The organism is Zoogloea oryzae, from assembly GCF_030161255.1.
GTDB lineage: Bacteria > Pseudomonadota > Gammaproteobacteria > Burkholderiales > Rhodocyclaceae > Zoogloea > Zoogloea oryzae.
In genome coordinates this window covers 1-54,764 of record NZ_BSPX01000021.1, presented here as the reverse complement: position 1 = coordinate 54,764, position 54,764 = coordinate 1, and the positions used below count along the sequence as shown (strand labels likewise).

Genomic DNA, 54,764 nt, shown 5'->3' with positions numbered 1-54,764 from the left:
CCGCCGCATCGGGCTGCATCACCGGGCTGCAGGATTTCGACGCCGCCGCCGGCCAGGCGCTCGCCCGCCATCTGCAGGGCCAGCTCGACGCGGCCACCGGCAGCAAGTCGGCGGCAAACCGCTTCGCGCTGCTGCTGATCGACGGGCTGTCGGTCCGCGAGGAGGCGGTCACCCGCGCCATCCAGAGCGCCCTGGGCGTGACGCCGCTGGTGGGCGGCTCGGCGGCCGACGGCTCGGATCTGGGCAGGACGCTGGTCTATGCCGACGGACAGTTCCACAACGACGCCGCGGTGCTCACCCTGGTGGCCACGTCGCTGCCCTTCCGGCTGTTCGACACCCATCACTTCGAACCCACCGACGAGCGCCTGGTGGTCACCTCGGCCGATCCGGCCCGGCGCGTCGTGCGCGAGATCAACGGGCTCCCGGCGGCCCAGGAATTTGCCCGCATCCTCGGCGTTGCGCAGGCCTCGCTCACCCCCGAACATTTCGCCGGCTCGCCGGTGATGGTCATCATCGGCGGCGCCAGCTACATCCGCTCCATCCGGAAGGCCAACCCCGACGGCAGCCTGACCTTCTTCTGCGCCATCGAGAACGGCCTGATCCTGCGGGTCGGGCGCAGCCTCGACCTCAACGCCAACCTGCAGGGCGCCCTGGCGCGGGTGCGCGGCGAGATCGGCCCGCCGCAGCTCGTGCTCGGCTGCGACTGCGTGCTGCGCCGGGTGGAGATCCTGCAAAGCGCCGACCGGGACGCGATCACCGCGGCGCTGCAGGGCAGCAACATCATCGGCTTCAACACCTACGGCGAGCAGTTCCGCGGCGTGCATCTCAACCAGACCCTGGCGGCGATCGCCATCGGCGCCGCGGGCCCGGAGGTGAAACATGACTGACCGCGACCAGACCGCCGAAATCGCCGCCCTGAAGGCCGAGAACGTCCGCCTCCAGAAGATCATCGACGCGCTGATGGAGAACGCCGAGCGCAGCAGCGGCCTCCAGCATTCCGATTTCAGCCTGTTCCAGACCGCGATCCTGCTCGAAGACCAGGTCAACCTGCGCACCGCCGAGCTGCAGGCCGCCCTGCGCGACAACGAGCGCATGACCCACGCCCTGCGGGCCTCGGAAGAGCGCTTCCGCAGCCTCGCCAACCAGTCGATGATCGGCATCGTCACCGTCGAGGACGGCCGCATCACCTACACCAACGAGCGCTTCGATGCGGTGTTCGGCTACGCCGCCGGCGAGCTGGCCGGCCGCTCGCCCGCGGCGCTCGTCATCGCCGAGGACCGGGCCCAGGTGGCCGAAGCCATGGCGCGCCAGTTGAACAGCGACAGCGCCGGCGTTGGCCAGCTCGCCCGTGGCCTGCGCAAGGACGGCAGCGTGATCTACATCGAGGTGCTCGGCAGCGTGATGACCACCGGCTCGCACCGCTCGCTGATCGGCCTCGTCCAGGACGTGAGCGACCGGGTCCGCGACAGCCGGCAGATCAAGCAGCTGATGCGCGAGCAGCAGGCCATCCTGAACAGCAACATCGTCGGCTTCGTGAAGCTCAAGGCGCGCCGCTTCGTGTGGGCCAACGAAGCCTTCCGGCGGATGCTCGGCTACACCGAGGCCGAACTCCTCGGGCGCTCGACCCGCCTCATCTACCCCGACCAGAAGGCCTACGAAAACCTCGCCCAGGAAGCCTACGGCACCATGCGGGCCGGCCAGACCTTCCGCACAGAGGTGCAGCTGATGCGCAAGGACGGCAGCGTCGGCTGGTACCGGCTGGACGGCGAGCTGCTCTACCCGGGCAGCGACGAATCCATCTGGGCCTTCTTCGACGTGACCGAGCGCAAGGCCATGCTCGACGAGCTGGAAGGCCACCGCCATCACCTGGAGGCGCTGGTGTTCAACCGCACCACCGAGCTGGCCGCCGCCCGGGACGCCGCCGAGGCCGCCAGCCGCGCCAAGAGCATGTTCCTGGCCAACATGAGCCACGAACTGCGCACGCCCCTCAACGGCATCATGGGCATGACCAACCTGGCCCTGCGCCGCACCACCGACCCGACCCTCGCCAACCAGCTCGGCAAGAACCTCCAGTCGGCCCGGCATCTGCTGGGGATCATCGATGACGTGCTGGACATCGCCCGCATCGAAGCCGACACCCTCACCCTCGAAGAAGCGCCGTTCTCGCTGCGTGGCGTGCTCGGCGAAACCCTCGGCGGCTTCGAGGCCGAAGCCCGCCGCAAGGGGCTGGCGCTGGAACACCAGCTGCCGCGGGGCCTGCCCGACGCGCTGCTGGGCGACGCCCGGCGCCTCGGCCAGATCCTGCGCAACCTGGTGGATAACGCGATCAAGTTCTCCGAGCGCGGCACCGTCAGCGTGAAGGCCGGGCTCGCCGATGAAGACGGCTTCAGCCTGCTGCTGCGCATCGAGGTGAGCGACCAGGGCATCGGCGTGGAACCCGAGCAGCAGGCCCGCCTGTTCCAGCCCTTCGTGCAGGCCGACGGCTCGATCACCCGCAAGTTCGGCGGCACCGGACTCGGGCTCATCATGGTCAAGCGCCTCGCCCGGCTGATGGGCGGCGACGCCGGCATGCACAGCGAGCCCGGCAACGGCAGCACCTTCTGGCTGACCGCCAGGCTCAAGCGCACCGACCGCACCGACGAGCCGCTCGCCCCGGCCGCCATCCCCGACGACGACGATGGCGACCCGCTGGCCCTGCTTCAGCAGCACTTCGGTGGTCTGCACGTGCTGGTGGTCGATCAGGATTCGGTCAACCGGGATTTCGCGTGCTTCGCCCTCGAGGATGCAGGCATGAGCCACGACCTGGCCAGCAACGCCGACGAGGCCCTGACGCTGGCCCGCGCCCGGCCCTGCGGGCTGGTGCTGCTGGCGCTGGATCTCGGCACCGAGGACGGCGTGGGCATCGCCCAGGCCCTGCGTCGCCTGCCGGGCATGGCCGAGGTACCGATCCTGGCCATGAGCAGCGGCCCGGCCGCCAACGAGCAGCTCCGCTGCCACGATGCCGGCCTCGCCGGCCCGGTGGCCAAGCCGGTCACCCCCGACACCCTCGGCCGGCACATCCTGCACTGCCTGCGCCGGCGCTGACCGCCCAAATGAAAAAGGGCCACCGGAAAGGTGGCCCATTGGGCAGCGCGATGCCGGGGTGATGCGCGCGGCCCTGCGAAAGCCGCGCCCCAGCTGTCGGATGGCGCCATCCTAGCCGTGAGAACGCCGCTCGTCCTCGGCCATGTGACGCTTGGCGTAGTTATACAGATAGCCGCCCATCACGAGGATGAAGCCGATCGTGAACAAACTCAGCAGGCCGATATCGGTACTGAACAATTCTTTCCAGGCCATGGTGCTCTCCCTTTCAATCGTTGAAGTGTGGATTCGCAAAAGCTGTCCGAATCACCGTCTCTGTGGGGGAGTGCACTGCCCCTGTGGTCACTGACTGCCAGGTGCCTCTCCGTATTGCGCAGCCCGATGCGCAGAAGAGGATGCCCGGGACCGGGGCTTATTTTTCGGGGGGCCGGGCAGCCCCCCGTTTGAATCAACTGCTTAACGAGGCAACAGGAAGGCCGTCTTCTCGCGGACCGACACCGTCGGATCGTCCATCGCCTTCACTTCAATATAGACCGTGTTGGAACCCGGCTTGCCCGACTCGGGCGGCACGGCCACCTCGACGGTAACCGACTTGAGCCCGGCCGCATCCACCTCGAAGGGCTTGTCGGGGCTGATCCGGACGCCGTCCAGGCCGCTCACCGACAAGGCGAAGCTGCGGGATTTCTCGGTCATGTTCATCACGTGCAGGTTGTAGACGTTGGCGATCATGCCGTCGTCCACCTCGCGGCTGAGGGTCGAGCGGTCCTTGATCACGTCCACCCGCAGCGTGGAGCGCGTGGCGAGGCCGTAGGCGAAGGCGGTGCAGATCGCCACCAGCACGCCAGCGTAGATCATGATCCGCGGGCGCATCACGTGGCCGAGGATCTCCTTGCTGCCCCAGTGGCGCTTCATGGCGTTTTCGGTGGTGTAGCGGATCAGCCCCTTCGGGTAATCCATCTTTTCCATCACCTGGTCGCAGGCATCGATACAGGCGGCGCAGCCGATGCACTCGTACTGCATGCCGTTGCGGATGTCGATGCCGGTCGGGCACACCTGAACGCAGATCCCGCAATCGACGCAGTCGCCCTTGTTCAGGGTCTTGGGGTCGGCGCCCTTCTTGCGCGCACCGCGGGGTTCGCCGCGTTCCGGGTCGTAGGTGATGACCAGCGTGTCCGGGTCGAACATCACGCCCTGAAAGCGGGCGTACGGGCACATGTACTTGCACACCTGCTCGCGCATCACGCCGGCGAACAGGTAGGTGAAGCCACCGTAGAAGAAGATCCAGAAGAGCTCCCACGGGCCGAAGCTGAAGGTCATCGCCTCATGGACGAGCTCCTTGATCGGGGTGAAGTAGCCCACCAGGGTGAAGCCCGTCCAGAGGGACAGCGCGCCCCAGGCGCCAAACTTGGCCGCCTTGATGCCCAGCTTGCGGGCGCTCATGGGTGCCTGGTCGAGTTTCATGCGCTGGCTGCGGTTGCCTTCGATCTTCTCCTCGATCCACATGAAGATCTCGGTGTACACCGTTTGCGGACAGGCGTAGCCACACCACAGCCGCCCCGCCACCGCGGTGAAGAAGAAGAGTGAATACGCGCTGATGATGAGCAGGATCGCCAGGAAGAACACGTCCTGGGGCCAGAACACCCAGCCGAAGATGTAGAACTTGCGCTCGACCACATCGAGCAGCACGGCCTGCCGACCGTTCCACGGCAGCCAGCACAGGCCGTAGAAGATCAGCTGGGTGGCCCACACGAGAATCCACCGCCAAGTTGCAAAGCGGCCGGTCACCGCTCGGGGATAGACCTTCTGCCTTACCGCATACAGGGTGTCCTCCGCCTCGCTAGCGGCCTTGGCCGACGCGTCGGACTTCTTTTGAGCTAGATTTTCTGGCTGATTCATGATGGCAATGCAAAAGTGTTTGAATGTCTGACTCGAAAACGCCCTGAACCCGCCCCGGGAATCACGCACCGGGCTTTGTTCAACTTCACGACTCCAGTCGCCATACGCAACGGCACAACATCGGGTTCGCCACGGTTCGGACGGGCTGGCATCAGGGTTTGATGCACAAGCGGCGATCCCGTTCGTGGCGGATGATCAACAACCCTGAATCAACATTCGTGCCAGGCAACGGCAGTGCCGGATTTCTTTCTGGATCAGTCACTTGCTCGTGGCAGTCACGACCAGGCTCCGCCAAGCAGGGGATTATGGCAGCCTGTTGGCAGAGATGTGGCACAGCTTGGCAGTAGCGGACCGGTGACCCGTGTCGGTGCCGGCGGCGCACAAGTCTGCCAGGCCGGACACGACGACCGCCAGCTGTCCGCTGGTTTTGTCGAAGTAGGCATTACGAAGCACCGCATTCGTCGCGTCAACCGCCTTTTCGAGCAGGGCCGTCGCACGGGCTTCGAGCCGCACTCAAACCCGTACGCCGGGGGAGAAGCCACCCACGGGCGGGGCGCTGCATCGGCACAAACAAGAATGGGCCGGACCTTTCGATCCAGCCCATTGATTTGCGGCCCGCGAGGGCGCCGGATCAACCGAAGCTGTCGCCCATCAGGGTGTTGAACCAGGTGGTCATCTGGCGGAAGTTGTCGTTGCTGATGGTTGCCGACTCGATGGCCGACGCACCGACCGTGTTGCCGCCGTTGGCAGCGACCACCATCTTGCGGCTTGCGCTGTCGTACTGGTAGACCGCCGTCAGCCACGACGCGGTGTTGCCGGTGATGGGCGAGTAGCAGGCGGAGTTGGCCACCGGCATCGGATCGGGCTGCTGGCCGCCGAGCAGGCGGACGATGGCGTCGGCGCAGATCTTGGCTTCCTGGTTGGCGACGTGCCCCGCCTTGGGCATGCCGCAGCTGGCGGCGTCACCGATGATGTGGATGCCGGCGACCGCGGTCGATTCGTAGCTCAGCACGTCCACCACGCACCAGCGTCCGTCGGCGCTGTTGTTGAGGCCGGCAGCCGCGAGCCAGCCGCCGGGCGCAGAGCCCGTGGCGCGATGGGGCGGGATCGGCGCGACGACCTGCGCGTTGATCGTCTGCGGCGCGCCGACCACATCCAGATAGCGGACCTGTCGGGTGGCGGGGTCGATGCGGATGTCCGTCGCACCCGGCACGTAGGTGATCACGCCGGCGTGGGTCGAGGTGAAGGCGTGGTTGAAGGTTTCCTTCTCGGCCTGGATCGTGGTGTTCTCGTCCAGCACGATCACGCGGGATGCGCTGCCGCGGTAGGTTTTCAGGTAGTCGGCGATCAGGCACGCCCGCTCGTAGGGCCCCGGGGGGCAGCGGTAGGGCGCCTTGGGGATCGTCATCACGAAGGTGCCGTTGCTCATGCCGGCCAGCTGGGTGGCGAGCAGGGTGGTCTGGGGGCCGGCCTGCCAGGCGTGGGGCGTGGTGGTGGCGTAATCGTTCTGGGTGAGGCCGTAGGCGTCCATGAACTCGACGCCGGGCGCGAGCACCAGGCGGTCGTAGGCGAGGCTGGAGCCGTCCGACAGCGTCACCGATTTCGTCGCGGCGTTGATGGCGCTGACCCGGGCCTGCTTGACGGTCACGCCGTACTTGGCCGACAGGCTGGTGTAGGTGTAGCCCAGGGTCGAGATGTTGCGGGAGCCGCTCAGCACCAGGTTGCTCATGATGTTGGAGGTGTAGCGCGGGTTGGGCTCGACCAGCGTGACCTGCACGCCGCTGCCGCCCCACAGGCGCAGGTACTTGGCGACGGTGGCGCCGGCCATGCCACCGCCGACCACCACCACGCGGGCCTTGAGACCGGTGTTGGCGAGGGTGAAGCTGGTGTTGGCGCTGTCCTCGAAGTGGTTGTCGCTGCTGTCTTCGTCGGCGTCGGCAAGGGCGAGGCGGCCGATGCCGCCCAGCAGGCTCGTACCCAGTGCGGCACTGGCCAGCATCACCAGGCGGCGGCGGGAAGGGATGAAATCGTTGGGCATGTCGGTCTCCTGTCCTTACTGCTTGAGGTAGGCGATGATCAGATCGAGCTGGGCGCTGGTGTAGCCCTGGGCGTGGGCGGCCATGATTCCGCCGCGGGCGGGTTTGCCGAGGAACTCCTTCACCTCGCCCGCCTCTCCGCCGCGGATCTTGTCGAAGCCGCCGACGCCCCCCGTGCCGTGGCACTGGAAGCAGTTCGAGGCGAGCAGCCGGCCCTTGGTGCTGGCGGGCTGGGTGAGGGCGGTCGTGCTGCCGCTGGTACGCGTGACGGTATTGACCGCTTCCGACTGACCCGCCTTGTTGGATTTGTCGGTGAGCTTGCGGTAGGCGGCCACCTGCTTGAGCGAATCCAGGCGGCTGGCGGCCTGGGCAAGGTTGTAGTCCTGCCCGTTCTCCATCTCGTTGCGCACCTGATCCATCGCCTGCAGCGTCGCCTTGGCGCTGGTGTGGCCGCCGGGGCTGCGCAGCGCCACATCCACCGCGCTCTCTATGGCGTCGGCCAGCTCCCGGCCGGCGGCGCTCTGCTTCGCGCTCACCCTGGCGACGAGCTCGCCGACCGTGGCGGGGGCGTTCTGGGCGGCGACGACCTGGGCCAGGGCGCGGTAGATGCGCTCCTGGGCGTCGTGGGCCGATTCGCTCCCCTGCACATCCGCCGAGGCGACGAGTTGAACGGCCCGTTGCAGCGCCACCTGGCGGGTGTAGATCACCGGCTGGCTGGCGATGGCGGCGACCGGATCGCTGGCCAGATCCGCGACGCTCAGCCCGAGCACCTGGGCGACCCTGGCCCGCGCCGCATCGGCCGTCATCCCCTGCGCGACGAGCGCATCGACGAGGCTGGTGAGCGGCGAGATCAGCTGGCCGGTCGTCGCGCTGTCGGCGCGGGTCGCGAGCTTGCCGGTGAAGGCGTAGCCGGTGTCCGTGTCGATGCCGCCGGTGGCAATGACCCGCAGGCCGCTGATCGACGCGCCGACGCCAGAGGTATCGAGCACGTAGCGGCCGGCATCGTCGGTCAGGGCGCTGGGCTCACCGGCGTCGATGCTGCCGTTGCCGTTCACGTCCAGGAAGACGGTGGCCCCCTTGAGGTAACCATCAACCGCCGTCCCGGACAGGCTTGTGGACGCCGGGTTGGCAGACGTTGTGCTGCTGCCACCGCCACCGCCTCCACCGCAGGCGGCGAGGGCAAGGGCAAGGCTGCAACTCAGGATTCGCGACCGTGTGGGCCGGCGGGCAGGGAGAGCTGGGTTCATGGTGACTCCTTTCTTCCTCGTGAAATGGACGTGACCAGCCGCCAGACACCGCGCGGGGTGTCCGGTCCAGTCATGCCCGGATGGGCTGTGGAAATGTCAGGGGGGCGCCGCTGCGCCGCGCACCGGGCGCAGCGGCGTGGGGGATGAGGCGCTAGTCCTCGAAGTGGATCTTCCGGGCGATCACCGCGCCGCTTGCCGCGTCGAAGTAGCCCTTGAGTTCGATCTTCCGGCCAGTGGCCAGATTGGCTGCGGTGCCGCCCTCGTAGACCACGCCGGCGCGACTGGCGTCGATCAGTTGGCCTCGCAACCGGAAGCGCAAGGTTGGCGGATCAAAGTCGGTGATGAGCGCGGTGATCTCGAAGGCCTCGTCGCTCGTCGCGTCCTCGTCGCTCACCTCCACCTCCTTGGCGACGAGCACCCCGCCGCTGGCGCGGCCTTCTACCTCGACGCGCCGACCGACGGCAGGCGTGCCGCTGATCGAGGCGCTGGCGGCATCCACGGTCACGCCATCCACCACGAAGCGCGTCGCCGAGAGCATCGTCCCGATGTCTCCCTCGATCTTGGCCTCGCCATCGGCAAGCGACGCCCGGGGCGCACTGCCCAGGGATTCAACCCGCCAGACTCCGCCAGACAAGCCGCTGCTGGCCGAAGCCCGCACGATGACGCCGTTGGCCAGGGTCGGCCGCGCTGCCAGCGGCACGCTCGCGTAGTCAATGGTCACGCCGGCCAGGGTGAAGCGCTGGTTCGCGCTGTCGAACAACTCGACCGGCCCGCGCAGGGTGTAGCGGGTGGCGCTGGTCTTGCGCTCGATGCGGGTCGCGGTATAGCTGCTGCTCGCCGCGTTATAGAAGCCATACACCTCGACCAGATCACCCGGGCGCAGGGCAGCGAGCCCACCCAGGCCATCGGCGAACACCGTGGTGGCCTTGACGCTGACCGTCGCACCCAGCACCACCAGCCGCGCGTTGGTCACGTCGATGCTGGTGACGGGCCCCAGCACGTCGCTGCCAAAGCGGATGCCTGTCGCAACGCCCGTCAGCGCGGTGAAGTCAGCCGTGCCGGAGATCGCGGTGACCATGCCCAGCTTGAGGTCGTCCCGGCTGCGCACGGCGCCGTCTTCATCGGTGACGGTGGCCGTCGTGTCGTCGAAGCGCACGCCGGCGACGATGATCGAACCGAAGCCCGAGATCGGGCCGACGCTGACCGTGCTCGAGATCGTACCGGTCCCGCCCGTTCCCACGCCGGCGATGTCGCCGCCACCCCCGCCGCCGCACGCGGCCAGCAGCACCGACAGGCCCGCAGCAAGCGGCAGACCGACGGCCAGACGATGCAACAGTGTTCTCATTTCTCCGACTCCTCCTGTTTCTGGGGCGGCCGCATGTCTGCGGCGTAGCTGTAGAGCCCGATCCGGACCCTTCTGTCCTGGGCGCGACCCGCTTCGGCATCTGCCTCGATCAACCCTTCGAGCAAGGGCACCGCTTCGCGCATGAGTTGTTTCCATTGGGCAAGCACGAACTGGCGCACCGCCTGCTCGGACTGGACCGAGAGCTCGTCGGCAAAAACGGCCTGCTCGAAATGCGGTGGCTCGCCTTCCGCCAGCACGTTGGCGACGGACGCGGAGAGATGGTCGCCGACGTTATCGCCAAGGAAGCCCAGCATCGGTGCCTGCTCGCCGCTGGGTACGAAAGCGTTGCGCACCAGCCGGACGGTGTCTGCCTCTGCATCGAACTCGGCAACCCCCAGGCGGCACATCTCTTCAAGAAAGCTGCGCGGGTGGACATCCCGCGTCACTGCCTGCGCCAGCGCTTCGAAGCTGAGCGCACCGGGCGTCGAGCTCACGCGCGGAAGAATGCGCGGCAAACCGGATTCGTCGCAGAACGAGGGGTCCGTCATCCAGCGGGCAAACACTTCGCTCGCCAGGGACGGACGCACCTGACGGGCGGTGGTCTCGCGCCGGGTGAGCCGCGTCACTTCACGCCGGTTCAGCCCCGTGGCCACGCTGATGCGACTCACCGCTCGCGCAGGTGAAAGGCCGGGCTGGGCACGCAATGCTTCATCCACAAACGCCTCCTTCAACATCTCTTCCAATGCGCCACACGGCAGGCCGCGCGCCAACGCGAGCTGCGCGATCGGCGCCAGCAAGGCTCGCAATGCATCAGCGAGGGCTGGATCCATCGGCAATTCACCCGCCGAGGAAGTCTGCGGTGGCGTGCTCATCGTTGAACTTTGAACAACATGACTGAATCCCATTCTAAATGTGCAGAATGCACATTTCAAGATTTAGTATCTACTAATACTCAAGATCGTTAATACGACGCATTCTCATGATAAATCGGGCCCCCGCGCGAAGGCGCACGTAGACGATGGAACGCCTCTGCGACGTGTTTGCGTGCGGGGGGTATCTGTTCGGCTCTGCGCAAACAGAGGCACGGGAAGCAGCACTCAGAAACGTGCCGAGGAGGAAGCGCCGCCGGAGGGTGGAGCCGGCGTGGGCACAAAACAAAAATGGGCTAGATCGATTGATCTAACCCATTGATTTGTTGGCGCGCCCGAGACGATTCGAACGTCCGACCCCTGCCTTCGGAGGGCAGTACTCTATCCAGCTGAGCTACGGGCGCGCGGTAAATGGCGGCAACTCGACGTTGCGCGGCGCGCAGGATAACGCGAATCCGCCCCCGAGTCCATGCTTAGCCTGACAGAAGGGGAATACCCTCGCTATAATCAACGCTTTAAATCATTGAGCCCGTTCTCGAGGAATTCAGCATGTCGGATTTTCGTCGTTCTGCCCCCGTCCATTCCTACGCGCGGATCGCGCTTTCCATCGGTGTTGCCGCCCTGGCCACCCAGCTCGTGGGCTGTGGCAAGAAAGCGGCTGTCGACGATGAACTCGCCGCCAAGCTGACCCAGCCGGTCGCTCAAGTCGAACTCCAGGCCGCGCCTGCCGCTGCCCCGGGTAGCCGCAAGGGCGAGGACATCTACGCCTCCGTGTGCGGCGCCTGTCACGAATCCGGCGCTGCCGGTGCCCCCAAGGCGGGCGACAAAGCCGCCTGGGCCCCGCGTCTGGGCATGGGCTTCGATGGCCTAGTCAAGTCTGCCGCTGCCGGCAAGGGCGCCATGCCGCCCAAGGGTGGCGCTGCCGATCTGACCGACAACGAACTCAAGCGCGCCGTGGCCTTCCTGGCCAACAAGGCGGGTGCCGGTTTCAAGGCGCCGGACTGATCTGGTCCCCGGTGCACCCGGCATCGCGCCGGATGCGCCGCCGAAATGAAAAAAGCGCAGACCGAAATCTGCGCTTTTTTGTTGGGTCCCCCGCGAATGCCGTCAGGCTTGCATCCTGAACCGGAGTTCAGGGGGGTCGCTTTCCTTCCGCCTCAGGCACACTCGACTAGGAGCGCGCACACCGGCGGTTTCTTTGGGCCGCGACCCATGTCACGTAGACATTGGTTCAAGGAGTTTAAAGCCTTAACCAACACCGCAGGGGATTAATCAAACCTTTCGAAACCGCGCCCTGAAGGGCGTTCAGAAGAGCTTTTCCTGCTCTGCCAGAACACCGTCGAGGCGACTGTTCATGCGTTCGATTCTACGCTTGAGCGTCGGGATGTCAAACCCGCCGGCACGCTGAAACTGAAGAAATTCGTGCGTGATGTTGAGGGCCGTCATGACGGCCAGCCGCTCGCCGGCCGAGTTGGTCTTGACGGCGAGATCACGCATCTTTTCGTCGAGATAGGCCACCGCGGCAAGCAGGCCGTCCTTCTCTTCGGGCTTGCAGCCGACCCGGTATTCGCGGCCGAGCAGCTTGATGTCGAGTTGTTCCATTCAGGCCTCCAGCCGGACCGGCCAACAGGCGGACCGGCAACGGGTGCGGGGTTTGAGCTCAGGCTTCGGGGATACGGGCGAGCAGCGCCTCGAGGCGGCTGCCGACGAGGCCGAGCTTGTCGTTGAGTTCGCGGTTGGCGGTCTCGAGGGCGTCGACGCGTTCCTGGAGGCTGCGGGCGTCAGCCAGGGCGGCGGCATGCTGGCTGCGCAGACGCGCCTGCTCTTCGGCATGGCGGTTGATCAGCTGTTCGAGTTTCTGTTCGAGCGAGGCGAGTTCTGCATCCATCCGGCGAATGTTAGAGAGGGGCGGGGGAGCGGTCAAGCAAGCCGGGCACGGGCTGGCGGCGAAGGGCGTCGGCGGCGCTGCCGGGGCCGAAACAGTCGGCCAGCCGGGCCAGGTCCATGCTCTGTTCGATGCTGTCGGCGAGGCGGTCGAGATCAGCCTGGCGGCGGGCGGAAAGATCGATCCGCACGGCGTCCGTCACGCCGGCCCAGGCGAGCAGCGCGGCCAGGGCGTCCGGGTGATCGAAGAGGCCGTGGAGGTAGCTGCCGATGATCTGCCCGTCGTCGGAGCGCACGCCGTCAACGCGGCCATCGGCCAGTTGCACGGACGGCGACGCCAGCCCCGGGCCGTGGGTGACGCCCATGTGGATCTCGTAGCCGGTCACCGGCGGATTGCCGGGCAAGGCAAGGGAGCCGGTGACGTTGCCGAGCTGCTTCTCGGTTTCGAGGGTGGTTTCCACGTGCAGCAGACCGAGGCCGGCGACGCTGCCGGGGGCGCCTTCGAGGCCGAGCGGATCGTGCAGCTGGCGGCCGAGCATCTGGTAGCCGCCGCAGATCGCCACCAGCTTGCCGCCGTAGCGCAGGTGGCGGCGGATCGCGGGCTCCCAGCCCTGGGCACGCAGCCAGGCCAGATCGGCCTGCACCGCCTTGGAGCCGGGCAGCACGATCAGGTCGGCCGGCGGGATGGCCTGTCCGGGCCCGACCCAGCTGAAATCCACCTGCGGGTGCAGGCGCAGGGCGTCGAGGTCGGTGTGGTTGGAGATGCGCGGATAGACCGGCGCGACAACGCGCAGCCGTGCCTCGCCCTTCTCGGCGCGGGCGTCGGCCAGCGCGTCCTCGGCATCCAGGAACAGGCCGTGCAGGTAGGGCAGCACCCCCAGCACCGGACGCCCGGTGCGCGCCTCCAGCCAGTCGAGGCCGGATTGCAGCAGGCCGATGTCGCCGCGGAAGCGGTTGATGACGAAGCCCTTGACCCGCGCCTGCTCGCTGGGCGACAGCAGCTCCAGCGTGCCCACCAGATGGGCGAAGACGCCGCCCCGGTCGATGTCGGCGACGAGGATCACCGGGCAATCCACCACCTCGGCGAAGCCCATGTTGGCGATGTCGCGGTCACGCAGGTTGATCTCGGCGGGGCTGCCGGCGCCTTCGACGAGCACGGTGTCGTACTGCGCACACAGGCGGTCGTGGCTTTCGAGCACGGCGGCCATCGCCCGGGGCTTGTAGTCGTGGTAATCCCGCGCCGACAGGTTGGCCACGGCGCGGCCGTGGATGATGACCTGGGCGCCGATGTCGGTGGAGGGCTTGAGCAGCACCGGGTTCATGTCGGTGTGGGGCTCGAGCCCGGCGGCGATCGCCTGCAGGGCCTGGGCCCGGCCGATCTCGCCGCCATCGACGGTGACCGCCGAGTTGAGCGCCATGTTCTGGGGCTTGAACGGCACCACCGACACGCCCCGGCGCGCCAGCAGGCGGGCCAGGCCGGCGACGAGGGTGCTCTTGCCGGCATCGGACGTGGTGCCTTGAACCATCAGGGTGCGGGCTTGACGCATGTTTTACAATGGGATGGCACAAAAGCCGCCGATTATCCCATGTCCGCCCTGCACCTCACCGTCCTGTTCTCCGTTGCCGTCCCGATGGGCCTCGGTCTGCTCCTCGACCGCATCTTCGGCGAGCCCTCCCATCACCACCCGCTGGTCGGCTTCGGGCGTTACGCCGCGGCCGTCGAACGGCTGATCCGACGCGTTGCCGACGGGCGTGGCGCCGGCCTGCTGGCGTGGAGTGTGGCGGTGCTGCCGTGGGTCGCGCTGGCCGGCTCGCTGAAGGAGGCCGACGCCTGGCTGGGGCTGGCGATCGACGTGGGCCTGCTGTATTTCGCGGTCGGCGGCCGCAGCCTCGCCGAGCACGCCCGGGCGGTGGGCACGCCCCTGGCGGCGGGTGATCTGGCCGGCGCCCGTCAGCGTCTGTCGTGGATCGTGTCGCGGGACACCGCCGAGCTCGACGAAGCCGGCGTCGCCAAGGCCACCGTCGAGTCGGTGCTCGAAAACGGCAACGACGCGATCTTCGGCGCGCTGTTCTGGTTTGCCCTGCTGGGCGGCCCGGGCGCACTGATGTTCCGCCTCGCCAACACGCTCGACGCCATGTGGGGCTACCGCAACGAGCGCTACCTGCGCTTCGGCTGGGCCGCCGCGCGCATCGACGACGTGCTCAACTTCATCCCGGCGCGCCTCACCGCCCTCAGCTACGCGCTGCTCGGCCACACCGCCGCGGCCCTGCGCTGCTGGCGCACCCAGGCACCCAGCTGGGACAGCCCCAACGCCGGCCCGGTGATGGCCTCCGGTGCAGGTGCGCTGCACGTGAGCCTGGGCGGCCCGGCGGTGTATCACGGCCACCTGGAAACCCGCCCGACCCTCGGCACCGGCGCCCCGGCCCGGGCCGCCGACATCGACAAGGCGGTGGCGCTGGTCCACAACAGCGTGTGGCTGTGGCTGATGGCCATCGCCGCGATCAATGTGCTGATCCATGCTTGAGCACGGCGGCCGCCTGCGCGTTGCCGCGCGCCGCTTCGGGATTCCCCTGGCCGACTGGGTCGATCTGTCCACCGGCATCAACCCGCAGCCCTACCCGGTTCCGGCGTTGGCGCCGGAAGTCTGGCAGCGCCTGCCCGAGACCGACGACGGCCTCGAAGCCGCCGCCGCCTGCTATTACGGCAACCCGCTGCTGCTGCCGGTAGCGGGCTCCCAGGCGGCGATCCAGGCCCTGCCGGCGTGCTTTCCCCCCGGCCGGGTGGTGACCCTGGCGCCCACCTACGCCGAACACCCCCATGCCTGGCGCGGCCACGACGTGCGCGCACTGCCCGCAAACGCCATCGACGCCGCCGTGGACGCCGCCGACACCCTCCTCCTCGTCCAGCCCAACAACCCGGACGGCCAGCGCTTTGACCGCGATCAGCTGCTCGGCTGGCACGCGCGGCTTGCGGCGCACGGCGGCCGGCTGATCGTCGACGAGGCCTTCTTCGACGCCGAACCGGGCGACAGCCTGGTGCCACTGGCCAACCAGCCGGGGTTGATCGTGCTGCGCTCGGTGGGCAAGTTCTTCGGCCTGGCGGGCGCCCGGGTGGGCTTCGTGTTTGCCGAATCGGCGCTGCTCGACGCCCTCGCGGAACGTCTCGGCCCCTGGGCAGTCTCAGCCCCGGCCCGGGTGGTGACCACGGCTGCCTTGGCAGATACCGCCTGGCAGAACATGGCGCGGCGCCAGCTCAATGACGCCAGCCAGCGCCTGTCCGCGCTGCTGAACAGCCACGGCCTGGCCGGCGGCAGCGGGACCGCGCTTTTCCAGTGGCGCCCGCATGCTGAAGCCGAAGCAATCCACACCCGCTTGGCCGAACAAGGCATCCTGACCCGCCTGTTCGACGCCCCCGCCGGCCTGCGCTTCGGGCTGCCCGGAGCCGAAGCCGAGTGGACGCGCCTCGACGCCGCCCTCGAACGACTGAACCTGACCTGACCCGCACCCATGCGCCGCCTGATCCTCGCCCCGCTCATCGCCCTCGCCTGCGCCGCCGCACCGGCCCGCGCCGCCATCGACATCACCGACGACCAGGGCACGCCCGTGCACCTGGACAAACCTGCCGCCCGCATCGTCAGCCTCGCGCCCCACATCACCGAGCTGCTCTTCGCCGCCGGCGCGGGCGACAAGGTGGTGGGCGCAGTGCAGTACAGCGACTACCCCGAAGCCGCGAAGAAGATCCCCCGCGTGGGCGGCTACACCTCCATCGACATGGAAAAGGTGGCCGCCCTCAAGCCCGATCTGGTGATCGCCTGGAAGAGCGGCAACCGCGATGCCCACCTGGGCAAGCTGCGCGCGCTGGGCATTCCGGTGTTCATCAACGAGCCGCGCAAGATCGACGACGTGGCGAAGAGCCTCGCCCAGATCGGCAAGCTCGCCGGCACCGAAGCCGCCGGCGCCGCTGCGGCCGAAGCCTTCCGCAAGCGCCACGCGGCCCTCGCTGCCCGCTATTCGTCGCGGCCGCCGGTGCGCGTCTTTTACGAAGCCTGGAACCGCCCGCTGATGACCGTGAACGGCGAACACCTGATCGCCGACGTGATCCGCCTGTGCGGCGGCGACAACGTCTTCGCCAAGCTGCCCATGCTGGCCCCGACCATCGACGTGGAGGCCGTGCTGGCCGCCTCGCCGGAAGCCATCGTCGCCAGCGGCATGGGCGAGGCCCGCCCCGAATGGCTGGACGACTGGCGCCAATGGACCAAACTGCCGGCCGTGGCCAAGGGGAACCTGTTCTACATCCCGCCCGACCGCATCCAGCGCCACACCCCGCGCATCCTCGACGGCGCCGAACGGCTGTGCGGCCAGCTCGAAGAAGCCCGCGCCCGGAGATGATCCCCCGCCGCCTCGCCGCTCTCGTCCTGGTTGGCGCCAGCTTCGGCGCCATCGCCGCCGACAGCGGCCCGCTGCCCGGTGAGATCGTCACCCGCATCGGCCAGGTTGCCGCCATCCCCGCCGACCAGCGCAAGGTGCCGGGTTTTGCCGGCGCCTGGCGGCCCGCCGCGGCCCAGGACAAGGTCGTCGAGCGCATCGCCGCCCTCGCCGCCCGGGCCACACCCGCGTGTCGTGACATCCACGTGACCGCCACCCGCCAGGCCTCGCCGGATCTCATCGAAACCCGCCCCGTGCGGGTGCATCACGCGCTGGAGCGCTGGACCGCCGACCTCTGCGGAACGCCCCGCGACTACGACGTGTGGTACCGCTACGAGCCGAATGCCTCGCGGCTGGTGGTGACCGAGAGCGCCACCGACGATTTCCAGGCCGAACTCGATCCGCCCCTGCGCCGCCTGCGCGAACTGGCCGCCCAGCGCCGCACCGAAGAGTCCGCCGGCGGGGTGCGCTGGCTCAACCTGCCGCTGCCGCCCGACACCGTGCCGGCCACCACGCAAGCCGCCCCTGCCGGCAAACCCGGCCCGTGGAGCGCCGATTTCGTGCCGCTTGGCGAATCGATCCGCGAATGGACCCAGCTGGTGTCGGTGCAAGGCCTGCCGCGCATCGCCGGCAGCGGCCAGGCCCGGGCGCTGCTCGAAGGCATGCAGGCCGCCCGTGCGCGCGCCTGCGACGTGCCGGCTGGCCCGGTCGTCCCCGTGCAGGCCGGCGACAAGGCCGAGGGCGAAACCCTCAAGACCGTGCTCGTCTGCCCCCAGGTGCCGGGCACCAACTTTGCCGAGATGGCCGTCATCAAGGCGATCGAAGGGCCCGACCAGATCTACCTGATCCAGCGCACCTGGCGCCTGCCCGCCGGCGATGCCGACAAGGTGCGCGCCGACAGCCGCGAGGCCCAGGCCACCGCCGACGCCTTCATCGACAAGGTACGGCTGTGCAACCCCGCCACCGACACCCGCGCCTGTCCGGCGCCCTTCCCCCGCTGACCCCAACCGTCGCAACCATGGCCCGCCTCCCCGAACGCATCGTCTGCCTCTCCACTGAAACCGTCGAAGCCCTGTACCTGCTGGGCGCCGAAGACCGCATCGTCGGCATCTCCGGCTTCACCACTCACCCGCCGCGGGCGCGCAAGGAAAAGCCCAAGGTGAGCGGCTTCAGCAGCGCCAAGGTGGAACGCATCCTGGCCGTCGAGCCGGATCTGGTGCTGGCGTTCTCGGATCTGCAAGGTGACATCGCTCGCGACCTGATCAAGGCCGGCGTGGCGGTGTATGTCTTCAACCACCGCAGCGTGGAGGGCATCCTGGCGATGGTCGAGACGCTGGGCCGGCTGGTCGGGCGGGAGGCTATCGCGCTGGATCTGGTCGCCGATCTGGAACGCACCATCGCCACCGCGCGGGCGCAAGGCGAGGCCCGTGCGGCCCGGCTCGGGCGCCGGCCGCGGGTCTATTTTGAAGAATGGAACGAACCGCTGATCACCGGCATCCGCTGGGTGTCGGAGCTGATCGGCATCGCTGGCGGAGAAGACTGTTTTGGCGAGCTGTCGATCCACCACTCGGCGAAGGAGCGCATCCTCGCCGACCCGGCGGTGGTCATCCCCCGCGCGCCGGACATCATCATCGGATCGTGGTGCGGCAAGCACTTCCAGCCCACCCACGTGACCAGCCGGCCCGGCTGGGACACCATCCCCGCGGTACGCGACGAACGCGTCTTCGAGATCAAGTCGGCCACCCTGCTGGCGCCGGGCGTCGCCGCCATCCGCGAGGGCCTGCCGGCCATCGGGCGCTGCCTGGACAGCCTGCTGTAAAGCCGCAGTCTAGCTGCGCCGCACGCCCACGACCTTCTGGTAGAGCCCGCCGAAGAGCGTTTCCTTGTGCCACTCGAACCCCGCCGTCTCGGGCACCAGGGTTTCGATGGATTCGGCCAACAGCGAATTGGCGAACGGCTCAAGATAGCGGAAAACCATCGCCATCACCGGCCGCAGCGGATGCCACCAGCGCGGCTGGTGATAATCCACGAAAACGATCTTGCCGCCCGGCTCCACGGCCTCAAGCAGGTTGGAGACGATCGCCCGCCGCACCGGCGCGGGCACTTCGTGGAGCAGGAAGAAACAGCACACCGCATCGAAGCCCACGCCCAGCGGCTCCGTCAGATCGGCCACCTGAGCCCGGGCATTGGGCCAGCCCAGCAGCTTGCGGCGGGTATTGGCCACCTGGATCGGCGCGACGTCGACCACGTTGAGCTGGCCATCCGACCCGAGCCGGCGGGCCATCCGCACCGAAAAATCACCATACACTGCCGCCGCCTGCAGCACCCGCTGACCCGGCGAAAACTCGGCGACAGCCGAATCCATCAGACGCCCGGCATTCCCCCACAGGATGGTGGACACCACCGCAGGCTGATCCAGCCATCGAACCGATCGTCGATCGAGATAGGCCCAGGTGTAGGTGTCGCGGAGGTAGGCGGGAACTGGCGAAGACGATGGATTGGGCATCAATCAGGAAAGTCGGACGACATCTGTCATCCGTCAGAAGCGCTCTGGGAGCAAACAGTGAAACGATACCAGCAAGTTTGGGGGGCAGGGTATCGGCGTCATCGAGTCACGACGGAGTCGGCTCCGTCGGCCTCGGAGATCGCGGTCTCGAGGCGTGCTACGGACTACTTTGTGAATCGCTGAAGCTGATCCATGCCCCGATTGTTCTGCTTCTGGATTTGCTCGGTCAGCTTGCGCTCCGGTGTGCCGGGATCCCGGGGCCCGGACGACTCGATCCTCCGCTGCCGCGCCAGCATCTCCAACTCGGCGTCGGTGGGGATGGGAGATCCAGGGGGCTGGCAGGCGTAAGCCTTGGGGTATTCCTTGCAGAAGGGGCTGTTGAGGCGGCGGTCGACACTGCGCAGTGAGCGCACAGAATCCGACGTGCACGCGGGATGTTGGGATAATGCAGCAGTCTTGCAACTAAATGAATTTCCCGCTTTTTTTCGAATCCTATTCCTTCCATGCATCTATTTGACTCTATTACCTCGACAACACTCATCGAGGCATTCCAGTAAATGGAATGATAACCACACTCTAGCATCGCCATCTGGACCTCAACAGTTGATACGCCGTTCTTCCACCACAACTCGTAATCATAAGAACTAGGCTTATCAATACCTGTAATTACGCATCCAGAAAAAAATAGTATCGAAATAAGACTAATTACTTTCACTTACCACCCGTTTTACCGTAACTGACGTTGGAAACGTCATTCCCCAGTAATCACGGCACGCTTCGCTCCCGCGCTCATAGCAATTATGTACGGTATCTTTTCCCTTAAACATGTACAACCAATCTGCCAACTTTGTCCAGCCTTCGCGGGTTGTTCCGCCGGTGCTCGGATTACCCCCAAGATAGATGCCTAAGAGATCATCCATGTGCGTTCTCATTTCCACTCGACCGCCTCCAACGCTCAAGGAACTCAGCATATCGTCCGCCTTTTTTTGCGTTGTAAGCGGGCCCAAAAAATTTGAGATTTGTCGCTGTGGTTATCTTCTACGAAGACTTCGTAGCCATCAATGCTTCAAGCGCATTACCCACCTCGTTATACATAACTCAAACGTCCTGCCCTACGATACCGGCCTGACACGGGGAGAGAGGCGGCAGGATGAGCTGGGCGGCGGAAGAGTTTCGGGAGATCGATCTGGGCGACCGGCGGCTGAACCGACGAGCGGTGCTGCTGGCCGAGCGGCTGGCAGCCAAGCCGGAGGCGAGCTTACCGGGCGCCTGCGGGGGCTGGGCGGAGACGATGGCGGCCTACCGGTTCTTCCAGCACGAGAAGCTCGACTGGCGTGACCTGATGGCGCCGCACTGGCGCAGCGCCGAAGCGCGGATGCGCCCCTGTCCGGTGGTGCTGTGTCTGGCGGATACGACCGAGCTGGATTTCAACGGGCAGGCGATGGCGGGCCTGGGGCCGCTGTCGTACGAGGCCCAGCGCGGGATGTACCTGCATGCAACCTACGCGGTGACGCCGGATCGGGAGCCACTGGGCGTGCTTGATGCGTGGATGTGGGCGCGCGAGCCGAAGGACGCGAAGACGGGCAGCCGGCCCGGCGTGAAGGAGAGCGTGCGCTGGATCGAAGGCTACGAACGGATCGCCGAGCTGGCGGCCGGGTTGCCGCAGACGCGGCTGGTGTTCGTGGCGGACCGCGAATCGGACATCCTGGCGCTGATGCAGCGGGCCCACGCCCTGGCGCATCCGGCCGACTGGCTGGTGCGCGCGCAGCACAACCGCACCTTGCCCGGCGGGCAGAGGCTGTGGGCGGCGAGCACCGTGGGCGAACCGCTCGGGGGCGTGTGCTTCGCGCTGCCCGCCCGGCCGGGGCAGGCGGCGCGGCTCGTGCGCCAGGCGGTCTGGGTGAGCACGATCGAACTGCCGGACGGACGAGATGGCCTGCTGTCCGTCATCTGCGTGGTGGCCCGCGAACTGTCGCCGCCGGCAGGCGTGAAGCCAGTCGAATGGCGCCTGCTGACCAACCGGACAGTGGCCGGGCTGGAAGCGGCGATTGAGCTTATCGACTGGTACCGCGCCCGGTGGGAAATCGAGCAATACTGGAATGTGGTGAAGAACGGCTGCCGTGTTGAGGCGCTGCAACTGGGCACGGTCGAGCGGCTGGAGCGAGCGCGGGCGCTGTTCCTGATCGTCGCCTGGCGCATCGCGCGGTTGATGCGCCTGGGGCGAACGGACCCGGAGCTGGACGCCTCGCTGCTCTTCGAGCGCGACGAATGGATCGCCGCCTACGCGCTCAACAAGAAGAAGCCGCCCGCCCAGCCGCCCACGCTCAACGAAGTGGTGCGTCTGGTGGCCATGTGCGGGGGATTCCTCGGCCGCAAAAGTGACGGTGAGCCCGGTGCCAAGACCCTCTGGCTGGGCCTTCAGGCGGTCATGCAGTTTGCCGAGGGGATCCGCTTCGCCCGCGAAAATCATGTCGGGTAAGTTGTGTATAACGAGGTGCGCATTACCCACAGTCATCCCACCGCGACTATGACCCGATACATCCAGACCATCGTTTCCATATTGATTCATCAGATCAACCGTCTTCTGGGCAGCGTTAGTCAATCCAAAAAAGTCGTTATCCAAGACTTTCATGTACCCGGAAATCATGAACTCAGAAATGGTGTTGTCTGACTGCGGAAAATAAATTAAGTATTGAGGCCCTCGGTACTCCGCAGAGTTCTGAAGCGCATTTTTCGACGCATCTTCCAGCGTATTGAAAATCCCGTTGTTTGACACATGAACTTTACCGTCATCTCCCTTTTCGAGACTTAACCAGTAGTGCTCAGGGTTCCCGTGATCTAAGAGTTATGAGCAGGAGCGGCAGCGCTCGCAATGACGGCTCCGTTGAGTGCAGTATGAGCGCCGACCAGGATATCGAAGCCCCCCGCCCCTGCGCGTACCGCGGTCTGCTCATTCACACCGAGATAATCACTGTTGCTCGTACTGCGCGCAAAGCTGGCCGAGACGGTGCTTGTCGCGGGACCATAGATGGCGATGCTTGCGGAAACCACGATGTTTCGCTGGACAGAACGGCTGGTCGACCAATCCTGCAGGCTCGAGAGAGTGAGATCCCGCCCAGCCGACATGGAGATGTGCGGCGCATCGACCGTTGCGCCGGCCAGTTCAGTATCCCGACCTGACTGCACGTAAACAGCCTGCCCGCCGGTCAGATGGGAATTCGGGTACGCAACGCTCTCGGCATTTCCCTTTCCCATGTTTGCCGCAAGATCGAGCGTGACGCCGGGACTCTTCTTCCCGGCGTTTGCAGAGACACCAACCGAGTAGCCGCTGCTCGAGTTCTGGCTCTGGTTGATCTGCGTATCCTGACTGGCGGCAAGCTTTACGTCACGAGCAGCCGAAAGGCCGACAGCGCCCGCGGCATCGACTCGGCTTCCGCGGATGGAAATGTCCTCGTTGCGCGCCACAAGTGCGATGCTCTGCTCTGATTTGACGCTGCTGCCCGCCGATGTGTTGCTGATGCTATGGGCACTGCTGTCCGAGCGGTTGCTGCTGAAACTGACGCTGAGTCGGCCGCTGAACACCCGGTGCGGCCGGATCGGCAACGATCTGCGCATGAAGCGATGGAGCCCAGATCATCCCACCCGACAAGAGCAGCATTTCCACACCCGCTGCCGTCCCCACCGACCCACCTTGCCCTGACGACTCTCCGGATTTGACATCACGCCGGGCAACCTCGCCAACGGCCATCAACATGCCGCGGACCTTGTTGAAAACGATGCGGTAACAGAGCTTGTTCATGGCAGGCGCTGACTCGAGTCTCTGGAGATGGGGCCCTACGGGCCCGGTGGATCGAGGAAGGGCGCCCGAAGTGAGTCCAAGATTGCGCCCCCCGCCCGATGACTCCCGGGCGAGCGACTCATGAAGGTCACAGCAGGCGGATGAAGATGACGATCGGCCAGGACTCCCCCGTCAGCTCGACTCATCCGGTGCCGGCCAGAGCCGGGCTACCAGCTCCAGCCGAGGGTGAAACCCATGAGCCCTTCCGGGCTGGCAAAGCCCCGCGGTCGCGACAAGGGCGCACCCGCAAAGACGTCATAGGTGACGGACGCGATGTACCCCCTCACGCCAATCACCCCACCGGCCAGGCGACGCCCGATCAGGTGGGTGGTACTTCGTCCGCTGACTGCGCCGACGTCGGCGCCGAGATAGAGCTCCGCGCCGGTATCCCTCAGCGAAAGTGCAAGATCGTTGCGCCACAGCCAGCCCCGATCGCCGGTCAGGAGCATCTCGCCATCAAAGCCGCGCACTGTGTAACGCCCACCGATGGCAAAGCGGTCCTGCGGCACGAGCGGGCCGTCGCTGCGCTGCAGCCGACCCGCCGCGAGATAACGGAACCCCAGATCACCCAGCCGAAACGGCACCCCGAGTTGTACCCCGACAGTCCAGATGCCCGCACGCGCACTGCCTTCCCCAAAAGGCTCTTCAGGCGACGGCAATGCACCGAAAGCACCAGTCCCGCGACGATTGGCAAGATCGAGATCGACGGAGGCGCTGCCAAGGAACGCACGATGACTGAGTCCCGCCTCCCAGCCAGCCGTCCGGCGACGTTGAACGAGTATCTCGGTGTCATCAATGTAGTTGTTTGACTGTCGAACCCACGCCTTGAGGTAGCCGCTCGTCTTGCTCGCCGCATCGCGGTGGAAGAGTCGGGTCAGACGAAGTTCTCCGTTCTCGGACTCACCCCCATAGCGATACGTTTGCGTGGCGCCCGCAACGGCCTGATGGTAAGTCGTACCGCTGGCCGTCGCCCCGAGTAGCCAGTAGCCCACCGGTACAGAGTAATGCGTCGTGTATCCCCGGGTGCCCCGGCTACCAGCGACCCCACCGCCCAGGTCGTGGTTAAGGCTGATATAGGCAAGGTCATTCAGACCGAGTCCGTTGTCGATCGACAGGGTGAACGAACCAATGAACCTGCCCGTGGCCTTGGTGCCACTGTCATCCAGCCCGAGGTTGACACGCGCCCACCGCTCCTGACGCCAGTCCAGAACAAGATCAGACTCGCCAGGCCGGGCCTGATCATCCCGGGGCGGCAAGATCTGGATGTCTGCGTCCGCCGTGGGCACCCGCCTGAGGTTTTCAAGCCCCTGCTCGATGTCGCGCAAGTTGAGAAGATTACCGGCTTCCAGCGGCAATGCTGCGCGAAGACCAACGGAGAGATCCTTACCGTCTGCCGTGCGAATCTCCCGGATGCGGCCTGGAACGAGCGTAAGCGTCAGCACACCTGAGTTCAGATCCTGGGGCCCTGCAACGATCCGGCTCGTCACAAAGCCGCGTGAGATCAGCCGGTTCTGCAAGCGAGTCATCACCTGATTGATCGCCCCGGAACCCAGACACCGCCCCGTAGCGGGACCCTCCGGCCGGTCGATCGCCGCAAGTACCCATGAAAAATCAGCGCTGCCACCCACCAGATCAATGCGCTGAATCAGAAAGCACGGGGTCTCACCCTGTACCAGTGGCTGGTCATCGGCTCGAACAGCCCGCTCAAGCCTGACGTCAGGCGCTCGTTCCAGCAGCTCGCGGAGGTGACGCTCGCGGTCCTGCTGGCGCAAAAGCTCGTCCGTCGGCGACTGCGCATGAGCGCCGACCAGCGCCAAACTGCACGTGACAACAGCACTGATGTATCGAATCAGGGAGCACCAATGTTGCAGAGCCAATCCTGAGCGTTGAAGGATTGATGAAGGCATGAATGTACCCAACAGCATCTCTGGCAACGCACAAACCCTGTTGTGTCTCGCGATGCCGAAGCACTATTGAAAATTTGATTTGATTGACTGTCATTATATTCAGTACACATACCAATAATCAAGCGTCAGCTATCCTGATTAGATTAAGCTGCCCATCAGGCATTACCGGGTGATGGCTTTTTGCTCTACACAGGTGATGTCCGAGCACCTGTCGTGCGTCGACCAAAGCCCGTGAAACCTCGGCTACATCGACGCGACGGCAGCCATTTCCAATGCCAGACACCTCCCACGCCTGTCTGCAAGCCCGCAGAGGAATGATTTGCGCGAGTTGCACAACGCCCTGCGTAGCATGCTGCGTGCGAGTTGCGCGTGACGAACTCTTTCCGACGATCCTCAACAGCTGATGCAAGGGCATCTTCAGGCGCTGGTTCCGGCGACCTGTCCCGGACAACCTGCACATGCTGTTGCGCGCGGCGAAAGGGCACGCCCGAGCCACCGAGGACCTCCCCTGGCTCGTGGGGTGTCAATGAAGGCGAGGGAAATGATGCCGCTCACGCTGGTGTTCGTCTCAATCTGCCGGACTTGCTCCGGTGGCGATGAGCGCGGCGCGTGCAGCGCCGATGAGGTTCTGGACATCGATGTGTCGCCCAACGAACCGACCTACCGGCTGCAGAGAATGTGGGGCGCTTGAACGTGGGGGCGCTCTGCACGGAACCTTCGACCACGCAACCGCGGCTTGAGGTCGATCAGCGGATTCAAGTTGAGGGAGAGGCGCCTGCGGTCGCTATCAACGCTAAGACAACATCAGGTCCTGGCGAATCTCCTAAACCTCGTCAGAGCCTTTGCAGCGGAAATCGGCCCTGTGCTCTATCAGACGGGCTGCGGAACGCTGGAAGCCAGACGAGAGCCTCGAAGACTCAAACAATCGCACGGAACTACCTCGTTTCGACGCATTTCAGCCCGCAGGACAGGCTCGACAAGCCCGACCGGCCGACTGATTTCAAGCATTTCGCCATCATCGGACACGAGCGACCTATTGGGAGGAAGACGGGTTATGCAGCACAAAAAGTAAAAGGGGCAGCCCTTCCGGACTGCCCCTTTTTACATTACCGATACTCGTCGCTATCAGTGACCGCGCTTCTTCAGGCGGTTGATCGCAGCGATTTGCGCCAATGCAGACGCCAGTTCGGATTGAGCCTTTGCATACTCGAGGGCGGAACCCTGATTCTGCAGCGCCTCTTCCGCCAGCCGCTTGGCATCAAGCGCCTTCGCTTCGTCCAGATCCTTACCGCGGATGGCGGTGTCCGCCAGCACGGTCACCAGATTCGGCTGAACTTCCAGCAGCCCACCGGCCACGAAAATCAGTTCCTCTTCCGGCTGGTTCTGAACCTTGACGCGTACGGCACCCGGCTTGACGCGGGTCATCAGCGGCATGTGGCCAGGCAGAATACCCAGCTCGCCGGATTCACCGGGGAGAGCTACGAACTCAGCCAGACCCGAGAAGATCAACTCTTCCGCGCTGACGATGTCGACATGAATGGTCATTGCCACAGCTTTATCCTCCTCAAACCGGCGGTACCGTCAGGCACCGCCGGGCGATGGTCGCATTGATCAGAGGGTCTTCGCTTTTTCGAAGACTTCTTCGATCGGGCCGACCATGTAGAAGGCCTGCTCGGGCAGGTGGTCAACTTCACCGCTGAGGATCGTCTTGAAGCCCTTGATCGTTTCCTTCAGGGGGACGTACTTGCCGGGGGAGCCGGTAAACACTTCCGCCACGAAGAACGGCTGGGACAGGAAACGCTGGATCTTACGAGCGCGGGAAACAAGCAGCTTGTCTTCCGGCGCCAGTTCGTCCATACCCAGAATCGCGATGATGTCGCGCAGTTCCTTGTAACGCTGAAGGGTCTGCTGAACACCACGAGCGGTGCTGTAGTGCTCTTCGCCCACGACCAGCGGATCGAGCTGGCGGGAGGTGGAGTCGAGCGGATCCACAGCCGGGTAGATACCCAGGGAAGCGATGTCACGCGACAGCACGACGGTCGAATCCAGGTGGAGGAAGGTGGTTGCAGGCGACGGGTCGGTCAAGTCATCCGCAGGCACATACACGGCCTGGATGGAGGTGATCGAGCCCACCTTGGTGGAGGTGATACGCTCCTGCAGACGGCCCATTTCTTCGGCCAGCGTCGGCTGGTAACCCACCGCAGACGGCATACGACCCAGCAGCGCGGACACTTCGGTACCGGCCAGGGTGTAACGGTAGATGTTATCCACGAAGAACAGGATGTCACGACCTTCGTCACGGAAGCGCTCGGCCATGGTCAGGCCGGTCAGCGCAACGCGCAGACGGTTGCCGGGGGGCTCGTTCATCTGACCGAACACCATCGCAACCTTGTCGAGAACGTTGGAGTCCTTCATTTCGTGGTAGAAGTCGTTGCCCTCACGGGTACGCTCGCCCACGCCAGCAAACACCGACAGACCGCTGTGCTGCTTGGCGATGTTGTTGATGAGCTCCATCATGTTCACGGTCTTGCCCACACCGGCGCCACCGAACAGACCGACCTTACCGCCCTTGGCGAACGGGCAGATCAGATCGATAACCTTGATGCCGGTTTCGAGCAGATCCACGGACGGGGACAGCTCGTCGAACTTCGGGGCCTTCTGGTGAATGACCCGACGCTCGTCACACTGGATCGGACCGGCTTCGTCGATCGGACGACCCAGCACATCCATGATGCGGCCCAGGGTACCGTGGCCAACCGGCACGGCAATACCCTTGCCGGTATTCGAAACTTGCATGCCACGACGCAGGCCGTCCGAAGACCCCAGCGCAATGGTACGCACAACGCCGTCGCCCAGTTGCTGCTGAACTTCGAGAACCAGTTCAGCACCTTCCAGGGTAAGGGCGTCGTAAATCTTGGGCATCGCGTCGCGCGGGAACTGCACATCCACCACGGCGCCGATGCATTGAACGATCGTTCCTTGACTCATCGTCGTTTCCCCAAACTTGTTAAAGCGTTACACCGCGGCTGCGCCGCCGACAATTTCAGACAGTTCCTTGGTGATCGCGGCCTGACGGGTCTTGTTGTAGACCAGTTGGAGTTCGCCGATCACGCTTCCTGCGTTGTCGGAGGCTGCCTTCATCGCCACCATCCGGGCACTCTGTTCGGACGCCATGTTCTCGGCGACGGCCTGGTACACCAGCGCTTCGACATAGCGCACCAGGAGTTCGTCGATCACCACCTGCGCATCCGGCTCGTAGAGGTAGTCCCAGTTCCCTTCCGGGGTACCGAGACGCTCGCCGGTCAGCGGGAGAAGCTGCTCAAGCTGAGGTTCCTGCTTCATCGTGTTGATGAAGCGGGAGTAAACAATGTGCACTTCATCCAGCTCGCCATTCTGGAACGCATCGATCATGACCTTGACGGGCCCGATCAGCTTTTCCAGGTGGGGAGTGTCCCCGAGCTGGGTGACATGCGAGACCACCTTGGCACCCAGACGCTGCATGAAACCCAGCCCCTTGTTACCGATGGCGGTCACGCGAATGTCGGTGACTCCATTGCTTTCCCAATCCTTGAGCGCGTTCAACCCGACACGCAAGGTGTTGGTGTTGAGGCCACCGCACAGACCCTTGTCGGTCGTGACGACGATGAGCCCCACACGCTTGGCATTGTCCTTCTTGACGAGGAACGGATGCTTGTAGTCGGTGATGTTGGCTGCAGACAGATTCGCGGCGAGACGGCGGATCTTCTCGGCGTAGGGACGGGCAGCCCGCATGCGGTCTTGAGCCTTCCGCATCTTGGACGCTGCCACCATCTCCATGGCTTTGGTGATCTTTTTAGTGTTCTGGACACTCTTGATCTTGTTACGGATCTCTTTACCGCTAGCCATATTGCTCTCCGTATGCCCGCGTTAAGCCCAGCTCTTCTTGAACTCTTCGATGACAGCAGCGAGCTGCTTGGCACCGTCGGCGTCGAGATCCTTGGTGGTTTCGATCTTGGTAACCAGATCGGCGGCCTTGGTCTTGACGTACTGGTGCATCGCGGCTTCGCAGGCCAGGGCACGCTTGACATCGACATCGTCGAAAGCGCCCTTGTCGACCGCGAACAGCGTGATCGCCATTTCCGAAACCTTGAGCGGAGCGTACTGCTGCTGCTTCATCAGTTCGGTAACGAGACGGCCGCGCTCGAGCTGCTTGCGGGTGGCTTCGTCCAGGTCGGAAGCGAACTGCGCAAACGCAGCCAGCTCACGGTACTGGGCCAGTGCCAGACGCACACCGCCGCCGAGCTTCTTGATGACCTTGGTCTGAGCAGCACCACCGACGCGGGACACCGAGATACCGGCGTTGATGGCGGGGCGGATACCAGCGTTGAAGAGGTCGGTTTCCAGGAAGATCTGGCCGTCGGTAATCGAGATCACGTTGGTCGGAACGAACGCGGAAACGTCGCCGGCCTGGGTTTCGATCACGGGCAGAGCGGTCAGCGAACCGGTCTTGCCCTTGACTTCACCCTTCGTGAATTGCTCGACGTAGTCTTCGGACACGCGGGCAGCGCGTTCGAGCAAACGGGAGTGCAGGTAGAACACGTCGCCGGGGTAGGCTTCACGGCCAGGCGGACGACGCAGCAGCAGGGAAACCTGACGGTAGGCCCAGGCTTGCTTGGTCAGATCGTCATAAATGATCAGAGCGTCTTGACCGCGGTCGCGGAAGTATTCGCCCATGGTGCAGCCGGAGTACGGGGCGATGTACTGCATCGCGGCGGACTCGGAAGCGGTCGCGGCGACGACGATGGTGTATTCCATCGCGCCGTGCTCTTCGAGCTTGCGAACCACGTTGGCGATGGTCGAAGCCTTCTGACCGACCGCAACGTAGATACACACCATGTTTTCGCCCTTTTGGTTGATGATCGCATCAACCGCAACGGCAGTCTTACCGGTCTGACGGTCGCCGATGATCAGCTCGCGCTGGCCACGACCGACGGGGACCATGGCGTCAACCGACTTGAGGCCGGTCTGCACCGGCTGGGACACCGATTTACGCCAGATCACGCCCGGAGCAACCTTTTCGATCGGCTCGGACAGCTTGGCGTTAACCGGGCCCTTGCCGTCGATCGGCTGGCCCAGGGAGTTAACAACACGACCGATCAGCTCGGGGCCGACCGGAACTTCAAGAATACGACCGGTGCACTTGACGGTGTCACCTTCGGAGATGCCTTCGTATTCGCCCAGAACCACAGCGCCGACGGAGTCGCGCTCGAGGTTCATCGCGAGGCCGAAAACGTTGCCGGGGAATTCCAGCATTTCGCCCTGCATGGCATCGGACAGGCCGTGGATACGGCAGATACCGTCAGTCACCGACACCACGGTACCTTCGGTACGGGCATTCGCCGACAGTTGCAGGTTCTGAATCCGACTCTTGATCAGGTCACTGATTTCAGAGGGGTTAAGTTGCATAGCTTATGCTCCTAGTTCTTTAGCGCGGCGGCCATGTTCGCGAGCTTGCCGCGGACCGAGGCGTCGATGACTTCATCCCCAACGGCGATCTTGACCCCACCGATCAACTCGGGGTCGACACTGACGGTTACGTTGAGCTTGGCCTTGAAGCGGGCTTCAAGGTCGGCGATCAACGTCTTCAGCGTGGAATCGTCCATCGGGAAGGCAGAGGCGATGCTCGCCTCCTTGACACCTTCGTGTTCGTTCTTGAGAGCAACGAACAGGTCACGGATCTCGGGAAGCACTTGCAGACGCTCGTTGTCGACAAGAACGCGGACATAGTTCTGCTGTTCGGCAGTCAGTCCGGTACCGGCCACATCGAGGAAGAGTCCAGCCAGTTGTTCGGGCTGGAGCTTGGGATCGGTGATGCAATCCCGCATTTGCGGATCAGTGGCGATTGCCGACAGCTGATCAAGTGCTTCCGACCAAGGCCCCAGCGCATTGCCCGCAGAAGCGAGCTGAAAGGCTGCTTCAGCATAGGGGCGTGCGATGGTGACGTTCTCGGCCATGGCTTATTGAAGTTCCTGTTTCAGGTTGGCCAGCAGGTCAGCATGGGCCTGAGCGTTGATCTCCTTGCGGAGGATCTTCTCGGCACCAGCGACAGCCAGATGGGCGACCTGATCGCGCAGGGCTTCCTTGGCACGCTGAGCAGCGACGCCGGCTTCGGCTTCGGCGGCTTCACGGGCCTGGGCAATGATTCGGGCGGCTTCGGCGCGCGCTTCGTCGAGGAATACTGCGGCCTGCTTTTCAGCAGAGGCACGGACGTCCGTGGCGGACTCGCGGGCCTTGCGCATTTCTTCGACGACTTTCTTCTCGGCATGTGCGAGATCGCTCTTCGCCTTGTCCGCAGCCGCCAGCCCGTCAGCGATCTTCTTCGCGCGCTCATCGAGTGCCTTCACAATGGGGGGCCACACGAACTTCATCGTGACCCACGCCAGAATGAAGAACACAACGAGCTGGGCTACCAGGGTTGCGTTCAGATTCACGGTAATCTTCCTTTAGTCAGGTTGAACCGCGAAACTTAGATCTTGAACGGGTTGGCGAACGCAAACATCATGGCGATACCGACACCGATCAGGAACGCAGCGTCGATCAGACCGGCCAGCAGGAACATCTTGGTCTGCAGGGCGTTCATCAGCTCGGGTTGGCGAGCGGAAGCTTCCAGGTACTTGCTACCCATGATGCCGATACCGATACAGGCACCGATAGCACCCAGACCGATGATCAGACCGGCGGCCAGAGCAACAAAACCGAGAACGTGTTCCATGACTACTCCTTTAGTTGAGATGATTTAAATAGAAACCGAAACGACTGCTTGAAACTGAAACTTAGTGGCTTTCGTGCGCCTGACCAATGTACACCAGGGTCAGCATCATGAAGATGAAGGCCTGCAGGGCGACGATCAGGATGTGGAAGACGGCCCAGATGGAGCCCGCAACGACATGACCGAGGAAGCCGAAGACAGTGGCGGTGCCGCCCATCAGCGCGATCAGCATGAACACCAGTTCGCCAGCGTACATGTTGCCGAACAGTCGCATGCCGTGGGAGACGGTCTTGGCCAGGAATTCGATCATCTGCATCAGGAAGTTGATCGGATACAGGAGCGGGTGGGAACCGAACGGCGCGGTGAAGAGCTCATGCACCCAGCCACCAAAACCCTTGATCTTGATGTTGTAGTACAGACAGATCAGCAGGACACCGATGGACATGCCGAGGGTGCCGTTCAGGTCGGCGGTAGGAACGACGCGGAGGTAAGCGTGCTCGTCACCGGAGATGAGCGCCCAGATCTTGGGAAGCAGATCGACCGGCAGGAAGTCCATGGAGTTCATCAGGAAGATCCAGAAGAACACCGTGAGGGCGACGGGCGCGACGAACTTGCGGGATTCGGCGCTATGCACGATGCCCTTGGCCTGGTCGGCGACCATCTCGACGAGAATTTCGATTGCGGCCTGGAAGCGGCCGGGAACACCGGAAGTAGCGCTGCTAGCGCACTTGATCAGGATCAGCAGGGTGACGATGCCAAGACCGATCGAGAAGAACAGGGTGTCAAGGTTCCAGACACTCCAGTCAATGATCGCAGTCTGGGCATGACCCGTGCTGTTCAGGTGGGTCAGGTGGTGGACGATATATTCGCCAGCGGTGGGTGCGTGGGCTTCGTGGCCAGTACTCATGGTCAGGTCTTCACCAAAAATGCAAACAAATTCGCCTTAAGCGCCACGACCAACCCGATGAACAACGCCAACCAATGGACGTCTGGATACACGAGTTGAACGGTCGCCAACAATCCTACGGTTGACGCGATCTTCAGAAACTCGCCAACAAAAAACGCAAGCGGGTACGACGCAGCCGGCCGCTTTGAAACAAAGTGCAGGCGCAGGGCGAACAACAAATTGGGAAGAACACAGGCTGCGCCTCCCAACGCCGCCGACAACGCACCGCGCACCCCTGTAATCGCTCCGACGATCAATGCCGTCAGAATTGTCGCGCCTATCTGCAGGAATACCGCTTTGAACATGGCTCTCTGCGTGGCACGCCGGGTGTTGCGCCGTCCGCCGTACGAAAAACACGCGGATCCTACGGGTTAACCGTGACAAAGTCAATTACTGACGCACCGCAACATCGCATCCGGGGCTTGAAATTCCGCGGTTCGCCACAAGGGGTGCTTGACATGCCCGAAAAACATATCGATGATAATCGACATGAACAAGGATTACTCCCGGGCCATCCCCGAAACGTGGCGTGACATTTCCGCCATTTTTGCCGCGCTGGGCGACGAACATCGCCAGCGCATCCTGCTTACCTTCGAGCCGGGTGAGCGCCTCAACGTGGGGCAGATCGCAGAGGTCTCGACCCTCGCCCGATCCACGGTTTCCCACCACCTCAAGGTGCTCCGCGAGGCGGGCGTGCTGATCGCCGAGCGGCAGGGCAAGGAGATTTACTTCCATGTAAACAAGCCTTTCCTGCAAGACGCCTTCGGCAAGGTGACGACTTACCTCGACACCGATCTCTGATCCACTCCGCACGAATCATGCGAAATCTCGTCAAGTCCGTTCTGCGCCGGATGGCCGGCCTGCTGTTCCGTGTGCGGGTCGCCGGATCGCTGCCCGATGTCCGCTCGCGCCTGCTGGTGGTCGCCAACCACGAATCCTTCCTCGATGGCCTGCTCCTCGGGCTGTTCCTGCCCCTGGACCCGGTGTTCGTGGTGCACACCGGTGTGGTGCGCAATCCGCTGTTCCGGCTGATGTTGAGCCTGGTGGATTACCTCGCGGTCGACCCCACCAGCCCGATGGCGATGAAAAAGGTCATCCGTCTTATAGAAGAGGGAAGACCGGTGGTGATCTTTCCGGAAGGACGCATCACCACCACCGGCAGCCTGATGAAGACCTACGACGGCCCGGCCTTCGTCGCCGCCAAGACCGGCGCGATCATCCTGCCGGTGCGCATCGACGGCGCGGCGCGCAGCTACTTCTCGCGGCTCGCGGCCCATGTGCCGAAGCGCCTGTTCCCGCAGATCAGCTTGTTCCTGCGCCCCACCACGACGATCCCGATTCCGGTGGCGCCCACCGCCCGCCAGCGTCGCCGCAAGGCTGGCGAAGCAATGCGTCGGCTGATGCAGGACATGATCTTCGCCACCCGCCCCACGCAAACCCTGTTCGAGGCGCTCCTCGACGCCGCCGACATCCAGGGCCACGGCCACACGCTGGTGGAGGACATGAAGCAGATCGAGTACAGCTACCGCGACCTCATCAAGATGTCGCTCGTGCTGGGGCGCGTGGCCCTCCGTCGCTACAGCTGGTACGACAGGTCGATCGGCCTGCTGCTGCCCAACGTGGCGCCCACGCTGGCGCTCATCTTCGGCCTCACCGCGCGCCGCCGCACCGTGGCGATGCTCAACTACACGGCCGGCGTCGATGGCATGCAGGCGGCCTGCACGGCGGCGCACATCGGTACCATCATCAGCTCCCGCGCCTTCGTCGAGCAGGCCAAGCTCGGCGACAAGCTGGCGGCCCTCGACGGCGTGCGCATCGTGTGGCTCGAAGACCTGCGCGACGAGATCACCCTTGTCGACAAGCTGTGGCTGATGGCATGGGCGTTGCCCTTCCCCCGCGCCGCGCTGGCGGCCGGCTCACCGGAAGACGCCGCGGTGGTGCTGTTCACCTCCGGCTCCGAAGGCAAGCCGAAGGGTGTCGTGCTGTCGCACCGGGCGCTGCTCGCCAACATCGCCCAGATCCGCGCGGTGGTGGATTTCTCCGTCGACGACAAGATCCTCAACGCGCTGCCGCTGTTCCACTCCTTCGGCCTCACCGCCGGCGGGCTGCTGCCGGTGCTGGCCGGTGCCAAGGTCTTCCTGTATCCGTCGCCGCTGCACTACCGGGTGATCCCGGAGCTCGCCTACGACCGTAACTGCACGGTGCTGCTGGGCACCAGCACCTTCCTGGGCAACTACGCCAAGTTTGCCCACCCCTACGATTTCTACCGCCTGCGCTACGTGATCGCCGGCGCCGAGAAGCTCGCCACGCCGGTGCGCGACCTGTGGTTCGAGAAGTTCGGCATCCGCATCTTCGAAGGCTACGGCGCCACCGAGACCGCGCCGGTGCTGGCCGTCAATACGCCAATGGCCTTCCGCAGCGGCACGGTCGGCCAGCTTCTTCCGGGCATCCAGCAACAGCTGGTGCCGGTGCCGGGCATTCCGTCCGGCGGCATGCTCCACGTGAAGGGCCCCAACCTGATGTCCGGCTACCTGCGCGTCACCGCGCCCGGCCAGCTCGAGCCGCCCGCCTCGGCGCAGGGTGAAGGCTGGTACGAAACCGGCGACGTGGTGGAGATCGACGACGACGGTTTTGTGAAGATCGTCGGCCGGGTCAAGCGCTTCGCCAAGGTCGCCGGCGAGATGGTGTCGCTGGAATCCGTCGAGAAGCTCGCCGCCGCAGCCTCGCCCGGCGCTGCCCACGCCGCCTCGACCCAGCCCGATCCCAGCCGCGGCGAAAACATCCTGCTGTTTTCCACCGATCCGGCGCTCACCCGCGAACGCCTGCAGGCTGCCGCCCGTGACGGCGGCTGGCCAGAGATCGCCGTGCCGCGCCGCGTCGTTCTCGTCGAAGCCCTGCCGCTACTGGGCACCGGCAAGATCGACTACGTCACCCTCAAACAATGGGCCGAGAAGGCCTGACAACCCGGAGCCTCCATGCGCCACCGCACCCTTGCCACGCTCGTCGCCGCAGCCCTCATCTCCACCGGCTGCGCCACCTGGTTCGATCCTCCCCAGAAGACCCACCGCGCGAGCGTCGTCGATTATCTATATCCGAAGGACGAGCGGCCCGCCCTCAAGCCGACCGTTCCCGAGCTGCACCTGCCGCTGCGCGTCGGCATCGCCTTCGTGCCCGGCAACCTGTCGGGTGACCTGCCGGAAGTCGAACGCAACAACCTGCTCAACCGCGTCAAGAACGCCTTCTCCAACCGGCCCTACATCGACAGCATCCAGGTGATCCCGACCACCTACCTGCGCAGCGGCGGCGGCTTCGGCAACCTGGAGCAGGCCGCCCGCATGTTCAACGTGGATGTGGTCGTGCTGCTCTCCTACGACCAGATGCAGTTCAGCGACAACAACCGGCTGTCGGTCTTCTACTGGACCATCGTCGGCGGCTATCTCGTCAATGGCAGCCAGTACGACGTGAGCACGCTGGTGGATGCGTCGGTCTTCGACGTGGCGAGCCGCCAGCTGCTGTTCCGCGCCCCGGGCACCAGCCAGCTCAAGGGCAGCTCGCCGCTGGTCAAGTTTGGCGAGGCGTCCCGCGAAGCCCGCACCGAAGGTTACCGCCAGGCCGTCGACGCGCTCATCCCGCAGCTCGACGCCCAGCTCGAAGCCTTCAGGCAGCGGGTAAAGGAGCAGAACGCCGCCCGCATCATCCACACCTCGAGCCGCTCCGGCGGCGACGGCGGGCTCACCGGCCTCGGCCTGTTCGGCGCGACAGCCGCCGTCGCGATCTACCGTCGTCGTGCCGCTTGAGCATTGGCGCCTCGGGTTGCCGGTTGGGCTGCTCGTGATCGCCAGCCTGCTGCCGGGCGAGGCGATGGAGCTGAACCGCCGGGCTGTCGCCGAAGGCCAGCTGTGGCGACTCTGGACAGGCCAGTTCTGCCACTGGTCGCTGCTCCATCTGGCCGGCAACCTGGCGGCGGCGGTGGCGATCTGCGTGATCGCCGGCCGGCCGATCCGCCCGTGGCTGGCCGCGCTGCCGCTGGCGGCGCCGCTGCTTTCCCTCTTCCTGCTGGCGGCCGCGCCAGGGCTGGAGCGCTACCGCGGCCTGTCCGGGCTGATCGCCGTGCTGGTGGTCGGCGCGGCGGTTGAAGGTGGGCTCGTCGGGCGCCTGCTGGCCGCGGCCTACGTCGCCAAGCTGGGTTTCGACGCCTTCACCGGCAGCCCATCAGCGCTCCTGCCGGAGGGCATCGCCGTCGCCTGGCCGGCCCATCTGGGCGGATTGTTGCTGGGCCTCGCCACCGCCGGCTGGCTTCATATGAGACGAAACACCCGATGAATCGCCGCCATTTTCTGCTGGCCGGGCTGGGCGCCTCGGCGCTGCTGGGCGTCGGCGCGGCCAGTGCCGCCCGTCAGCGGGTCTGGAACCCGTGCCGCGCCGCGCTGCCGCCGGACATCCTTGGCCACGATATCGTCCGCGCCGCCTGGGATGGCCTCGACGCGAGCAAGGTGTGGGACGTCCACGCCCACCTCGCCGGCACCGGCGACAGCGGCGGAGGCATCCGGATGAACCCGCGGATGCTGAGCCCGCTCCACCCCACCGAGTACATCCAGCGTCTGTTCTACCTCAACGCCGGCTGCGCCCACGAGGCGCCGGGCCGGGTGGATCAGAGCTACGTGGAGCGCCTGCACAACCTGGCTGACGGCATGCGGCCCGGCTTCAAGCTGGTGCTCTTCGCCTTCGAGCAGACCCACGACGCCAACGGCCAGCCGCGCCCCGATCTCACCGCCTTCCACGTGCCCGACCGCTACGCCCGCGACGTGGCCCGGGCCCATCCCGCGTACTTTGAATGGGCGTGCTCGATCCACCCGCTGCGGGAAGACTGCGTCGAGGCACTGGAAGCCGCGGTGCGCGACGGCGCCCGGGCGGTGAAATGGCTGCCGCCGGCGATGGGCATCGACCCGGCTTCGCCCACCTGCGATCGCTTCTACACCGCGCTGGCCCGGCTCGACATCCCGCTCATCACCCACGCCGGCGAGGAGAAGGCCGTCCACGGCGCCGGCCGCCCGGAATGGGGCAACCCGCTGCGCCTGCGCCGGGCGCTGGACCACGGCGTGCGGGTGGTCGTCGCCCACTGCGCAACCCTCGGCGAGGATCGCGACGAAGACCGCCGGCATGGCGGCAAGGTCGCCAGCTTCGATCTCTTCGCCCGGCTGATGGCCGAACCGCGCGCCGAAGGCCGCCTGTTTGGCGACATCTCGGCGATCACCCTGCGCAACCGGCGCATCGACGTGATCCGCCAGCTCGTCGAGCGCGACGACTGGCATCCGCGTCTGCTGTTCGGCACCGATTACCCGCTGCCCGGCATCCTGCCGCTGGTATCGCCCGCCCGGCTGGCCGCCGAAAAACTCCTGCCGGCCCACGCCGTGCCGGTGCTTGAAACCATTAGCGAGCACAATCCGCTGCTTTTCGATTTCGTCCTCAAGCGCACGCTGCGCGCGGGGGCCCACCGTTTTGCCACCGGCGTCTTCGAGACGCGGGCCTTCTTCGACCGGAAAACCCCATGAGTTCCCAGTTCCGGCTGCTCCGCGAGCAGCGCTTCCGCCCGTTCTTCCTGACCCAGTTTCTCGGGGCGTTCAACGACAACCTGTTCAAGAACGCGCTGGTAGTGCTGCTCACCTTCCAGGCGGCCAGCTGGACGACGATCGACCCGGCGCTGCTGGCCAACCTGGCGGCGGGGATCTTCATCCTGCCCTTCTTCCTGTTCTCGGCCAGCGCCGGGCAACTGGCCGACAAGTACGACAAGGCCTGGCTCACGCGGCTGGTGAAGGTGCTGGAGATCGCCATCATGGCGGTGGCGCTGACGGGTTTCCTGGCCCACAGCCTGGCGGTGCTGCTGGGCGCGCTGTTCCTCCTCGGCTGCCACTCCACGCTGTTCGGGCCGGTGAAGTACGCGCTGCTGCCCCAGCACCTGCACGAAGACGAGCTCGTCGGCGGCAACGCGCTGGTCGAGGCCGGCACCTTCGTGGCGATCCTGCTCGGCACGCTGGTGGGCGGGCTGCTGGCCGCGGCCGATCACGGCGACCTGTGGATTGCCGGTGGCGGGCTGGTGGTGGCCGTGGCCGGCTATCTCAACAGCCGCGGCGTGCCGCCGGCCCCGGCGCCGGAGCCCGGGCTGAAGGTCAATCCCAACCCGATCTCGGAAACCTGGCGCAACATCGGCTTCGCCCGCAAGGATCGGCCGGTGTTCCTGGCGATCATGGGGATCTCGTGGTTCTGGCTGTACGGCGCGCTGTTCCTGGCTCAGTTTCCAGCCTACGCCAAGAACGTGCTGGGCGGCGGTGAGGGCACGGTGACGCTGCTGCTGGCCACTTTCACGATCGGCATCGGGCTGGGCTCGCTGCTGTGCGAGAAGCTCTCCGGCGGCCATGTGGAGATCGGGCTGGTGCCCTTCGGGTCGATCGGGCTCACCCTGTTCGGGCTGGACATCGCGCTGGCCTCGCCGTCGGTGGTGCCAGCCGGGGCGCCACTAGCGATCAGCGCGGTGCTGGCCCAGCCGGGCATGTTCCGGGTGCTGCTGGCGCTCCTGATGCTGGGGGTGTTCGGCGGCTTCTTCATCGTGCCGCTCTACGCGATGATGCAGAGCCGCTCGGCGCCCGCCCAGCGGGCGCGGATCATCGCCGCCAACAACATCCTCAACGCGCTGTTCATGGTGGTCGGGGCGCTATCGGCAGGGGCGCTGCTCGGCGCCGGGCTGACGATTCCGATGCTGTTTGGCGTGGCAGCGCTGATGAACGCCGCGGTGGCGATCTACATCTACCGGCTGGTGCCGGAGTTCCTGCTGCGCTTCATCGTGTGGCTGCTGGTGCACAGCGTGTATCGCCTGCGCACCGAGGGCGTCGAGCACATTCCGGCCGAAGGCCCGGCGGTGCTGGTGTGCAACCACGTGAGCTTCGTGGATGCGCTGGTGATCGCGGCGGCGTGCCGGCGGCCGATCCGCTTCGTGATGGACCACCGGATCTTCCGCTGGCCGGTGCTCTCGTTCGTGTTCCGCCACAGCCGGGCGATCCCGATCGCGCCGGCCAGAGAGGACGCGGCGATGATGGAGGCCGCCTTCGCCGAGGTGTCGAAGGCGCTGGCCGAGGGCGAGCTGATCGGGCTGTTCCCGGAAGGGAAGATCACCGCCGATGGCGAGCTGTGCCCGTTCCGCCCGGGCCTTGCGCGCATCCTCGAGGCCAACCCGGTGCCGGTGGTGCCGATGGCCCTGCGCGGGCTGTGGGGCAGCATGTTCTCGCGCAAGGACGGCCCGGCGCTGTCGCGCCCTTTCCGGCGCGGCCTGTTCAGCCGGATCGAGCTGGTTGCCGGCCCGGCCCTGCCGCCGCAAACCGCCAGCCTGCCGCAGGTTCAGCTGCAGGTTGCGGCGCTGCGCGGCGACTGGAAGTAGACCCTCAGGCCGCCAAGACAGCCCGGATCGGCTGCACGTTGCCCCCCAGCCGCGAGGCCAGGCGGGGCCGGACGAGCACCACCGCCATCGTGACCGCACACACCAGGATCACGATGAAGAGCGCGATGAAGCCGCTGTAGCCGAAGGCGTTGGTGAGCGGCTTGGCCACTCCGATGAAAGCGGCGTAGATCCACGACGAGGCGCTGATCGCCCCGAACACCGAGGGCAGCGTGGCGGCCTTCAGGGCGTCGTCATGGCTACTCCGGAAGGTCGGAAACGCCACCAGATGCAGGGCCAGGCTGTTGATGGTGAGCACCGCCACAACGGTGAGCTTGGCCAGCAACTTGGGCTTGCCGAGCAACGCGTCAAAATCGAGACCAAGATCAAGAACGACGATCGCCACACCGGTAGCCCACAGCACGGCAAGGGCAATCGTTGCAAAAACGGCTGCCCGCTGGAGCAGGCCCGAATCGATGCGCTCGCGCCCGAAGATCGCGTAATCACCAATGGCCACGGCCGAGGCTGCACCCGCCAGGGCGAGCAGGTGAAGGTAGATCATGAACATCCGGGACGTTGCCACGGGATCGATGGTGAGTTCCATGGTTATCAGCGCTTCGTCATCTTGCGGTAGAGATATTCGATCGAGGTGTGCATCGCCTTGACCGCCGTATTGAGTTCGTGGATTTCGTTGGCCGAGGCGTGCTCACCGTCGACGAACTCCACCTTGTCGAGCTTGGCACCGGGCTCGGAGTTGGACGCCGCGAGGGCAAACTCCCGCACCTTACGGACCGGCACGATCACCTGTTGACGGATGAAGAGCAGCAGACCGGCCACGCCGACGGCGATCGCCCCCAGCGCCAGCCACACCTGGCGGTCGAAACGCTGGACGAAGCCGGCAAAGCTGAATTCCAGGGGAATCGCCACGCTGATCACGCCGGCGAGCTTGCCCTCCTCATAGCCGTAACCCTGAGGTCCGGGGTAGAGCGCAGCAACCGCGGCCGGCGCCTCGGCGGGCACCCCGTGGCAGCGCAGACAGCCCTTTTCCGCCACCAGGCGGCGGGCGTACAGCAGCTGACCGTCGCGGACTTCGCTGTACTCGGTTGCCCCGGATTCGCGGATCGCGTTCATCGCCACCTTGTCGAATTCGGACGGCGCATTGTTGGGGTTCATGAACCGGTCGGACGTCATCCGGAACTTGGCCTTCGCCGGCGAAGCCATCGTGATGTCCGACAGCTCGCGCTGCACCAGCGCGGGGTTCTTGCGATGGAAGGCAGCCAGGTTCGACATGGTCGAATCGCCGCCGGCCGCCGTCGAAGACGCCTCGCGCTCCAGGAAGCTGCCCACCTGCAGTTTGGGATCGCGGGGATCGTCCTTCACCCACACGCCGCGATAGCGGGTGGCCCATTGGCCAAAGTTATCCACCATGTCCGCCACGGTGCGGGCCTGGTTGCGGATCTCGCTCACATAAACGGACGAGCCGATGAGATAGCTGGCCATTGCCGCCACGAGCGCCAGCACGATCAGGATCAGCGTGAATTGATAGGAAAGGGAGAGTTTCTTGAAGACGTTCATGGAGATTTCGGTCAGGCCAGCAATTCACGGAGAAAATCGGACCGCGCCTTGCCGCTATTCACATGGGCGGCAACAGCTTCGGCAAAGACACCGACAGGAACACCATCGGGATGTTTTGAATAGAGCTCGTCGAGAACGTCATCGACCATCATGCTGGCGACCGGGCCCGCGTATTTCCTGAGCAGGATTCGCGCGCCTTCTATCACGACGTCAATTTCGGGAAGGGGCTGATCGATTCTCGCCACCGCTTTCAGGGCGGGCTCGGCGGATGGGACGACCCCCATCGCAACCGACTTGAGCGCATCGAGAATTGCCGCTGCCGTGCGGCTGATGAATCCCGTCGCACCAGAAGCGACGGCCATGCCTTCCATGCCGGAAAGCAGCGAATTCGTCATGAGGAATAGCGGCGTCGCGATGCCGTTGCGGCGCATCTGCCTTCCGAGGCGGAAACCGCTGCCGCCATTGGCCAGGGACGCTGCGTCGCAGAAGACCGCACCGAAGCTCGCGGATGCGCACATCCTGAGCGCGTCCTCGACGGAATCGGTGATCTTCGCGACCTTCACGAGGCCCGGCGGAACGACCCTGGCATCGGTGGTAACAAACAGAACAGCTGTCGACATGGGGAATTCCCGGTTCGCAAGTTCATGAAGCGAGATGTCATCAAAATCACCGACAAGGTGCGTTTCGACTTCGTGGCGGTCCATGAATCACAATCTGACAAATGATTGTCAAATTATGCAAAGAGGCGAACGGAATTCCCTTCTATAACCTTCGATCTATGTGACGGAAATCACGACCGACATTCCGATGAATTGAACCAATTTGGGTTAATTCAAAACATGTCAATGATTCATTAAAACCAATCAATTCGCGAAAATAGATTCTGGAATAATCGACAGGGTTTTTTCCCCGGCGGAGAACCAAACTTCCCCATCTTGAATGGTGCAGCCTAATTCCATGGAGCGCTCGGCCAATCCGGCGAGTGCGCGGGAACTTTCCACATTCAGCGAAAAAATCTTCAGGTTCTGAAGACGGCTGAGAGTCGCGCTTTCCTTTTGCCACCAGATATCGACGGTGCGGCCACCATAGGCCAGCACGATGACCTCATCGGCCCGTCCGGCAGCGCGGCGCAGCAGGCGTTCGTCAGGCAGGCCGACCTCGATCCATTTGAGGATCCGGCCGGTGTCGTCCTTCAGCCACAGGGCCGGTTCGTCGTCGGTGGAAATGCCCCGTCCGAACTGCAGGCGTTCGTCGGCATTTAGGGCGAAAGCGAGGATGCGCACCATCATCCGTTCGTCCGTCTCGGAGGGATGCCGGGCGATGGTGAGCCCGTGCTCGGCGTAGTAACCACGATCGAGGTCGGAGACGTTGAGGGTGGCGCGGAAGATGGTGGATTTGAGGGCCATGAACGGAATGCTCGGTCAGAAAAAGAAAAACCGGGCACAAGGCCCGGTTTCGACTGCTGGACGGACGGCTTACTTGCCGACGGCAGCCTTGGCCTTGTCGGCGGCTTCCTTGGCAGCGTCGGCGGTCGCGGCAACAGCTTCCTTGCCGGCTTCCTTCGCAGAGCCAGCGGCGTCCTTGGCGGCAGCGACGGCGTCCTTCGCGGCTTCCTTGCTGGCGTCGACGGCTTCCTTGCCGGCTTCCTTAGCAGCGCCGGCGGCGTCCTTGGCCGCATCGGTGGCGGAGCCGGCAGCGCTCTTGGCAGCTTCGGCGGCCTGCTTGGCGGCTTCTTCAGCCTTCTGGGCAGCTTCCTTGGCGGCATCGGCAACGGCGGGGGCCGGAGCCGGGGCGGGGGCGGGCTCTTCCTTCTTGGAACAGGCGGCAAGGCCAATGGCGAGGAGGGCGGCGAGAAGAACGGAACGGGTATTCATCGGATGAGTCTCCAACAGGATGTTGAGGGGTGCTCGGGTGAGCGGGTCGGGGCAGGGTGCCCGACTGCAAATGCACGCGACATCGTAACGCATGAACCCGCCGATTGGATGACATCGGCCGACAAAGAAAAAGGCCCTGACGGGCCTCTTTCGACGGACAGCTGCACCAGGATTACTTCACGCGGTTGCGGTATTCGTCGGTGCGGGTGTCGATTTCGATCTTGTCGCCGATTTCCACGAAGGCCGGAACCGACAGCTCGAAGCCGCTGGGGGCGATGCGGGCGGGCTTCAGGACCTTGCCGGAGGTGTCGCCCTTGACGGCGGGTTCGGTGTATTCGACTTCGCGGACGACAGTGGTCGGCAGTTCCACGGAGATGGCCTTGCCGTTGTAGAACACCACTTCGCAGGGCATGCCGTCGACCAGGTACTTGAGCGCGTCGGTCATGTTCTCGGCTTCGACTTCGTACTGTTCGTACTCGGCATCCATGAAGACGTACATCGGATCGGCGAAGTAGGAGTAGGTCACTTCCTTGCGATCGAGGACGACGATCTCGAACTTGTCGTCAGCCTTGTAAACCGACTCCGACGGGGCGCCGGTGAGCAGGTTCTTGAGCTTCATCTTCACGACAGCGGCGTTACGGCCAGACTTGTTGTATTCGGCCTTCTGAACCACGAGGGCGTCGCTGCCCACCATGATCACGTTGCCGGAGCGGAGTTCCATTGCGGTTTTCATGCTGTTTCCTGCTGTGCTGTTGATCGCGGCACGTGCCACGGATAAAAGGTAACTTATTATTCTATCTCATCTTTAAAGAACTGCACCAGGTTTTGGGCGAGCTCGCCCGCCTCGCGCAGACCGGCAGACCATGCCTCGCCGTGGGCGGCCAGCGCCGGGAGCGCCTGCCGGAAAGCCGACCAGGCTGCGGCCGCGCCCTGGCCCCGGTTCCATGCCTGCCAGAAGGCGGTGACGGCTTCAGCTGCAGCCGGTTCCAGCCCCGGCCGGTAGCGGGCCAGGAAGGCATCCAGTTTTTCGAGGTGGGCGTCCTCGTCCTGCACGTAGATGTGCCACACGAAGGGATGCGCCGCCCACTGGGCGCGGACGAAGGAATCCTCGCCGCGCACGAAATTCAGATCACAGGCCCACAGCAGCTCGTCGTACCGGGGCTGGGCAACGAAGGGCAGGATCTGCACGGTCAGGGCATCGCGCACCAGGCGGTCGCCGGCGCGCAGGTCGGTGAGGCCGAAGATCGGCGCCACGCAAGGCAGCGCCCGCCCTTCCGGCACCAGGCAGGTGACCGGCATCGGCCCCTGGCGCCACAGTTCGAGGAGTTCACCCAGGGCGGGCGTTTCGTAGCAGAACAGCGACACCCGCAGCTCGTCTGGACGCGGCAGCGGCAGATCCAGCGCCTTCCAGAACGCAGCGGGCGAAAAAAGCATCCGGCGGGCGTCGTAGTCGGCCTCGCGGAGCAGGCCACCGGTCTGCCGATCCAGCCCCGGAAAGAAGAAGTGCTGCCGTAGCGGCAGTCGCGGATGGGGCGACGGCAGGCGATGGCAGCCGGCCACCCAGTCTTCCGCGCTCAGGTATTCGAGATTGATCCACACCGGTTTCGGATCGCGCCGGGCCATCGCCTCGACAAAGTCATCCGGCAGGCTGCAGGCAAAGGCCGCGATCACCACCGCGCCGGGTTCCACGTCCGGAAAGGGCGCGGTCCATTGGCGGATCTCCACCCCTTCGACCTGCTGCACATCCAGCCCCGGAAGCACCGACGGCACCAGGCGGCAGGCGCTTTTCAGGTCGTCGATCCACAGGCGGACAGCGATGCCGTGTTCGGCCGCCAGTTGACGGGCAAGCCGCCAGCAGACACCCACGTCACCAAAGTTATCCACAACGGCGCAAAAGATGTCCCAGCAGGGCGCTGGAGAATGGGAGAGGGTCAAGGCTGGGGACAAACCGGGGAAAGGTGGACTGACAGATTGTGCACAAACCGGGTAAACGGCGCGAGGCTGAAATTCCTCAACAATCCGCACACACTTCGTGCCCTGCCGTGTCGACAGACTTATGAACTGCCCAAGTGGCTGAATGCGTTAGACTAAAGGGGGTTTTCCACAGAAAACCGGAAAGCGTTAACGTAAACAGTGTTTACATATAAATAAAAACTAACAACACCCTGTTGCGGAGACCACAGGGGCCAGGACGGCGCTGGCCGGAGTCAGAAACAAGAGAGGTAACCGCAATGCTGTCGATCATCGATCTCAGGGATTTCATCGACCTGGACAACGAAACCGTCCAGATCGTCAACGAAACCACCCAGCTTTCCGACGCCCAGGCCACCGCCCTGGCCCGCGAGCTGCTTCGCACCGAACGGGGCATCCACACCCTGCACGAGATGTTCCGGGAACAGATCGCCCAGGCGGCCGAGAGCCACGACATCTTCCGGGAGCGTGACCTGCGCAAGGCCTACACCTACTTTGCCCGCAAGTACCCGATGCCCCGGATGCTGTGAGTTCCGGCGGGCAATCTGTGCACAAAGTGGCGGACAGGACGGGTACAAACTGTGGGCAAGCGGTGATTCAGCGCAAGACTGAAAAACCCTCCCCAATTCGTCCAAGCGTTAACAGGCGCCCTTTCCAGAGCTTTTTCAAGTGAACAAATATATGAACAAAAAGGGTTTTATCGGGTTATCCACAGAAACAGCCCGAGCATAGTTAACAGTATCTTTTATATAAATAGAAAACTTATAAAACCCAGTTCTGCAGCCAGCTCGCCAAACCGGAGCCCAAAATGGGCTTCCAAAACTTTTTTGGTGTGAGGCGTTAAATTCAGCCCTGACCAGGCTGACGGCGCGATACCGGAACCGATACACTGCGCAGCTGACTTCCGGAGCGAGCCTTGCGTTTCGAACACCTCATCGAGATCAACGACCCTCTCAATCCGCTCATCGAACCCCTCAGCCGCGAGCAGGTGTGGGCCGGCCTGATGTACCGGGTCGATGAACCCACGGTCTTCCTGCCCGGACTGGAACGCTGTGTGATCTTGTCCCGTAGCGCCGACCGGGTCGAACGGGAACTGCATTTCGGCCAGGTCCGCATCCGCGACACGGTGACCTTCGCGCTCTACGACTGGGTGTGCTTCGAATCGGCTGCCAACGCCGAACACGCCGGCGGCAGGCTGACGATCAGCGTCGGTCAGCCCGAGCCCGGGCGGCTGTTCCTGCGTTTCGCTTACGAGACCACGTTGCCTGAAGGCGTTGCACGGGGCGAATTCCTGCAGGTGTCCGAGTTCGTCAAGTCCGCTTACCGGGAGTCGGACGTGGACACCGTACGCATCATCCGGATGATCGCCGCCAACGGCCGGCCCCAGTAGGCGTACGCCAGATCACGAAAAGACAAGAACAGCAGGAGATCCCATGACTATCGAACGACCCGCGATCCAATCCTTCCAGCCGCCGGTGCGCACCCTGATGGGCCCCGGGCCTTCCGACGTGCCGCCGCGGGTGCTTTCCGCCCTTGCCCGGCCCACCGTCGGCCATCTGGATCCGAGCTTCGTCGGCATGATGGACGAGGTGAAGACGCTGCTGCGCTATGCCTTCCAGACCCGCAACGACCTGACTTTCCCGGTTTCCGGGCCGGGTTCGCTGGGCATGGAGACCTGTTTTGTCAATCTGGTGACCCCGGGTGACAAGGTCATCGTGTGCGTGAACGGCGTGTTCGGCGGCCGGATGGTGGAAAATGTGCGGCGCCTGGGCGGCACGCCGGTGATCGTCGAGGATGCGTGGGGCGAGCCGGTGGATCCGGCCAAGGTTGAGGACGCCTTCAAGGCCAATCCGGACGCCCGGCTGTTCGCCTTCGTGCACGCCGAGACGTCCACCGGCGCCCTGTCGGATGCGGCAACCCTGGCAGCCATCGCCCGTCGCCACGATGCGCTGACGATCATGGATTGCGTCACGTCCCTGGGCGGCGTGCCGGTGCTGCTGGACGAGTGGGGCATCGACGCGGCCTATTCGGGCAGCCAGAAGTGCCTGTCGTGCACCCCGGGCCTGTCGCCGGTGAGTTTCTCCGAAGCTGCGGTGGCGCGCATCCGTGCCCGCACGACGCCATGCCCCAGCTGGTTCCAGGATCTGGGCCTGGTGCTGGGCTACTGGAGCGGCGCCAAGCGCACCTACCACCACACCGCACCGGTCAATCCGCTGTACGGCCTGCACGAATCCCTGGTGATCCTCGCCGAGGAAGGCCTCGAGGCCGCCTGGCAGCGCCATCGCGACAATCACCTGCGCCTGGCGGCGGGTCTGCAGAAGCTGGGGCTGGATTTCGTGGTGCGGGAAGACGCACGTCTGCCGCAGCTCAACACGGTGTGGGTGCCGCAGGGGGTGGATGAGGCCGCCTGTAGGGCGCGTCTGCTGAACGAATTCGGGTTGGAGATCGGTGCCGGCCTCGGCGCCCTGGCCGGCAAGGTGTGGCGTATCGGCCTGATGGGCCACTCGAGCCGCGCATCCAACATCGCCCTGTGCCTGGCGGCGCTGGAGACGGTGATCCGCGGCTGATCCGATTCTACGGATGTGCCAGCGAGGCAGCCGGCCCTAGCGGGTGGCTGCCTCGATTTCTTTCCGGCGCTGCTCGGCCTGCTGCTGGGCGGCGTCGAGCTGGTTGGTGATCTGGACCTGGGCGGCCCTGGCCTGTTCGGCCTCCTGGGCCTTGAGCTTCGCGGCGGTGGCGGCGCTACTGCCCGCGTCACCCAGGCCGCAGGCGCACAGCAGCAAGGATGCGGCGACGGACGCGACGCTGCCCGGCAGGGCGCGGGATGGAAAGCGACGGCCGGGTTGCGGATCTTTGGGGCTGGTTGGCATGGTGTTCTCCGGACAAGGGCAGGCCAAGGGCCATTCTGCGCCGTCCGGAGGGATGTCGGGGTGCTTCCCGGGCGGTGGCGCCATGCCGGCGGCCACCGCCATTGGGGCGGAAGGCCTTACTTCTTCGCGCCTTCGCCGCCGGCCACGCTCAGTTCGCCCTTCAGCTTGGCGATGCTCTTTTCGCCAAAGCCCTTCACGTTCTTCAGGTCGTCCAGGCTCTTGAACGGGCCGTGCTTGCTGCGGTAATCGACGATGGCCTGGGCCTTGGACGGGCCGATGCCCTTCACGCCGTCGAGGTCGGCCGGGGTGGCTGTGTTGATGTTGACCGCCGCGAAGGCGAGGTTGATGCCGGCAAGGCCGAGACCGAGGGCGCACACAAGGCGGGACAGGATGTTTTTCATGATGCTCTCCGGTTAAATGACCTTTGTATTTTACTGTAAAAAATAACACTAAATGCAAGCGGAATTTTCATGACTGATTTCGTTGTCGCCTGCACGTCCGGCAACATTTGGAGACTGTTTTCGCCATAACCGATGACAGCTTCGCGCGTTGAAGGGGGACATCCTCGCTGGAGCGCTCCATGAAACGCCTGATTGCCACTGTTCTCCTCGCCGCTTCCCTTGGCGGCTGCATCGTTGCGCCGGCGGCCCCGGGCTACTACGGCCATCGCCATCCGCGCTACGTGGAGCCACCGGTGGTGGTGGTGCCGCCCTACCGTGGTCACGGTGGCCCGCGCCACGGCTGGGATCGTGACCGGGGCGGCGACTACGGCCGGCGCTGGTAAGCCGCTGGCGTAAAGCTGGGCAAATTTCCGCCGGTGGTGGCGGGTTCGGGGTTATCTTTCGCCCTGAATCCTGATCGTCCCCCGCCGATGCACGCCGCCACCGCCCAGACCGCCCGCGAACACCGCCTGACCCTTGTCGAAGTGCTCGACATGCTGGTGGGCGACGGGCTTGTCGCGCAGATGGACGCCGAGGCGCTGCTGGCATCCCAGGCCCGCAAGCCGGAAGACATCCACCCGCTGCTGCTGGTGGGCCGCCAGAAATGGCCGTCGAAGCTGCCGCCGAACCGCCCGCTGGGCGCGGAGGAGCTGACCGAATGGCTGGCCGGGCGGGTCAAGCTCGACTACTACCGCATCGACCCGCTCAAGATCGACTTCGCCGCGGTGACCGCGGTGATGTCGTCGGCCTACGCGACGCGCTTCGGCGTGCTGCCGGTGCAGGTCGGGCTGCGCGAGGTGGTGGTGGCGACGACCCAGCCCTTTCTGCGGGAGTGGGAGAAGGAAGTCGCCGGCATCCTGAAGAAGGAGATCCGCCGGGTGGTGGCCAACCCGGCCGACGTGGCGCGTTACCTCGTCGAGTTCTACAACCTGGCCCGCTCGGTGAAGAACGCGGTGCAGAGCAGCGGCGGCCACGGGGGCGGCAGCAGCCTGTCGAGCTTCGAGCAACTGGTGGAGATCGGCCAGGCGAGCAACCGCCAGTACGACGCCAACGACCGCCACATCATCAACATCGTCGACTGGCTGTGGCAGTACGCCTTCGAGCAGCGCGCCAGCGACATCCACATCGAGCCCCGGCGCGACATGGGCGTGGTGCGCTTCCGCATCGACGGGGTGCTGCATCAGGTCTATCAGATGCCGATGCCGGTGCTGGTGGCGATGACCAGCCGGATCAAGATCCTCGGCCGGATGGACGTGGTGGAGAAGCGCCGGCCCCAGGACGGCCGCGTGAAGACCCGGGTGGCCAGCGGCAAGGAGGTCGAGCTGCGCCTCGCCACGCTGCCTACCGCGTTTGGCGAGAAGCTAGTGATGCGCATCTTCGACCCCGAGGTGCTGGTGCGCAACATGGTCGAGCTGGGCTTCTCGGAGCAGGACGAGGCGCGCTGGAAGTCGATCTCCGGCCGGCCGAACGGGATCATCCTGGTCACCGGCCCGACCGGCTCGGGCAAGACGACCACGCTGTACTCCACCCTCAAGCAGCTCGCCACGCCGGAGGTGAATGTCTGCACCATCGAAGACCCGATCGAGATGGTGGAGCCGGCCTTCAACCAGATGCAGGTGCATCAGGCCATCGACCTGGGCTTTGCCGAGGGCGTGCGGGCGCTGATGCGGCAGGACCCGGACATCATCATGGTGGGCGAGATCCGCGATCTGCAGACCGCCGAGATGGCGATCCAGGCAGCGCTCACCGGGCACCTGGTGCTCTCGACGCTGCACACCAACGACGCCCCGTCGGCGATCACCCGGATGCTCGATCTGGGCGCGCCGGCCTATCTGCTCAACGCCACCCTGCTGGGCATCATGGCCCAGCGGCTGGTGCGGGTGCTGTGCCCCCACTGCAAGGCCGCCCACCCGCCGACGCCCGAGGAAGAGGCGATCTGGGATCACCTGGTAGCGCCCTGGAAGGTCGCCCGGCCGCCGCGCATCCACCGGGCGGTGGGCTGCATGGAATGCCGGATGACCGGCTTCATGGGCCGCATCGGGCTGTACGAGATCCTGCTGATGTCGCCGGAGATCCGCAAGGTGGTGTCGGCCGATCTCGACCTAGCCCGGGTGCGCGAGCTGGCGATCCGCGAAGGGATGCGGCCGCTGCGGCTCTCGGGCGCGGCGAAGGTGGCGGCGGGCATCACGACCCTCGAGGAAGTGGTCAAGGTCGCTCCGCCCGCCGACGACGAAGGGCACTGACGCCCGCGGGCAAACCGCAACTGACGCGGCGCAGCAAGATCGGTTAGGCTGCGCGGTTTCGATCTGCGCCCGCCCCTCCGATGTCCGGTTTTCTCCACCAGCTCAACCTGGCCGCGCCCTTCTTTGCGCTGGTCTTCATCGGCTATGGGCTGATGCGTTTTTCCGGTTGGCCGAAGGCGATGTCCGAGAACCTGTCGCGCTTCGTGTTCTCAGTGGCGATGCCGGCGATGCTGTTCCACATGATGAGCGACCTGTCGCGCCTGCCGCCGGTGGATGCCCGGCTGTTGATCGCCTTCTTCGGCAGCTGCGTGATCGTCTTCGCCATCGGCCGGGTGGTGAGCTGGAAGCTGTTCGGCCTGGATGGCCAGGCCCAGTCGATCTTCGCGATGGGCGGGGTCTTCTCGAACAACGTGTTCCTGGGGATTCCCCTCGCCAAGGTGGCGCTGGGAGATGCGGCGATGCCCTCGGTGGCGCTGGTGCTGGTGTTCAACTCGCTGATCCTGTGGACGCTGGTGACGATCAACATCGAGTGGGCGCGCCACGGCAGCTTCTCGGTGAAGGGCTTCGCCAAGACCCTGCGCGGCGTGCTGACCAACCCAATCGTGGCGAGCATTTTGTGTGGCAGCCTGTTCGGGGTGTCGGGGCTCGCGGTGCCGGATCTCATCGACCGGCCGCTGGCGATGATCGGCCAGGCCGCCGCGCCCATGGCGATGATCGTGCTGGGGATGGGGCTGGCCGAGTACGGCGTGCGTGAAGGCTGGCGGATCAGCACCGGGATCACCGTGCTCAAGCTGGTGGTTCAGCCGGCCATCGTCTGGCTGCTGGCCCGGGCGCTCGGCCTGCCAACCATGGAGACCCAGGTGGTGGTGATGCTGGCGTCCCTGGCGGTGGGCGCCAACGTGTATCTGATGGCCCGCCAGTTCAAGCTGATCGAAGGCCCGGTGGCTGGCAGCCTGATCCTGTCCACCGCCCTGTCGTCGGTGACCACACCCCTGGCGCTGGCCCTGATGGGCGCGACGCCACCCTGATGCGGCCCGCCGCCGCGAACTCCGCCGGCTGCCGGCGGTCTTTCCGCTTTGCCTTTCCGTGAGTCGCCGATGCCCTCGTCTTCCCCGTTGAGCCGTTTCCTGCCGGCGATCGCGCTGATCGTGCTGTCCTGTACCTGGGGCTACACCTGGGTGCTGATCAAGCAGGCGCTCACCTACGCGTCGCCCTTTGCGGTGGCGGCCCAGCGCTGTGTGGGCGGCACCCTGGCGCTGATCCTCGCGGTGCGCCTGTCGGGCAAGTCGATGCGGCTGGCGGCGCCGGGGGCGACGGTGCTGATCGGGCTGGTGCAGGTGGCCGGCTTCACGCTGCTGCAGACATCGGCGCTGGTGGAAGGCGGCCCGGGCAAGACCGCGGTGCTGATCTTCACGATGCCGATCTGGACACTGCTGCTCGGTTGGCCGCTGCTGGGCGAACGGGTGCGCGGCAAGCAGTGGCTGGCGGCGGCCAGCACCCTGGGCGGGCTGATGCTGATCATCGAGCCCTGGAACATGCACACCAGCCTGCTCAGCAAGGCGCTGGGGCTCGGCGCGGCCCTGTGCTGGGCCGTGGGTACCATCCTCATCAAGCGGCTGCGTCAGGCGCGTCCTGTGGATCTGCTGGTGCTCACCATGTGGCAGATGATCTTCGGCTCGATCCCGCTGGCGATCATCGCCGCGGTGCTGCCCGGCCAGCCGACCCACTGGACGATGGACTACGTGCTGATCCTGGCCTTCCTGTCGGTGGCGAGCGTGGCCCTGTGCTGGTGGCTGTGGGTGTGGATCCTCGACCGGGTGCCGGCCTGGGAGGCCAGCCTGTCGGTGCTGGGTACGCCGGTGGTGGCGATCCTGTCGTCGCGGCTCACGCTGGGCGAGGCCTTTGCGGCCAGCGAGATCGCCGGCATCGTGCTGATCGGCAGCGGGCTGGCGCTGTTGTCGCTGTTCGGCTGGCTGGCGAGCCGGCAGGCGGCGAAGGCTTGATCAGAAGCTGAGGGTGCGCCAGGCTGGGTCGAGCGTCCGGCCGATGAAGGCCGCGGCGCCGGCCTGGGCGGTGAGCTGCGGGATCAGCTCGGCCGCCGGCACGCCGTGGCTGGCCAGCGCCGTGGGGCAGGCGAACAGCTTGACCCCGAAGGCCAGCGCCTCGCGGCGAAAGTCCGCCACCGTCTTGCCATCCGGGTTCCCGCTGCCGCTGGCGGCGCGGATGCCCTCGGCCACGCCGATCCGCAGCAGTTCCACCGAGCGGGCGGTGAAGTACATCTCCACCTCCACATCCATCGCTGCCGCCGCAGCAGCGAAGTAGAACGGCGTGGCGCACAGCTCGGACCGCGACGGATCGGCTGCCCACACCAGGATCGCGAGCTTGTCGGCCGGGCGGGGATCAGAAGGAAACGCAGGGCCGTCCGAAGTTTCCTTGCCCCCCGCGGGGGGCAGGCTGGGCGTAGCCCGCCCCTGGGGGCGCTTAGAAGTCACGGTTGTCCTCGTGGAACAGCGGCGCGGCAAAGTCGGCCAGATCGCGGAAGGCGTAGCGATCCATGAGGCGTTCGATCTGCGGCTGGGCCTCGGGCCAGGCCAGCAGCAGGCCGTCGGCCGGCGGTTCGGCGGCTTCGAGTTCCACCAGCCAGGCCTCGAAGGGCGTGCGGTTCATGGCGCGGGCCGACGGATCGAGCGCCGCGTTGGCGTCGATCAGGCGGGCGGTGAAGGGCGTCTTGACTGGGAAGACCGTCTTGCCGGCTTCGAGCAGCCCGAAGCCGCGCCCGGCATCCAGCGTGACGCCGAGGGGCTTGGGCGTGAACAGCAGAATCTCGCCGGAGAGCGCGATGCCGAACTGCGTGACGCCGACCCGATAACGCGCGCCACCCAGCGGCGAAAACCACAGGTGGCTGTCCGGGTGGTAGAGCAGGTCGTCGGGAAAGTCGCAGCCGCGCAGCTGGGCCATGGAGGGCTCCGGGCAGGAAATCTGGCGGAAGAGAATGGGAGTCGAACCCACCAGGAACCGCTTGACGGCCCCTCCTGGTTTTGAAGACCAGTCGCCCCACCGGGGGACGCATCCCTTCCGTTTCGGAAAAAATCGTTTGATCGAATTTTAGCGCATATCGAATCACGTTAGCGGCAATTCGCCGCGAATCCTGTGTTTTTCGTCGTGACCGCGGCCGACCTTGCGGGTGAAGCCGACGCGGTCGAAGAACTCGAGGATCTGGATCGCCCGCTTGCGCCCGAGGCCGGTGCGGTCGCGGAAGGCGGCGGCGCGGATGGCGCCGTCCGCCCCTTCGAGTTCGCCGGCGATCTGGCCGAGGCTGCGCACCGCGGCGGGGGCGTAGAACAGGTCGCGCACCACCTGAAAGGCTTCGCCGCGGGCGGCGAGGCGCTTGAGCAGGTCGCGGGTGGCGGCTTCGGGTTCGCCCAGGCGCAGCGCAATGTCGCGCACCCACGGCGGGTCGAAGGGATGTTCCACCAGCCACGGCAGCAGGGTGTCGGCGCGGCGCCGGTCGCGGGCGTCGAGTTCGACCCGGTGATCCGGTAGGTGCCAGGCAGCGCCGGTGCGGGCGAGGCGGCCGTCGGCGAGCCAGGCCTCCAGCCATTCGGCGAAGGCGGCGGCGGGCAATTGCGGCGCGAGC

General features: G+C 65.2%; 58 protein-coding genes, 2 tRNA genes and 1 other RNA gene (1 of these 61 running past the window's edge). 23 read left to right on the top strand and 38 right to left on the bottom strand.

Annotated features, from left to right (window positions below):
• Together QQK25_RS08935 and QQK25_RS08930 are read left to right on the top strand one after the other, a co-directional pair.
• Positions 1-887: the 3' portion of an FIST N-terminal domain-containing protein gene (locus tag QQK25_RS08935; protein ID WP_284187599.1), read on the top strand. It extends 274 nt beyond the left edge of the window; the window shows 887 of its 1,161 coding nt (coding positions 275-1,161); its start codon lies beyond the left edge, outside the window; the stop codon is at positions 885-887.
• On the top strand, positions 880-3,084 hold the full coding sequence (locus QQK25_RS08930) for a PAS domain S-box protein (RefSeq protein ID WP_284187598.1): 2,205 nt from the start codon (positions 880-882) through the stop codon (positions 3,082-3,084). The genes QQK25_RS08935 and QQK25_RS08930 overlap by 8 nt, the downstream gene beginning before the upstream one ends.
• A gap of 111 nt (positions 3,085-3,195) precedes the next feature.
• On the opposite strand, the gene QQK25_RS08925 is transcribed toward QQK25_RS08930, so the two are convergent.
• The 8 genes from QQK25_RS08925 to QQK25_RS08890 form a co-directional block, all read right to left on the bottom strand.
• Positions 3,196-3,336 (bottom strand): DUF3149 domain-containing protein, encoded by a 141-nt coding sequence (locus QQK25_RS08925; protein ID WP_153163519.1) that lies wholly within the window; start codon positions 3,334-3,336, stop codon positions 3,196-3,198.
• 201 nt (positions 3,337-3,537) lie between these two features.
• The gene (gene ccoG, locus QQK25_RS08920) at positions 3,538-4,977 is read right to left on the bottom strand and encodes a cytochrome c oxidase accessory protein CcoG (RefSeq protein ID WP_284187597.1); all 1,440 of its coding nucleotides are present in this window, start codon (positions 4,975-4,977) and stop codon (positions 3,538-3,540) included.
• A gap of 303 nt (positions 4,978-5,280) precedes the next feature.
• Positions 5,281-5,490 carry a hypothetical protein gene (locus QQK25_RS08915; RefSeq protein WP_284187596.1) on the bottom strand — a complete coding sequence of 70 codons (210 nt, stop codon included), beginning with the start codon at positions 5,488-5,490 and terminating at the stop codon, positions 5,281-5,283.
• 118 nt (positions 5,491-5,608) lie between these two features.
• Positions 5,609-7,015, bottom strand: a complete 1,407-nt coding sequence (locus QQK25_RS08910; RefSeq protein ID WP_284187595.1) for an FAD-dependent oxidoreductase — start codon at positions 7,013-7,015, stop codon at positions 5,609-5,611.
• Positions 7,016-7,030: 15 nt separating this feature from the next.
• Positions 7,031-8,260: a c-type cytochrome gene (locus QQK25_RS08905; protein ID WP_284187594.1), complete on the bottom strand. Its 1,230-nt coding sequence runs from the start codon at positions 8,258-8,260 to the stop codon at positions 7,031-7,033.
• Positions 8,261-8,411: 151 nt separating this feature from the next.
• On the bottom strand, positions 8,412-9,605 hold the full coding sequence (locus QQK25_RS08900) for a DUF5666 domain-containing protein (protein WP_284187593.1): 1,194 nt from the start codon (positions 9,603-9,605) through the stop codon (positions 8,412-8,414).
• The gene (locus QQK25_RS08895) at positions 9,602-10,435 is read right to left on the bottom strand and encodes a DUF6502 family protein (protein WP_284187592.1); all 834 of its coding nucleotides are present in this window, start codon (positions 10,433-10,435) and stop codon (positions 9,602-9,604) included. Before QQK25_RS08895 ends, QQK25_RS08900 begins: the two co-directional genes overlap by 4 nt.
• A 366-nt stretch (positions 10,436-10,801) precedes the next feature.
• A tRNA-Arg gene (locus QQK25_RS08890) sits at positions 10,802-10,878 on the bottom strand.
• Positions 10,879-11,023: 145 nt separating this feature from the next.
• Between QQK25_RS08890 and QQK25_RS08885 the strand changes: the two genes are divergently transcribed.
• The gene (locus QQK25_RS08885; RefSeq protein ID WP_153163591.1) at positions 11,024-11,479 is read left to right on the top strand and encodes a c-type cytochrome; all 456 of its coding nucleotides are present in this window, start codon (positions 11,024-11,026) and stop codon (positions 11,477-11,479) included.
• 83 nt (positions 11,480-11,562) lie between these two features.
• On the opposite strand, the gene ssrS is transcribed toward QQK25_RS08885, so the two are convergent.
• From ssrS to QQK25_RS08865, 4 genes are all read right to left on the bottom strand, one after another.
• Positions 11,563-11,744, bottom strand: a non-coding RNA gene (gene ssrS / locus QQK25_RS08880) — 6S RNA.
• Positions 11,745-11,779: 35 nt separating this feature from the next.
• On the bottom strand, positions 11,780-12,076 hold the full coding sequence (locus QQK25_RS08875) for a cell division protein ZapA (RefSeq protein WP_153163592.1): 297 nt from the start codon (positions 12,074-12,076) through the stop codon (positions 11,780-11,782).
• Positions 12,077-12,134: 58 nt separating this feature from the next.
• On the bottom strand, positions 12,135-12,362 hold the full coding sequence (locus QQK25_RS08870; protein WP_284187591.1) for a hypothetical protein: 228 nt from the start codon (positions 12,360-12,362) through the stop codon (positions 12,135-12,137).
• 10 nt (positions 12,363-12,372) lie between these two features.
• Positions 12,373-13,905 carry a cobyric acid synthase gene (locus QQK25_RS08865; RefSeq protein WP_284187590.1) on the bottom strand — a complete coding sequence of 511 codons (1,533 nt, stop codon included), beginning with the start codon at positions 13,903-13,905 and terminating at the stop codon, positions 12,373-12,375.
• Positions 13,906-13,944: 39 nt separating this feature from the next.
• On the opposite strand from QQK25_RS08865, the gene cbiB reads away from it, so the two are divergent.
• Genes cbiB through QQK25_RS08840 form a run of 5 tightly spaced genes read left to right on the top strand, consistent with a single transcriptional unit; the run spans position 13,945 to position 18,602 of the window.
• A complete protein-coding gene (gene cbiB / locus QQK25_RS08860) occupies positions 13,945-14,883 on the top strand; it encodes an adenosylcobinamide-phosphate synthase CbiB (RefSeq protein ID WP_153163595.1) in 939 nt (312 codons plus the stop codon).
• The gene (gene cobD, locus QQK25_RS08855; protein ID WP_284187589.1) at positions 14,876-15,856 is read left to right on the top strand and encodes a threonine-phosphate decarboxylase CobD; all 981 of its coding nucleotides are present in this window, start codon (positions 14,876-14,878) and stop codon (positions 15,854-15,856) included. Before cbiB ends, cobD begins: the two co-directional genes overlap by 8 nt.
• Positions 15,857-15,865: 9 nt before the next feature.
• Complete coding sequence (locus QQK25_RS08850; RefSeq protein WP_284187588.1) at positions 15,866-16,747, top strand: cobalamin-binding protein; 882 nt, start codon at positions 15,866-15,868, stop codon at positions 16,745-16,747.
• On the top strand, positions 16,744-17,784 hold the full coding sequence (locus QQK25_RS08845) for a hypothetical protein (protein WP_284187587.1): 1,041 nt from the start codon (positions 16,744-16,746) through the stop codon (positions 17,782-17,784). The genes QQK25_RS08850 and QQK25_RS08845 overlap by 4 nt, the downstream gene beginning before the upstream one ends.
• 17 nt (positions 17,785-17,801) lie before the next feature.
• Entirely contained in the window at positions 17,802-18,602 is an 801-nt protein-coding gene (locus QQK25_RS08840) for a cobalamin-binding protein (RefSeq protein ID WP_284187586.1), read from the top strand.
• A 9-nt stretch (positions 18,603-18,611) separates the two neighbouring features.
• Here the strand turns inward: QQK25_RS08840 and rquA are convergent, their stop codons facing one another.
• The gene (rquA, locus tag QQK25_RS08835; RefSeq protein WP_284187606.1) at positions 18,612-19,289 is read right to left on the bottom strand and encodes a rhodoquinone biosynthesis methyltransferase RquA; all 678 of its coding nucleotides are present in this window, start codon (positions 19,287-19,289) and stop codon (positions 18,612-18,614) included.
• 1,150 nt (positions 19,290-20,439) lie between these two features.
• Between rquA and QQK25_RS08830 the strand changes: the two genes are divergently transcribed.
• On the top strand, positions 20,440-21,768 hold the full coding sequence (locus QQK25_RS08830; protein WP_284187585.1) for an IS4 family transposase: 1,329 nt from the start codon (positions 20,440-20,442) through the stop codon (positions 21,766-21,768).
• A gap of 359 nt (positions 21,769-22,127) precedes the next feature.
• Here the strand turns inward: QQK25_RS08830 and QQK25_RS08825 are convergent, their stop codons facing one another.
• The 3 genes from QQK25_RS08825 to QQK25_RS08820 all read right to left on the bottom strand — a co-directional run bounded on the left by QQK25_RS08825 (position 22,128) and on the right by QQK25_RS08820 (position 25,034).
• Positions 22,128-22,904, bottom strand: a complete 777-nt coding sequence (locus tag QQK25_RS08825) for a hemagglutinin repeat-containing protein (protein WP_284187584.1) — start codon at positions 22,902-22,904, stop codon at positions 22,128-22,130.
• Entirely contained in the window at positions 22,810-23,088 is a 279-nt protein-coding gene (locus QQK25_RS23635) for an ESPR domain-containing protein (protein ID WP_368736553.1), read from the bottom strand. Before QQK25_RS23635 ends, QQK25_RS08825 begins: the two co-directional genes overlap by 95 nt.
• 206 nt (positions 23,089-23,294) lie before the next feature.
• Positions 23,295-25,034 carry a ShlB/FhaC/HecB family hemolysin secretion/activation protein gene (locus QQK25_RS08820; RefSeq protein WP_284187583.1) on the bottom strand — a complete coding sequence of 580 codons (1,740 nt, stop codon included), beginning with the start codon at positions 25,032-25,034 and terminating at the stop codon, positions 23,295-23,297.
• Positions 25,035-25,575: 541 nt separating this feature from the next.
• Between QQK25_RS08820 and QQK25_RS08815 the strand changes: the two genes are divergently transcribed.
• Positions 25,576-25,725, top strand: coding sequence for a hypothetical protein (locus QQK25_RS08815; RefSeq protein WP_284187582.1), 150 nt, complete (start codon positions 25,576-25,578; stop codon positions 25,723-25,725).
• Between the two features lie 434 nt (positions 25,726-26,159).
• Here the strand turns inward: QQK25_RS08815 and QQK25_RS08810 are convergent, their stop codons facing one another.
• The 9 genes from QQK25_RS08810 to QQK25_RS08770 form a co-directional block, all read right to left on the bottom strand.
• Complete coding sequence (locus tag QQK25_RS08810) at positions 26,160-26,585, bottom strand: F0F1 ATP synthase subunit epsilon (RefSeq protein WP_153162347.1); 426 nt, start codon at positions 26,583-26,585, stop codon at positions 26,160-26,162.
• Positions 26,586-26,645: 60 nt separating this feature from the next.
• Positions 26,646-28,022: a F0F1 ATP synthase subunit beta gene (atpD, locus tag QQK25_RS08805; RefSeq protein WP_153162346.1), complete on the bottom strand. Its 1,377-nt coding sequence runs from the start codon at positions 28,020-28,022 to the stop codon at positions 26,646-26,648.
• Positions 28,023-28,049: 27 nt separating this feature from the next.
• The gene (atpG, locus tag QQK25_RS08800) at positions 28,050-28,919 is read right to left on the bottom strand and encodes a F0F1 ATP synthase subunit gamma (RefSeq protein WP_153162345.1); all 870 of its coding nucleotides are present in this window, start codon (positions 28,917-28,919) and stop codon (positions 28,050-28,052) included.
• A gap of 21 nt (positions 28,920-28,940) precedes the next feature.
• Positions 28,941-30,479: a F0F1 ATP synthase subunit alpha gene (gene atpA / locus QQK25_RS08795; protein ID WP_153162344.1), complete on the bottom strand. Its 1,539-nt coding sequence runs from the start codon at positions 30,477-30,479 to the stop codon at positions 28,941-28,943.
• An 11-nt stretch (positions 30,480-30,490) separates the two neighbouring features.
• Entirely contained in the window at positions 30,491-31,027 is a 537-nt protein-coding gene (locus QQK25_RS08790) for a F0F1 ATP synthase subunit delta (protein WP_153162343.1), read from the bottom strand.
• Between the two features lie 3 nt (positions 31,028-31,030).
• Complete coding sequence (locus QQK25_RS08785; RefSeq protein ID WP_153162342.1) at positions 31,031-31,504, bottom strand: F0F1 ATP synthase subunit B; 474 nt, start codon at positions 31,502-31,504, stop codon at positions 31,031-31,033.
• Positions 31,505-31,539: 35 nt separating this feature from the next.
• Positions 31,540-31,785, bottom strand: coding sequence for a F0F1 ATP synthase subunit C (gene atpE / locus QQK25_RS08780; protein WP_079434620.1), 246 nt, complete (start codon positions 31,783-31,785; stop codon positions 31,540-31,542).
• Between the two features lie 61 nt (positions 31,786-31,846).
• On the bottom strand, positions 31,847-32,689 hold the full coding sequence (gene atpB / locus QQK25_RS08775; protein ID WP_153162341.1) for a F0F1 ATP synthase subunit A: 843 nt from the start codon (positions 32,687-32,689) through the stop codon (positions 31,847-31,849).
• A 2-nt stretch (positions 32,690-32,691) separates the two neighbouring features.
• Complete coding sequence (locus QQK25_RS08770) at positions 32,692-33,033, bottom strand: ATP synthase subunit I (protein ID WP_153162340.1); 342 nt, start codon at positions 33,031-33,033, stop codon at positions 32,692-32,694.
• A gap of 184 nt (positions 33,034-33,217) precedes the next feature.
• Between QQK25_RS08770 and QQK25_RS08765 the strand changes: the two genes are divergently transcribed.
• The 6 genes from QQK25_RS08765 to QQK25_RS08740 are packed head-to-tail and all read left to right on the top strand — an operon-like array spanning position 33,218 to position 40,157.
• A complete protein-coding gene (locus tag QQK25_RS08765; RefSeq protein WP_284187581.1) occupies positions 33,218-33,529 on the top strand; it encodes an ArsR/SmtB family transcription factor in 312 nt (103 codons plus the stop codon).
• A gap of 17 nt (positions 33,530-33,546) precedes the next feature.
• Positions 33,547-35,688, top strand: a complete 2,142-nt coding sequence (gene aas / locus QQK25_RS08760; protein ID WP_284187580.1) for a bifunctional acyl-ACP--phospholipid O-acyltransferase/long-chain-fatty-acid--ACP ligase — start codon at positions 33,547-33,549, stop codon at positions 35,686-35,688.
• A gap of 15 nt (positions 35,689-35,703) precedes the next feature.
• Positions 35,704-36,525 (top strand): rhombotarget lipoprotein, encoded by an 822-nt coding sequence (gene rhlP / locus QQK25_RS08755; protein WP_284187579.1) that lies wholly within the window; start codon positions 35,704-35,706, stop codon positions 36,523-36,525.
• Complete coding sequence (gene rrtA / locus QQK25_RS08750) at positions 36,515-37,051, top strand: rhombosortase (protein ID WP_284187578.1); 537 nt, start codon at positions 36,515-36,517, stop codon at positions 37,049-37,051. The genes rhlP and rrtA overlap by 11 nt, the downstream gene beginning before the upstream one ends.
• Positions 37,048-38,280 (top strand): amidohydrolase family protein, encoded by a 1,233-nt coding sequence (locus QQK25_RS08745; protein ID WP_284187577.1) that lies wholly within the window; start codon positions 37,048-37,050, stop codon positions 38,278-38,280. Before rrtA ends, QQK25_RS08745 begins: the two co-directional genes overlap by 4 nt.
• A complete protein-coding gene (locus QQK25_RS08740) occupies positions 38,277-40,157 on the top strand; it encodes an MFS transporter (protein ID WP_284187576.1) in 1,881 nt (626 codons plus the stop codon). The genes QQK25_RS08745 and QQK25_RS08740 overlap by 4 nt, the downstream gene beginning before the upstream one ends.
• A 4-nt stretch (positions 40,158-40,161) precedes the next feature.
• Here the strand turns inward: QQK25_RS08740 and QQK25_RS08735 are convergent, their stop codons facing one another.
• The 7 genes from QQK25_RS08735 to earP all read right to left on the bottom strand — a co-directional run bounded on the left by QQK25_RS08735 (position 40,162) and on the right by earP (position 45,538).
• Positions 40,162-40,758, bottom strand: a complete 597-nt coding sequence (locus tag QQK25_RS08735) for a hypothetical protein (RefSeq protein WP_284187575.1) — start codon at positions 40,756-40,758, stop codon at positions 40,162-40,164.
• 5 nt (positions 40,759-40,763) lie between these two features.
• Complete coding sequence (locus tag QQK25_RS08730) at positions 40,764-41,729, bottom strand: c-type heme family protein (protein ID WP_284187574.1); 966 nt, start codon at positions 41,727-41,729, stop codon at positions 40,764-40,766.
• Positions 41,730-41,740: 11 nt separating this feature from the next.
• Complete coding sequence (locus tag QQK25_RS08725; RefSeq protein ID WP_284187573.1) at positions 41,741-42,433, bottom strand: response regulator; 693 nt, start codon at positions 42,431-42,433, stop codon at positions 41,741-41,743.
• 159 nt (positions 42,434-42,592) lie between these two features.
• The gene (locus QQK25_RS08720) at positions 42,593-43,135 is read right to left on the bottom strand and encodes a YaeQ family protein (RefSeq protein WP_153162330.1); all 543 of its coding nucleotides are present in this window, start codon (positions 43,133-43,135) and stop codon (positions 42,593-42,595) included.
• A gap of 69 nt (positions 43,136-43,204) precedes the next feature.
• Positions 43,205-43,603 (bottom strand): hypothetical protein, encoded by a 399-nt coding sequence (locus QQK25_RS08715; RefSeq protein ID WP_284187572.1) that lies wholly within the window; start codon positions 43,601-43,603, stop codon positions 43,205-43,207.
• Positions 43,604-43,775: 172 nt separating this feature from the next.
• Positions 43,776-44,336: an elongation factor P gene (gene efp, locus QQK25_RS08710; protein ID WP_153162328.1), complete on the bottom strand. Its 561-nt coding sequence runs from the start codon at positions 44,334-44,336 to the stop codon at positions 43,776-43,778.
• Positions 44,337-44,392: 56 nt separating this feature from the next.
• Positions 44,393-45,538 (bottom strand): elongation factor P maturation arginine rhamnosyltransferase EarP, encoded by a 1,146-nt coding sequence (gene earP / locus QQK25_RS08705; RefSeq protein ID WP_284187571.1) that lies wholly within the window; start codon positions 45,536-45,538, stop codon positions 44,393-44,395.
• A 296-nt stretch (positions 45,539-45,834) separates the two neighbouring features.
• On the opposite strand from earP, the gene QQK25_RS08700 reads away from it, so the two are divergent.
• The 3 genes from QQK25_RS08700 to QQK25_RS08690 all read left to right on the top strand — a co-directional run bounded on the left by QQK25_RS08700 (position 45,835) and on the right by QQK25_RS08690 (position 48,141).
• A complete protein-coding gene (locus tag QQK25_RS08700; protein WP_284187570.1) occupies positions 45,835-46,104 on the top strand; it encodes a hypothetical protein in 270 nt (89 codons plus the stop codon).
• 386 nt (positions 46,105-46,490) lie between these two features.
• Positions 46,491-46,964 (top strand): SRPBCC family protein, encoded by a 474-nt coding sequence (locus tag QQK25_RS08695; protein ID WP_284187569.1) that lies wholly within the window; start codon positions 46,491-46,493, stop codon positions 46,962-46,964.
• Positions 46,965-47,007: 43 nt separating this feature from the next.
• A complete protein-coding gene (locus tag QQK25_RS08690) occupies positions 47,008-48,141 on the top strand; it encodes a pyridoxal-phosphate-dependent aminotransferase family protein (RefSeq protein WP_284187568.1) in 1,134 nt (377 codons plus the stop codon).
• A 36-nt stretch (positions 48,142-48,177) separates the two neighbouring features.
• Here the strand turns inward: QQK25_RS08690 and QQK25_RS08685 are convergent, their stop codons facing one another.
• Both QQK25_RS08685 and QQK25_RS08680 read right to left on the bottom strand, forming a co-directional pair.
• Positions 48,178-48,444 (bottom strand): hypothetical protein, encoded by a 267-nt coding sequence (locus QQK25_RS08685; RefSeq protein WP_284187567.1) that lies wholly within the window; start codon positions 48,442-48,444, stop codon positions 48,178-48,180.
• Positions 48,445-48,560: 116 nt separating this feature from the next.
• The gene (locus QQK25_RS08680) at positions 48,561-48,845 is read right to left on the bottom strand and encodes a ComEA family DNA-binding protein (RefSeq protein WP_153162323.1); all 285 of its coding nucleotides are present in this window, start codon (positions 48,843-48,845) and stop codon (positions 48,561-48,563) included.
• A 179-nt stretch (positions 48,846-49,024) separates the two neighbouring features.
• Between QQK25_RS08680 and QQK25_RS08675 the strand changes: the two genes are divergently transcribed.
• The 4 genes from QQK25_RS08675 to QQK25_RS08660 all read left to right on the top strand — a co-directional run bounded on the left by QQK25_RS08675 (position 49,025) and on the right by QQK25_RS08660 (position 53,130).
• Positions 49,025-49,228: a hypothetical protein gene (locus tag QQK25_RS08675; protein WP_284187566.1), complete on the top strand. Its 204-nt coding sequence runs from the start codon at positions 49,025-49,027 to the stop codon at positions 49,226-49,228.
• A gap of 87 nt (positions 49,229-49,315) precedes the next feature.
• Complete coding sequence (gene tfpB, locus QQK25_RS08670; RefSeq protein ID WP_284187565.1) at positions 49,316-51,127, top strand: type IV pilus assembly ATPase TfpB; 1,812 nt, start codon at positions 49,316-49,318, stop codon at positions 51,125-51,127.
• 80 nt (positions 51,128-51,207) lie between these two features.
• Entirely contained in the window at positions 51,208-52,155 is a 948-nt protein-coding gene (locus tag QQK25_RS08665; protein ID WP_284187564.1) for an AEC family transporter, read from the top strand.
• A gap of 69 nt (positions 52,156-52,224) precedes the next feature.
• Positions 52,225-53,130, top strand: a complete 906-nt coding sequence (locus tag QQK25_RS08660; protein ID WP_284187563.1) for a DMT family transporter — start codon at positions 52,225-52,227, stop codon at positions 53,128-53,130.
• On the opposite strand, the gene QQK25_RS08655 is transcribed toward QQK25_RS08660, so the two are convergent.
• From QQK25_RS08655 to QQK25_RS08640, 4 genes are all read right to left on the bottom strand, one after another.
• Positions 53,131-53,619: a DsrE family protein gene (locus QQK25_RS08655; protein WP_284187562.1), complete on the bottom strand. Its 489-nt coding sequence runs from the start codon at positions 53,617-53,619 to the stop codon at positions 53,131-53,133. It abuts the gene before it with no gap.
• Entirely contained in the window at positions 53,609-54,085 is a 477-nt protein-coding gene (locus QQK25_RS08650) for a glycine cleavage system protein H (protein ID WP_284187561.1), read from the bottom strand. Before QQK25_RS08650 ends, QQK25_RS08655 begins: the two co-directional genes overlap by 11 nt.
• Before the next feature lie 22 nt (positions 54,086-54,107).
• Positions 54,108-54,204: transfer RNA gene (locus tag QQK25_RS08645), tRNA-Sec, on the bottom strand.
• Between the two features lie 43 nt (positions 54,205-54,247).
• Positions 54,248-54,764, bottom strand: a 517-nt coding sequence (locus tag QQK25_RS08640; RefSeq protein ID WP_284187560.1) for a SelB domain-containing protein, incomplete at its 5' end; no start/stop codon positions are given.

Excerpts from the sequence above, each read along its gene's own strand:
- QQK25_RS08700 (WP_284187570.1), top strand. The coding sequence starts at position 45,835 with ATGCTGTCGATCATCGATCTCAGGGATTTCATCGACCTGGACAACGAA.
- cobD (WP_284187589.1), top strand. The coding sequence starts at position 14,876 with ATGCTTGAGCACGGCGGCCGCCTGCGCGTTGCCGCGCGCCGCTTCGGG.
- rquA (WP_284187606.1), bottom strand. The coding sequence starts at position 19,289 with ATGCCCAATCCATCGTCTTCGCCAGTTCCCGCCTACCTCCGCGACACC.
- QQK25_RS08825 (WP_284187584.1), bottom strand. The coding sequence starts at position 22,904 with ATGCGCAGATCGTTGCCGATCCGGCCGCACCGGGTGTTCAGCGGCCGA.
- QQK25_RS08720 (WP_153162330.1), bottom strand. The coding sequence starts at position 43,135 with ATGGCCCTCAAATCCACCATCTTCCGCGCCACCCTCAACGTCTCCGAC.
- QQK25_RS08845 (WP_284187587.1), top strand. The coding sequence starts at position 16,744 with ATGATCCCCCGCCGCCTCGCCGCTCTCGTCCTGGTTGGCGCCAGCTTC.
- QQK25_RS08820 (WP_284187583.1), bottom strand. The coding sequence starts at position 25,034 with ATGCCTTCATCAATCCTTCAACGCTCAGGATTGGCTCTGCAACATTGG.
- QQK25_RS08745 (WP_284187577.1), top strand. The coding sequence starts at position 37,048 with ATGAATCGCCGCCATTTTCTGCTGGCCGGGCTGGGCGCCTCGGCGCTG.
- QQK25_RS08870 (WP_284187591.1), bottom strand. The coding sequence starts at position 12,362 with ATGGATGCAGAACTCGCCTCGCTCGAACAGAAACTCGAACAGCTGATC.
- QQK25_RS08680 (WP_153162323.1), bottom strand. The coding sequence starts at position 48,845 with ATGAAAAACATCCTGTCCCGCCTTGTGTGCGCCCTCGGTCTCGGCCTT.
- QQK25_RS08685 (WP_284187567.1), bottom strand. The coding sequence starts at position 48,444 with ATGCCAACCAGCCCCAAAGATCCGCAACCCGGCCGTCGCTTTCCATCC.
- QQK25_RS08790 (WP_153162343.1), bottom strand. The coding sequence starts at position 31,027 with ATGGCCGAGAACGTCACCATCGCACGCCCCTATGCTGAAGCAGCCTTT.
- QQK25_RS08910 (WP_284187595.1), bottom strand. The coding sequence starts at position 7,015 with ATGCCCAACGATTTCATCCCTTCCCGCCGCCGCCTGGTGATGCTGGCC.
- QQK25_RS08815 (WP_284187582.1), top strand. The coding sequence starts at position 25,576 with ATGATGCCGCTCACGCTGGTGTTCGTCTCAATCTGCCGGACTTGCTCC.
- QQK25_RS08765 (WP_284187581.1), top strand. The coding sequence starts at position 33,218 with ATGAACAAGGATTACTCCCGGGCCATCCCCGAAACGTGGCGTGACATT.
- tfpB (WP_284187565.1), top strand. The coding sequence starts at position 49,316 with ATGCACGCCGCCACCGCCCAGACCGCCCGCGAACACCGCCTGACCCTT.
- QQK25_RS08840 (WP_284187586.1), top strand. The coding sequence starts at position 17,802 with ATGGCCCGCCTCCCCGAACGCATCGTCTGCCTCTCCACTGAAACCGTC.
- QQK25_RS08715 (WP_284187572.1), bottom strand. The coding sequence starts at position 43,603 with ATGAATACCCGTTCCGTTCTTCTCGCCGCCCTCCTCGCCATTGGCCTT.
- QQK25_RS08865 (WP_284187590.1), bottom strand. The coding sequence starts at position 13,905 with ATGCGTCAAGCCCGCACCCTGATGGTTCAAGGCACCACGTCCGATGCC.
- atpG (WP_153162345.1), bottom strand. The coding sequence starts at position 28,919 with ATGGCTAGCGGTAAAGAGATCCGTAACAAGATCAAGAGTGTCCAGAAC.
- atpA (WP_153162344.1), bottom strand. The coding sequence starts at position 30,479 with ATGCAACTTAACCCCTCTGAAATCAGTGACCTGATCAAGAGTCGGATT.
- QQK25_RS08690 (WP_284187568.1), top strand. The coding sequence starts at position 47,008 with ATGACTATCGAACGACCCGCGATCCAATCCTTCCAGCCGCCGGTGCGC.
- QQK25_RS23635 (WP_368736553.1), bottom strand. The coding sequence starts at position 23,088 with ATGAACAAGCTCTGTTACCGCATCGTTTTCAACAAGGTCCGCGGCATG.
- QQK25_RS08885 (WP_153163591.1), top strand. The coding sequence starts at position 11,024 with ATGTCGGATTTTCGTCGTTCTGCCCCCGTCCATTCCTACGCGCGGATC.
- QQK25_RS08770 (WP_153162340.1), bottom strand. The coding sequence starts at position 33,033 with ATGTTCAAAGCGGTATTCCTGCAGATAGGCGCGACAATTCTGACGGCA.
- QQK25_RS08735 (WP_284187575.1), bottom strand. The coding sequence starts at position 40,758 with ATGGAACTCACCATCGATCCCGTGGCAACGTCCCGGATGTTCATGATC.
- atpD (WP_153162346.1), bottom strand. The coding sequence starts at position 28,022 with ATGAGTCAAGGAACGATCGTTCAATGCATCGGCGCCGTGGTGGATGTG.
- QQK25_RS08925 (WP_153163519.1), bottom strand. The coding sequence starts at position 3,336 with ATGGCCTGGAAAGAATTGTTCAGTACCGATATCGGCCTGCTGAGTTTG.
- QQK25_RS08895 (WP_284187592.1), bottom strand. The coding sequence starts at position 10,435 with ATGGATCCAGCCCTCGCTGATGCATTGCGAGCCTTGCTGGCGCCGATC.
- QQK25_RS08875 (WP_153163592.1), bottom strand. The coding sequence starts at position 12,076 with ATGGAACAACTCGACATCAAGCTGCTCGGCCGCGAATACCGGGTCGGC.
- efp (WP_153162328.1), bottom strand. The coding sequence starts at position 44,336 with ATGAAAACCGCAATGGAACTCCGCTCCGGCAACGTGATCATGGTGGGC.
- cbiB (WP_153163595.1), top strand. The coding sequence starts at position 13,945 with ATGTCCGCCCTGCACCTCACCGTCCTGTTCTCCGTTGCCGTCCCGATG.
- QQK25_RS08725 (WP_284187573.1), bottom strand. The coding sequence starts at position 42,433 with ATGGACCGCCACGAAGTCGAAACGCACCTTGTCGGTGATTTTGATGAC.
- aas (WP_284187580.1), top strand. The coding sequence starts at position 33,547 with ATGCGAAATCTCGTCAAGTCCGTTCTGCGCCGGATGGCCGGCCTGCTG.
- QQK25_RS08650 (WP_284187561.1), bottom strand. The coding sequence starts at position 54,085 with ATGGCCCAGCTGCGCGGCTGCGACTTTCCCGACGACCTGCTCTACCAC.
- QQK25_RS08660 (WP_284187563.1), top strand. The coding sequence starts at position 52,225 with ATGCCCTCGTCTTCCCCGTTGAGCCGTTTCCTGCCGGCGATCGCGCTG.
- QQK25_RS08675 (WP_284187566.1), top strand. The coding sequence starts at position 49,025 with ATGAAACGCCTGATTGCCACTGTTCTCCTCGCCGCTTCCCTTGGCGGC.
- QQK25_RS08740 (WP_284187576.1), top strand. The coding sequence starts at position 38,277 with ATGAGTTCCCAGTTCCGGCTGCTCCGCGAGCAGCGCTTCCGCCCGTTC.
- QQK25_RS08665 (WP_284187564.1), top strand. The coding sequence starts at position 51,208 with ATGTCCGGTTTTCTCCACCAGCTCAACCTGGCCGCGCCCTTCTTTGCG.
- QQK25_RS08850 (WP_284187588.1), top strand. The coding sequence starts at position 15,866 with ATGCGCCGCCTGATCCTCGCCCCGCTCATCGCCCTCGCCTGCGCCGCC.
- QQK25_RS08830 (WP_284187585.1), top strand. The coding sequence starts at position 20,440 with ATGAGCTGGGCGGCGGAAGAGTTTCGGGAGATCGATCTGGGCGACCGG.
- ccoG (WP_284187597.1), bottom strand. The coding sequence starts at position 4,977 with ATGAATCAGCCAGAAAATCTAGCTCAAAAGAAGTCCGACGCGTCGGCC.
- atpB (WP_153162341.1), bottom strand. The coding sequence starts at position 32,689 with ATGAGTACTGGCCACGAAGCCCACGCACCCACCGCTGGCGAATATATC.
- rhlP (WP_284187579.1), top strand. The coding sequence starts at position 35,704 with ATGCGCCACCGCACCCTTGCCACGCTCGTCGCCGCAGCCCTCATCTCC.
- QQK25_RS08900 (WP_284187593.1), bottom strand. The coding sequence starts at position 9,605 with ATGAGAACACTGTTGCATCGTCTGGCCGTCGGTCTGCCGCTTGCTGCG.
- atpE (WP_079434620.1), bottom strand. The coding sequence starts at position 31,785 with ATGGAACACGTTCTCGGTTTTGTTGCTCTGGCCGCCGGTCTGATCATC.
- QQK25_RS08905 (WP_284187594.1), bottom strand. The coding sequence starts at position 8,260 with ATGAACCCAGCTCTCCCTGCCCGCCGGCCCACACGGTCGCGAATCCTG.
- QQK25_RS08730 (WP_284187574.1), bottom strand. The coding sequence starts at position 41,729 with ATGAACGTCTTCAAGAAACTCTCCCTTTCCTATCAATTCACGCTGATC.
- QQK25_RS08930 (WP_284187598.1), top strand. The coding sequence starts at position 880 with ATGACTGACCGCGACCAGACCGCCGAAATCGCCGCCCTGAAGGCCGAG.